Genomic DNA, 56,765 nt, shown 5'->3' on the forward strand with positions numbered 1-56,765 from the left:
AACACCACCTCGCGCCCGCGCGCCTTGGTGAACACGAACTGCGAGCGGTTCTCCCGACCCCGGTCCAGCACCAGGTCGATGGCGACACCGCGTCGCATGCACGACGCCACCGGAACGCGCTCGACGATCTCGAGCGTTGCCGGGTCGGGCCACTCGTCCGCCGGGTGGCAGTACACCTTGGCGGTGCGGGGCCAGGTGTCCTTCACCTTCAGCACCACCGGGCGCGCGCCCACCGGCAACCGAACGAGATAGGGCAGCGTGGAGTTGGGGTCGGGGTTTCGGGCGATCACGAACTCCACACGGCCACGGTAGGGCGTCAAACCTCCACCTGCCCGCCAAGCTCCGGCCCGCCTGCGCTGCGGCGGCAAATTCCCCGCCCTTACGTCACAAACGCTGAGTACACTGACGAACGTGCGTTCGACCACCGAGGCCGGCATTCTTCACGCCGACCTGGACGCGTTTTACGCCTCGGTCGAGCAGCGGGACCGGCCGGAACTTCGGGGTCGACCGATGGCGGTCGGGGGCGGGGTGATCCTGGCCGCCAGCTACGAGGCTCGCCGACGGGGTCTGCGAGGCCCGATGAACATCCGTGCCGCCCGGGCGCTGTGTCCCGAACTGATCATGGTCCCCCCGCGGATGGATGCCTACACCCAGGCCAGCCGACAGGTGTTCGAGATCTTTGACGACACCACGCCCTTGGTGGAGCCCATCTCGATCGACGAGGCGTTTCTCGACGTGTCGGGCCTGGGCCGGCTGGTCGGCCCGCCGAAGCTGGTCGCCGCCCAGCTCCGGGCACGCATACAGGCCGAGGTTGGCCTGGCCATCTCGGTGGGTGTGGCCCGCACCAAGTTTCTGGCCAAGGTGGCCAGCGGGGTGTGCAAGCCGGACGGGCTGCTCGTGGTGGAGCCCGACGGCGAACTCGAATTTCTGCATCCGCTGCCCGTCGGCCGGCTGTGGGGTGTGGGCCCAAAAACCGAGGAGAAGCTGGGGCGCAACGGCGTCACCACGGTCGGTCAGGTGGCCGAGCTGGACGAGGGCCAACTGGTAGCCATGTTGGGCGCCGGGTCGGGGCACCAGATGCATGCGCTCGCCCACAACCGCGATCCCCGCCGAGTGGTCACTGGCAAGCGGCGATCGTCGATCGGGTCCCAGCGGGCGCTCGGGCAGCGCCGCCCCGGCTTCGCCGAGCTGGAGGCCATCCTGTTGGAGCTGGTCGACCACGTCTCCCGCCGCCTGCGGGACGGCAACCGGGTGGGCCGCACCGTCATGCTGCGCTTTCGCTTCGGCGACTTCACCGCCGACACCCGCTCGCACAGCGTGCCCGAGGCCACCGGGTCGACCGCCGCTTTTCTCGATGCCGGCCACGCGTTGCTCGTTACACGCCGGGACGAGATCGAGCGCCGTGGACTCACGCTGTTGGGGTTCACCATCGCCAACCTGTCCCCCGCCGACGCCGTCCAACAGAGCCTGGCGTTCAACGGGCGCTCGACGGTCGACCTGGACGGTGCGGTCGACGCCGTGCGGCATCGGTACGGCTCGGATTCGATCGGCCGGGCCACCCTGCTGGGGCGGGCCAGCGGCATTCACGTGCCGCTGCTCCCCGACCCGGGGCATCCGGGAGTATCTCGACCGTAGGCTGACCCTCATGCGCTTTGGCTTCTGGATCGGCAACGGACACGGGTGGGACGAGATTCAACGCAGCGGCGTGAGGGCGGAGAAGACCGGTTGGGACGGACTGTGGTTCGCTGATCACTTCATGCCCGGCATGGGCGCCGACGACGGACCCATCCACGAGGCGTGGACCGCCCTCTCGGCGCTCGCCCAGGCCACCGACCGGGTGCGCCTCGGCCCGCTGGTGTGCGGCAACACCTACCGCAATCCGGCCGTGCTGCTCAAGCAGGCGGTCACCGCCGACCACATCTCCAATGGCCGCATGGTGTTGGGGCTCGGCGCCGGGTGGCAGGAGAACGAGCATCGGGCCTACGGCATCGAGTACGGCTCGTTCGCCGACCGGTTCGAGAAGCTGGAGGAGTCGCTCCGGATCATCGCCGCGCTCCGCAGCGGTGAGCGGGCGACGTTCGACGGCAAGCACTACCGGCTGGACGATGCCCCCCTGGCTCCGCAACCGGTCGGCCGCCTGCCGATCCTGCTCGGGGGCGGTGGCGAGAAGAAGACGCTGCGCATGGTCGCCGAGTACGCCGACGAGTGGAACGTGTGGTCCACGCCGGATGTGATGGTGCAGAAGTCCGCCGTGCTCGGCGAGCATTGCGCACGCCTCGGTCGGGACCCCGCCGACATCGAGCGGTCGTCGGTAGCGCTGTTGTTCCTCGTTGACACCGATGCCGAGGCCGACAAGCTGCGGGCCCACGACTTTGGCCGTCCGTCGCTGATCGGCACGCCGAGCCAGCTCCAGGAGCAGCTGGCCGCCTATGCCGAGGCCGGGGTCGACGAGCTGATCGTCCCGGACTTCACGCTGGGAGGGGGCAACCGGCAGGACGCGACGCTCGACCGGTTCCTCGCCGAGGTGGCGGCGCCGTTCCGGTCGTAGAACGAGGGCGGGAAAACCGGTCGTTCTTCAGCCTTGATCGAGCAGCGTCGAGATGTTGAAGGACACCTGCTCCATCACTTCCCACCCGACCGCCCCCAACCGGTGCACGAGCCGCTGCCCGTTGACGGATCGGAGCATCTCGCACTGGATGTAGCTGGTGTCCTCGAGACCGGTGATCTCGGATGCTTCCACCTCCACATGCGATGCCACCAGGCGACGCGTCGTCGTCAGCGGCATGACGAAGACGATCGGAAACGAAGGCCCGAAGGTGTCCGGCGGACCAACCACCAGGGCCGGCCGAACCGATGACGGCTCCGCCGGGTAGGACTCGCCGAAGTCCACCCGCCAGAGTTCGCTAATCGAGGCCATCTGAAACCGAGGTGGCCTCGAACTCTCCCAGGTAGTCACGCCACGCGGCGGGATCTCGCCGGAGCACCTCGAAGTCGCGGGTGGCCTGGGCGGCGAAGCGCTTGCGGCGCAGCGCCACAGCCGCTTCGTCGACGGTGTCGATCAGCGAGTCGCCGGTGGCTTTGCTCATCTCGAGCAACTGGGCGTGAGTTTCGGCTTTGACTCGAATGGTGGTCGTTCCCATGAACTGAGTCTACATTTTGCATGCACGAATGACCACGACATAGGCGCACCTGTTGCAGACTGCTTCGGGTGTCAGAATCCACTCATGGAGCCGACTCTCCGAAACATCTGCGTCTTCTGCGGGTCGAGCAGCGGCACCGATCCGGCGTTCCAAACGGCGGCGGTGGCCCTCGGTTCTGCGATCGTGGACGCCGGTTACCGGCTGGTGTTCGGCGGAGGCCACGTCGGTTTGATGGGCACCCTGGCCGATGAGGTTCTGGCGCGTGGCGGCGAGGTCATCGGCGTGATGACCGAGCAGCTGGTTGGGCTGGAGGTGGCCCACCAGGGGCTGACCGAGTTGGACATCCAGCCCACCATGCATCGCCGCAAGGCCCGCATGGCCGAACTGGCGGACGGCGTGGTCGTGCTGCCCGGCGGATTCGGCACGCTCGACGAGGCGTTTGAGTTGTTGACTTGGAACCAGCTGGGACTCGTCTCGGTGCCGATCGTGTTTCTCGACGTCGACGAGTTCTTTGCGCCACTGTTCGAGTTCATTGCGGGATCGGCTGCCGCCGGGTTCATGAAGGACCACCACGGGACGCTGGCCCAACGCACCGACAACGCCGAGGCCGCCGTTCGCCTCGCCTCGGGCAACGCCCCCGCCTTCACACCCAAGTGGACCGACCGTTAGCGGCTCCGCTCACGAGCCCTGTCGGGTGGTGCGGGACAGGTAGGCGGACGGGGACGTCCCCAGGTGCCTACGGAAGTCGCGCGTGAGGTGGGCCTGGTCGGAATAGCCAAGTTCGGCTGCGACCGCCGCCCAGCCCCGCCACCCGTTTCCGTCGCCGCTGGCCCGACGGGCCGCCTCGGCGGCTTCGATGATGCGCCAACGGCGAATGACGAACGACGGGCTGGCACCGACGTGGAAGTCGAAGAGGCGCTGAAGGGTGCGGACGCTGGCGCCGGCAGCGGAGGCCAACTGCTCACTACGGCACACACTGCGATCCCGCTCGGCCAGTGCGGCGACCTCCACCACCTGCTGTGCCTCGGCGATCATGGCCGTGTCACGTCGGGCGATCACGGATTCCAGTCCCTCCCGCAGCGCATCGGTTCGCGATTCGTTGTCGTCGATCTCCGCCACTCGTGCAACCATGTCGTACGGGACGAGCCCCGGCAACCCGTCAGCGAAGTTCAACTCGGCGTCGGCCGCCGTCCTTGCCGGAGCATCGAGCAGCACGCCCAACCCGCCCACGGTCGTGCGCGCCGCCACCGTCCATCCGTCGACAGTCAGGTGACGATTGCTGACGCTGCTCATCACCCCGTAGACCCTGCCTTCGGCCGGATCGAGTGGCACCCCGGCGTCATCCAAGGTGCCAATGCTGATGTTGCCCGCCGGATGGTTGAGTACCTGCTGGTCGTGAAATGTCCCCGGGGGCATGCTCCACGCCACCGACCAGAACCACTCGACCAGCCCATCGAGCGCCTCACCCGCCGGGTACCGTGCGAAGTCGACGTAGCGCATCATCTCCTGCGGGTCGACGATGCCGCGGGTGTCGTCGGGAAGCGCTGAAGGCACCCGCCGAGAATACCGGTGAAAGTTGGCGTGGATCTTCAAGCGCCGGTCGGGCCGCATTTGTACCGTGGCACCCATGACCGACGCGACCGCGACAACCGACGACGAACTCCCGCTCTTTCCCACATCCGCTCCCGCAGTGTTCTGCGATCCCGACGCTTCGGGCCCCCTCTTTGCGGAGGTGCTCGAACGGTTGGCGGCCGTGATCGACCTCGACGACACCCAGGTGGTGCTGCCAACACCCTGTGAGCACTACAACGCCGGCGAACTTCGTCAACACGTCCTTGGGTGGCTCGACTTCTTCGCCACTGCGTTGTCCGATCCGCCCGCCGACTCGCCGCGTCCCGACCCGGAAGCGTTCGTCCTGGAAGACGAGCAGGCAAGCGACGTCGTGCGTCGCTGCTCGACACAAGTCCAGCAGGCGATCACCAACGACGCCGCCTCGCAGGCGGTCACGATGACTGGATCCCGCATGCCAGGCGACGGAGTGTTGGGCATGGCGCTCGGCGAATACATCATCCACGCCTGGGACCTGGCCATGGCGACCGACCAGCGGTACGACCCTCCGACCGCAGCGGTGGCCCCGGCGCACGAGTTTCTGCTCGGCATGGTGAAGCCCGAGTACTGCGGTCCCGACACCGGCTTCTTCGACGCCGAGGTCAACGTCGGCAGCGACGCTCCAGCCATCGACCGCCTGCTGGGGTTCGCAGGTAGGGATCCGGCCTGGGTACCGGCGTCACACTGACCGTCCCTCACCGGCTTGACCCGCAAGGCGTGCGCCTACGTCGCCGGGCGAGGGTTGCGGCTCCGCCTGCTGCCCGACCACAGACCTCAACAATCGAGAGCGACGCAAGCGCCGTGCAGATCTCGTGGCGGCGCTCGTGTGACCAAGCTCCCAGGCGCTCTGCCATTGCCGACTTCGGAATACACCGCAACTGGTCGAACACGATGACGCTGTCATGGTTGATTCCCTCGGCTGCGCCGACGGGGAGGCACGTCGGAATGTGGCGGATCATGGAGGTGACGGGAGCAACGACGATCTCGTTGAGTACCGGGATCGCGTCAGAACGGGTGACCAACAACGTGTTGGGACTTGAATTGTCATACGCCCTGCGTCCTCTGGACACGAGCGGGTTCCTGTCAGGTGACCAGCGTCATAGGTTGGGGTGATCGAGCCAACGATCGACCATCTGGCAACCCTTCCTGCCCGACGCGCCGCCGAGCACCCCGGCGGTAGGTGCTTGGACGATGACCGCCTCGACCTGACCAACGTCGAGTTCGCTCAGCGGGTCGACGCTACGGCCGCCATGTTGGCCTCGCACAGCGTCGGTGCCGGCGACGTGGTGGCCACTGTTCTCACCAACCGCGTCGAGCTCGTCGTCGTCATGTTCGCCGCCTGGCAGGTCGGCGCCACGCTCACGCCGGTCAACCCCGCCCAGAAGGCCAACGAGGCCGAGTTTCAGTTGAGCGACTCCGCCTCGAAGGTCGTGGTCCACGAAGGGTCTGCGTTCCAGTTGGACGACGCCACCTTCGTCGATGTGGCGGATCTTCCCACCACTGGTTTCGGCGGCGCCACCGTGCCCTCCGCAACCGATCCGTCGGCGTTGGCCCTGCTCATCTACACCAGCGGCACGACCGGGACACCCAAGGGGGTTGAGCTCGACCACGCCAACCTGATCGCCATGGTGACGGGCATCATCGAGGCGACCGGGCTCGGCGCGACCGATCGTTGCCTACTCATCCTGCCGCTGTTCCACGTCAACGGCATCGTCGTGTCAATCCTGTCGCCGCTGGCCGTCGGCGGGTCCACGTCGATCACCGCCAGGTTCTCGCCCTTGGCGTTCTTCGACATCATCGCTCGGGAGCGGCCGACCTACTTCTCCGCCGTGCCGGCCATCTACGCCATGTTGTCCACGCTGCCCGACAGCGTCGAGCCCGACGTGTCATCGGTTCGCTTCGCCGTGTGCGGTGCGGCGCCGATGCCCGCCGAGCTGAACGAACGCTTCGAGCAGCGCTTCAGCCTCCCGATCGTGGAGGGCTACGGGCTCTCGGAGGCCACCTGCGCCTCGACGCTGAACCCGATCGACGGCGTCCACAAGCCGGGCACCGTCGGCGTGGCGCTGCCGGGCCAAGAGGTGATATTGCTCGGCGAAGACGGTCGCCCGACCACAGAGGGCCGGGGCGAAGTGATCATTCGCGGTCCGATCGTGATGCGCGGCTACCTGGGACGCCCCGAGGAGACCCCCAACACCCTCGTCGACGGCTGGCTGCGTACCGGCGACGTCGGCGCGATCGACGAGGTCGGCTACCTGAGCATCGTCGACCGATTGAAGGACATGATCATCCGGGGCGGCGAGAACATCTACCCCAAGGGAATCGAGAACGTGCTCTATGGGCATCCCGAGGTGCTGGAGGCCGCGGTGGTTGGTCGCCCCGACGACGTGCTTGGCGAGGTGCCGGTGGCCTACGTCTCGCTGAGAAACGCAGGCGCCACCACCGCTGAGGAGCTACTGGCGCGGTGCGCCGATCGGTTGGCCCGCTACAAGGTGGCCGTACAGATCACGATCATCGACAACCTGCCCAAGAACCCGATTGGCAAGATGGCCAAGCCCGATCTGCGCAGCCGTTCGGCACAGGCAGCCGGCTGATCCCCGGTGCCGGCCCGCATCCTCACCTGGAACCTCGAGCGAACCCAGCCGCTACGCGGGCGCGGCAGCGCAGCGGTCGACCATGTGTTCTCGCTGGCGCCCGACATCGCGGTGCTGACCGAAACCCGGATCACGTTCCCCAAACGGGGCGGCCACACCCTCTGGAGCAAGCCGCCCCGAAAGCCACGCCACGACGCCGACGAGCGCACGGTCCTGGCCTGGTCCCGCCAGCCATTCTCAGACGTCGACCACGCTGGTGCGCCAGGTCTCGACACCAGCCGCTTTGTCGCCGCCACCACCGAGACGCCCATCGGGCCGATCCGGGTGTTGGCGGTCTGCATCCCATGGCACATGGCCGAGGTCACCTACCCAATCGACGTTAAGCGTCGCCCGTGGGAGCTGCACCTCGACTACCTGGCGATCCTCGCCGACATGACCGCCGGGGTAACCGTGCCGACGATCGTCGTCGGCGACTTCAACCAGCGGATCCCACGGGTTCGCTACGGCAACCATCGCGCCGCCCAGGCACTCGCCGCAGCGTTCCAACCACTGCAGATCGTAACCGAAGGTGTCCTGAAAGGTGTCTCCCGACCGGGCATCGATCACATCGCACTCAGCGATCACCTACAGGCCCAGACGGTGTGGGGCTGGCCCAACCAGGTCGACGGACGCCGCCTGTCGGACCATGACGGATCAGGCGTCGACATCGGCCTCGCCCCTGCGCAACCGACGACCCTGCCGAGGTCGGTGGAGCCGTAGGGTTCGGCGGATGAACGCCGACGACGTCAACGTCATGCTGGCCGAGCACTTCCCCGGCGCCGGCGCCAACTGCGTCGAACTGGGCGACACCTACGCCGTTGCATCGACCGAGCTGAGCGAGCTGTCGATTCGGCCCGGCGGGTACGTCTCTGGCCCGACCCAATTCGCTATCGCCGATGCGGCCCTCTGGTACGTGACCTTCGTGGCGATCGGCCGCATCGAGCCGATGGCGCTCACCTCCGAGCTGTCGATCCGCTTCCTGCGCCCCGCGCAGGGGGAACGCATCTGGGCACGAGCCGACCTGGCCACCGCCACCCGTCGTTCGGTGGTCGGCTCGGTGTCGGTGTGGATGGATGATCGCTCCGACCGACCCACGGCCGTCGCCCAGGGCACCTATGTGCTGCCTCGGGCCAAGGACTAGACCGGGCGCTATGGACCCGTCTCCGCTCGAGCGCCTGATCGCCACCGACGAGATCCGCAATCTGGTGGCCCGTTATGCGATCGCCACCGACGCCCGCGATTTGGACACGCTGGTCGGGCTGTTTGTCGACGACGTCAACGTCGGCCGGCTCGGCACCGGACGAGAAACGCTGCGAGACAGCTTCGACCAGGCGTTGCGAGGCATCGGCCGCTCGTTTCTGTTCGTCGGCACTCAGCTGGTCGACGTGGTCGACGCCGACCATGCCGCCGGCCAGGTGTACTGCAAGGCCGAGATCCAGGACGGCGACCGCTGGATCCACCAGGCCATCCTCTACAGCGACACCTACGAGCGACGGGACGGCCGCTGGTACTTCGTGCGTCGGATCCACGAGCTGTTCTACGGCGCCGAGGTGGGAGTGAACCCGCTAACGCTGCCGCCTGCCGACTGGCCGAAGAACCACGACGGTCTGGGCACCCGACCGGAGGCCTGGGACACCTGGCGGGAGTTCTGGTCGAACGACGCGGCGGCTTCGTGAACCTCTCGTGACGGTTCCTCCTCCGCTTTGGTCCAATGCGCGCCCAGGGAACTCTGTCGCTATCGCGCGCTCTACGACGCGATAGCGGCAGAGTTCGCTGCCGGAGCCGCTCAGCTCAAGCGCCGAGGACACTCGCTAGGGGCCTTGTGGCGGCTCCCGGCCAAGTGCCGTCAATATTCGCTCTGCATCAAATTCTCGTCCCGGTACCTTGTGCTCCATGACCTACGACGTGCACCTCGCTGACCGGATTCGAGCGCTGCTCGGCGACGAAGTCGGCGTCACCGAACGCAGGATGTTCGGTGGGCTGGCCTTTCTAGTGAGTGGGAACATGGCGGTAGCCGCCAACAGCAAAGGCGCGCTGATGGTGCGAACCGGAGCGGACCGCTTCGACGAACTCCTCGACGAGCCCGGCACCAGCATGGTGGTGATGCGCAACCGACCGATGACCGGTTGGCTCGACGTCGACGCCGACCACCTCCTCGCCACTGCCCGGCTCAGATTCTGGATCGAGGTGGGCGTCGCCTTCGCCCGCCGCCTGCCCGCCAAGCGCGCGACGTAGTAGTCGCATTCACGGCCGAACCGGGCGGCTGTGCTGCAGGCTGTAGTAGCCAGACCGAGACCACGGCTAACTCAGAAGTTGGGGCAACCGATGACGGTCGGAGCAACTCAGCACGAAGAGTCCGGAGGCGGTACCCGGAGTAACGCCGACGCCATCGAAGTCATACCCCCATTTGACAATTTGGATGACACCGTCGCCCTCCATCGGGTGGACCAGGAAGAGGATGGCGGCCACGACCGACAACACAGCCGACGAAATCAACAAGAACCACAAAACGCCAAGTTTCATCGGCACCGTCCCGTTGCGAACTTACCCACATATCGGCAGGCCAGACACACAAGGGTGGAAGGTGTCAATCGGAGGCTGAGTTCGCCCGCACCCTTCCCGCTCGATAGCCGGTTTCGTTCGTCCCCCACCGGAGGGTGTCGCTGCCCGATGCCCGGCTCCGGGCCGGGTACCTTGAGGGTGTGCGATCGCTCGATACGTCTTCAGAGGCTCACGCCGTCCAACGGGCGGTGTTTCAAGCCATGACCGGCGAACAGCGGGTGCTGGCGGCACTAGCTATGGCCGACGAGGCCAGGGAGATTTCGATGTCGGGGATCCGGGCAAGGCGGCCGGAGTTGAGCGACGAGCAGGTGAGACTCGAATGGTTGCAGCTGCTTCACGGCAGAGAGTTCGTGGAACGCCTGACGACCCGATGATGAGCCAGTTCGGCTTTCTCGCCGAGGTCATCGCTGCCCTCGATGCCGCCGGGGTCACCTACATGGTGACCGGCTCGATAGCCAGCACCCATCACGCTGAACCCCGAATGACCCGGGACATCGACATCGTGATCGAAACGGATCATGTGGCGGTCAAGCTCCTCGTCAATCAGTTCGATCCCACGCGGTTCTATGTCGGCAACGCCCAGCAGGCCGTTGCCGACCGCGACATGTTCAACGTGATCGACACCACCGGGGGCTGGAAGGTGGATCTGATCATCCGCAAAGCGCGTCGATTCAGCGAGGTGGAGCTCGGTCGACGCCAGCACGCCCGAATCGGCGAGGTCGACCTGTACGTCGCCACCGCCGAGGACACGATTCTGAGCAAGCTGGAGTGGATGCGGATGGGTGGATCCGACCGGCAATTGGCCGATGTCGTGGCCGTGCTCGAGACGCAGGGTCCGGCGCTGGACCATGATTACATGGACCGCTGGGCGCCGGACTTAGGGGTCGAGAACCTCCTCCAACAGGCCCGACGTCTCGCAGAGTAGACCGCGCATCTGGCTTGGTCTCCGATCGATCGGGGCGTGCGGCTCGCCGTCGCGCTCGCCGAGTCGCTCAGGGCGCCCCTGCTGACAGCCGACCGGCACCTGGCGACAACTCCAGGCAACGCCAATTAGCCGCGAGGCGATACACGCTCCGATTTGGTAGGTCGACCCAGGTGGGGTGCCGGCTGACAGACTGGGGTCATGTCTCGCCGACGCAAGGGTCAACGCAAAGGCGGCGGTCGCGTCACCCCCAGAGGTGACGCCGCACGCTTTCGACCAGGTACCACCGAGGTGTCGGGAGTCCCGTCGATCGGTGGGGTAGGTGGCCGCTTCGATGCACCCCCGCCGATCACCGGCCTGTTCGATCCGTTGGCCAACCACCTCATCCCCTCCCGTGACGACCACCCGGCGGAGGTCGAACGCCTTGCCTGTGAGCTGGTCGGGCTGACCCGGTCGATCGCCGACGACGAACCCATGCCCGGTGGCCCAGCGTCGTCGCGACCGAGCGAGTTGACCGGAATGGCACCGACGGAGGACGCCGAGGCGATGTTGACCTCGGCGGTCCTGGCTTTGGCCGAAAGCCAACAGTTCCGCCCCGAGGCCCGCTATGTCGACTGCATCAGGCCGATGCTTCCCTTTTGCGCCCCGGGCGCCCAATCGGACCTGTTGCGTCGCGTGAACCTGCTGGAATCCAAGATCGGGGCACCGCAGTGGGCCGACGCCGTCTGGAACGCCACATCGGTCGGTGGTTGGCGCGGATGGGATGACCTCGGCGATCTCGACACCATCGGGCTGGAGCTGAGCTGGCCCGGCAACTGGGAAAACCAGGTGCTGTTTGCCAGCATCGTCGTGCAGGACGGGCCCTTCGTCCAGGAGTTCGTCGTGACGACGATCGACGAGTACCGGAGGGTGTTTACACCCGGTACTCCATGGCCGGTTGGGCCTGACGAACCGCCATGCCGAGCCGACGTGATCCGCCACCTCGAGCCTCTTGAACCCGCTGAGGCCGCCGGCCGTATCAGCCACGCCATCGACCTCACCGAGATGATGATCGACGCGCCGGTGTCCGACGACTCGTACCTGTTCGTTCCACTTGCGCGCCAGATCCTCTCTGGACAGCCATCGGTTGCACCGCCCGATCCGATCGAGGCCTCCCATGACCAACGCGAGCAACTCATCCTTGAGTTCCTCAACGCCGACGGTGTGGCAGCGACGCTCGGGCTGGAGGACGACCCAGGTTCATCCCAGCAGATCGGCGAGTTCTGCGAGCTGTTCATCGACTACTCGGAGGGCTACGCCGGAGGCGACATCCATCGCTGGTCGCCCATGGTGGTGGAGGGCTTTCTCCATTTCTATGGCGTGAAGGTCATGTCCGATCCGGACACCGACGAGTTACTCGAGCCGGTCCTGACCGAGTGGATCGCCTATTGCCACCGGTTGAAGGGGTGGCCCGAGTCGGTCACCGTCGAGGCCCTGGAGGTGTTCGATCAGCACTACGAGTGCGCCATCGATCCCGACGCCCAAGATGCCATCACCCCGATGGTCGACCTGATCCGCCTGGCCGTGGAGATGGGCATCGACCTGGAGGACCCCATATCCGTTAGGGAACTCCTCGCCACCTGGGACCCCGCCCAGGTGGGGGCGACAGCCGAGCCGTGGCCAGCTGACGGCGCTGCCGAGATGATGTGGGACCTGGTGCCCGCGAAAGCGGTGCCCCACTGCGAGTCCGTGCTGGCGATGGCCGAACCTGTGCTGGACGACCTGTTCTCACCCGACCACCTCACGTCGGCACGACGGATGCTCGCCGATCTGGCCGAACGCCACACCCAACCCTTCCTGCGAGGTCGGCCCGACGTGTGGGCGGCTTCGATCACCTACGCAGTGGCGCAGGTTCATAGCGCCTTCGACTCCACAGGCAGGATATTTGGCTTCGACGAAAAACTCGCGCCGCAGCAACTGGTCGACGCATTCCCCACCGTGTCCAAGGCGTCGATGACAAACAAGGCCACCACCGTCCGAGCCTGGCTGAACGCCGACGGCTCCGGCCGATTCCGTTACAACCGGACGGCCGCCATGTTGGGTGGCGTCAGCCCCCCGGGTGAACGGCACTGACTTTCGGTACCGCCGACGCCCGTGGTCTCGCTACGGCGGGCGTTCCGCGAGAGGCTGGGGACATGACCAACCCCGACGCCGCGTCCGCAGTCGACAACATCGAGGTGGACAAGACCGAGTCGGTCACGCTCACGTTCGGCGACGGAGAGGTTGCGGTGTTCGAACTGGAGGACCTGCGCCGCGCATGCCCCTGCGCCGGGTGTCGCAGCCGGCGCGACCAGGGCCTGCCCGTGTGGCCGGTACCCGGCAGCCAGATGCCGTTGGAGATCACCGATGCGGCGCTGCATGGCGCTTGGGCGCTGACCTTCACCTGGAACGACGGCCACTCGGCGGGCATCTATCCCTTCACCTCGCTACGCCGCTGGTACGACGGCGAAGCCAGCTACCTGCCGGATTCCGGCCTCGGCGGCTCTCGCGAGGGCTGACGTATCAATTGGCCTCACGTTGGTGAAGTCATCGCCCCCAAGGTCCAGCTGGGTGCATTTGCTTCCACCTGTAGAAAGTAAACCCACCCGGTTCCGGCATGGGTGTCGTTACGACGGGAGGCAGGTCATGAGTCGGTACCGAAGCCAGTCGCCGTGCCGCCGAAGGATGGCACGGGCCGCTCGGGGTCGGCGGTCATCGACGCCCCACCGCCGGAGATCGAGGTGGGGCCGCCGGGACGCATCAGATCGTCGCATCTCGGCTCATCCGGCCCGAGCGACGCCGCGTCCGCCGCACGTCCAACCTCGATCACGCGATCGAGCAGCGCCCGCTCCCGTTCGCCGAGCAACGCCAGGTCGTCCGACACCAGCGCCAGACCTCCCGACACGGCCACCGCTGCGGACCACGTGGCGATCTCCACGTCGGTCAGGTCGGTCTCGGAATGGCGCAACATCAGGCAGTCGGGGTCGTTCTGCCACAGCCGGCGGTGTTGCCAGGTGCGGCTTACCGTGTTGATGTAGGCGTTGCGCACCGACGGCGCCTGGTACTCGGTGCCCGGCTCCGGATCCCTTGGCAACCAGTACGGGGCGACGTCGGACCCGATGCGCATGGCGTCGACCAAGCCCACCGTGGAGGCCAACGGCGCCCCACAACCAAGGATGTAGGCATCGTCACCGGCGCCACGACGGATGGCGTCGTAGCCCATCCGCACCCGCTCGGCAGGCGTCTTGGTGGGGTCGAAATACGCACCGCGAAACGTCGAACTGAAGGTGAAGTCGAGCTTCAGGTAGGTAAAGCCGAGGCGCACCAGTTCGGCGGCGACCGACTCCAGGTGCTCCAGCACCTCGGGCATGGTCACGTCGAGCTGCCACACCATGCCGTCCCAAATTGGGTTGAACATGCCGACCAGTGGGTTGCCATCGGCGTGGCGGGGCACCCAGTCGGGGTGGTCCTTGGCCAGCTGCGAGTCAGGATGGGCTAGGAACGGGGCGATCCAAATTCCCGGGGTGAAGCCCGCTGCAGCGATCGAGGTCGCCAGCGGCGCCAACCCGGACGGAAAGCTGTCGTTGGTGGTCAGCCAGTCGCCGATGTGGGCCTGAAAGCCGTCGTCGACCTGAAACACGTCGAAGGGCCAGCCACCCTCTGTCGCCGCTGCCAGGTTGGAGGCGATGTCGTCCTCGGTCACCCGCTCGAAGTAGTGGTACCAGGAGCACCAGCCCACCGTGTATGCACCGCTGGTGAGGGCCCCCTCCGCAGCGCCGACCCGGTCGGCCCAGCCGGCCAGCAACCGGTGAGCGTCGACGCCGCTGGCCGTGGCGACCGGATGGAGGGTTCGGGTGGACCCGCCCGGTAGCTGCACACCCCCGAGCCAGGCCTCGGCCCGCAGGCGAACCGTGCCACCCTCTCGGTACAACCAGAAGGTGCCCTCGTGCGTGGTTCCGCCCAGAAACCCGAGCTGAACCAGCGGCTCACCCTGACCGAGATCGGCAACCACCACCTGCTCCGAGCGCAGCCACCCCTCGGGGGCCACACCGGGATCGGCGTGGAACGAGGGACGAACGTACTCGGTGCTGTCGGGCGCGTTGGTGTCGTCGCAGTCGACGCCGAGGCGTTGGCCTCGCGACGGCAGCCACGACTGGTAACCGTGACAAAACACGCTGACGTCTTCGCCGGCGCGCCCAAGCTCGATGTCGACGGCGACTGCATCGAGCTCGACGGGCTCCGACCCGGGGTTGTGCACCGACCAGGTCCAGCCATCGGCAGTAGCGTCGCAGCGGATCACAACGCCACCCAGAGCGATCGAATCGCCGTCCAACGCTGCTGCCGATTCGGCGACCCCGGGGCGTCGAACCACTACGCGGGCGCCCTCCAACCAACGCTCGTTCACAATGGCCATCCCGGCGTTCCCCCCTCGGTATCCAACGGAGCGCACGACGATAGCGATGCGCGTCGAGAAGCGTCGCTTCAGACGAACCTCACGGAAACCCGAGTGTCAGCCCGGTTGGGTGCGTCTCAGCCGTCTCGTCGCGAACGGGGCTTGCCGCCCCGATCGTCCCGTCCCTGGTAGCCGCCTCGATCGCCACGGCCGGAACCCCGATCGTCGCGCCCCTGGTAGCCGCCTCGATCGCCTCGACCGGAACCCCGGTCGTCGCGCCCCTGATACCCGCCACGATCCGGACGGTCGCCGCGGTCGCTCCCGCGACGATCCTCCCACTCGTCGGAGCCGGCCTTATCGAAGCGCACCGTCGGGGTCTCGCCCCGAATGGTGGTGGCTCGCAGCGCGGTGATCACCTCGCGAGCGTTGCGGTCGGGCACCTCCACGATCGTGAAGTTGGGCGCCACGTTGATCTTGCCGATATCGGGGCCATCGACCCGGGTTTCGTTGGCAATCGCTCCCACCAAGTCACCGGGGCGCACACCGTGGTTCTTGCCAACGCCAACAAAGATTCGGGCCATGTCGCCCGCCGGAGCACCCCGGCTGGAACCGCGATCATCGCGACCTCGAGGACCACCTCGGCTCTCGCGCTCTTCGGACCGGGGCCCGCGGGGCCCGCGCTCCCCAGAATCCCGCTCCCGACCACGAGGAGCACCGTCGCGCTGGTTGCGGCCCTTGCTCCGCTTGTCGCCTCGCGCCGACACGTCGGGGATCTCCTGGTCGTCGTCGACGACGCCGCTCACTTCCTGCACCAGCTTGAGCGCAGCGAGCAGCACCAGACGCTCCGAGTAGTCGTCGGCGAGCGCTTCGACCACCGGCACAAACCGCTCCAGCTCTGGCGTGTCCAGCTCACTGCCCTCAAGCGCCGATTCCACCCCGGCGTTCTCCAGGGTGGAGCGCAATGTTGCGGCCAGCTGCTCGAGCTTCCGGGAACGCCGCTGGGCGGCGCTGGGAACCTTGGCCACCTCCATGCGGCGACCGGTGAGGCGCTCGATGTTGTCGAGCTGGCGACGCTCGCGGGGCTCGGACAGCGTGATCGCCACGCCCTCGCGGCCGGCGCGCCCCACCCGGCCGATCCGGTGCACGTAGGTCTCGGGGGCCGACGGCACGTCGTAGTTGACCACGTGGGTCAAGTGGTCGACGTCCAACCCGCGAGCGGCGACGTCGGTGGCGACCAGCAGGTCGGCCACCCCGCCTCGGAGCCGACCCATCACCCGATCGCGCTCCTCCTGGTTCATGCCGCCGTGCAGGGCCTCGGCCCGATAGCCGCGCCCGTTCATCGTTTCGGTCAGCTGGTCGACCTCCACCCGGGTGCGGCAGAACACCAGGGCGGCATCGGGCGACTCGACATCGAGGATGCGTCCGAGCGCCGCCGCCTTGTGCGCACGGTGCACGACGTAGACCCGCTGGGAGACCAACGGAGCGCCGCTCTCGGACGGGGCAGCATCGCCGATGCTGATCCGCACCGGGTTGCTGAGGTGGCGGCCGGCCAGGCCCTTAATGCGGGCGGGAACCGTGGCCGAGAACAGCACGGTCTGGCGGCTGCCGGCACTGCCTTCGAGCAGCTCGTCGAGGTCGTCGGCGAAGCCCATGTCGAGCATCTCGTCCGCCTCGTCGAGCACGACCATCTTCAGGTCGTTCAGCGCCAGCGAGCCCCGATGGAGGTGGTCGACAGCCCGGCCCGGCGTGGCGACGACGACGTCGACGCCCCCGCGCAGACGCGACAGCTGCCGCCCGATCGGTTGGCCGCCGTAGACCGGCAGCACCCGCACGCCCAGCCCTCGGCCGTACTTGTAGATCGCTTCCGACACTTGCACGGCCAGCTCACGGGTGGGGCACAGCACCAACGCCTGGGGCGTCTTGCGAGCCGCTGCATCCAGGTCGATGCGGCTGAGGATCGGCAGCGCGAACGCTGCGGTCTTGCCGGTGCCGGTGGCCGCCTGACCGATCAGATCACTCCCGGCCAGCATCGGTGGAATCGCCTCGGCCTGAATCGGCGTGGGCTCCTCGTAGCCCAGGTCGGCCAGTGCCTTCAGCAGCTCGGGCCGCAGCTCAAGGGCCTCGAAACCGCTCGGGGTGGGCTCGGCAGCCTGCGGCTCAGGCTCAGGCTCAGGCTCAACAGCAGCGGGCTCCGGCTCAGGCTCAACTTCAACAGCAACCGGCTCAATCGCAGTAACGGGCTCGGGATCGACCGGTGCTGGCGCCGGCTCAGGCTCGACAGCAGCGGGCACTGGCTCAGGCTCGGGATCATCAACCACCGGCTCCGGAGCAACAGCAGCGGGCTCCGACTCAGGCTCGACAGCCACTGGCACGGGCTCGGAACCCGCAGGCTCAGCAATGGCTGGCACAGGTTCGACAACAACCGGCCCGACAGCAACCGGCTCGACAGCAATCGGCTCGGCGGCAACCGGCTCGGGCTCGGGCTCGGCGGCAATCGGCTCGGCGGCAGCCGGCTCGGCGACAGCAGCTACCGGCTCGGGCTCAGGGTTGGGATCGGAGGTCAACACAAGCTGGCGTTGCACGGACTCGGCCGGCGCAGTCGGCGCCGGAGGCGCGGAAGTCGCGGGTGCCGGGTTCGATACTTGTTCATCGACGGCCTCATCGGGCCCGGCGGTTTCGGGGGTCACAGGATCGTTCGACACAACTCACTCCATACGTGGCGACGAGCAGCAGCATCGCCCCAACGGCGACGGATGGCCCTATTCGCGAGAGCATCTATTGTACTCGGCCCAGCCGGCCCGCTACGAGCCCGGATTGTTGCGCTCCGGTAGCGTGCGACCCATGAGCCACCCCGTAGACCTCGACGAACTGGACGCTGCACTGCGTCGTTACGGGTCGCACGCCTTCCTCATGACCACCAGCGATGACCTGCGGCCCCACATCAGCCACGTCACCGTCGAGCTGGCAGGGGGCATGCTCACCTGCGGCGCCGGGCGCAAGACAGGTGCAAACGCAAGCGTTCGACCGATGGTCAGCCTGCTGTGGCCCGCCCCGGAGGAGGGCGAGTTCAGCCTGATCGTCGACGGCGACGCCACCCTCGACGGCGATGTCCTCCGGGTGACGCCCACCGGAGCCATCCGGCACCGCCCTGCGTCCGACCCCGACTGCACCGTTGACTGCGAGCCCCTCACCCATGACTGAGGGGCGCACGGGGTCGAACGCCGCCGGCACCGAACACCTCACCCCTCGTTGGCTCCGGCGGTCCTCGGCGTGGGCCTGGCAGCTCGGCCTGCTCCTGCTCCTCCTGATCGCCACGTACTGGATGGTCACCCACTTTCTAGTGGTCACGCTTCCGTTGATGATCGTCGCTGTGCTGTCGACCCTGACGATGCCGCCCCGGGATGCCCTGGTGCGACGCGGCATGAAGCCCAGCCTGGCCGCCACCACCGTCGTGCTCGGTTCGATCATCCTCCTGGTGCTCGGAGCCGTGGCTCTGGCGCCGAGCTTCGCCAACCAGCTCGGGGACCTGGGCCCGAAGATGGAGGACGGCTACGAGTCGGTGCTCGACTGGGTCGAGGAGGGGCCGATCGGTTACGACCGTGCCGAGCTGACGGACTTTGGCAAGAGCCTGGGCGACTCGCTGAGCTCGGGCAACACCGGCGTGGTCAATGGCGTGGTCAAGGGCGCCTCGACCGCCTTCGAGTTCCTCGCCGGTTTGGCGTTGCTGGTCGTGGTCTTGTTCTTCGTCACCAAAGACGCCGAAGACCTCATGAGCTGGGGAGAGGAGCGACTCCCGGCGAGCTACCGGCCGACGGCCGCAGCGCTGGCGGCGCGCGCCTGGACCGCGCTGTCGGGCTACGTGCGGGGCACCGCCACCATCGCGTTGATCGACGCTCTCGGGATCGGGTTGGCGTTGCTCATCCTGGGTGTACCGCTGGTGATCCCCCTGACCCTTCTGGTGTTTCTCGGGGGCTTCCTTCCGGTGATCGGCGCCTCGATCGCCGGGCTCATCGCCGTGCTCGTGGCGCTCGCCGACGGCGGGGTGGTCACGGCGCTCCTGGTACTCGGAGCCGTCGTGGCCGTGCAGCAACTGGAGGGCCACATCCTCCAGCCGGTGATCATGCGGCGGGCGGTGTCCTTGCACCCGATCGTCATCCTGGTCGCCCTCGCCACCGGCTCGGCGATGCTGGGCATCGTTGGGGCGTTTCTGTCCGTCCCGGCCGCCGCAGTGCTGTCGGCGGTCGGCAACGAGCTGCGCCTTCGCTCAGAGGCGGGTCTGTTGAGCGATAACACCCGAGGCGACGCACCGTCGGACCCGCTGGGCGGTCCAGGTGTTGCCGAAGCCGGCCTGGCCGCCCTGCCAGCGGCAGACCACGAGCCGGCCGATGGAGACCCGGAAAGCGACCCTGACTGACGACGGGCTTGCCGACGTTGATGCGACGCGATGCGCTGCGCATCATGCTTCGCCCCGGCGTTGAGGCCACCGGTCGGCGAACTTTGCGAGGCGCGGCTTCGGCTCCGAGTGGGCTGCGCTATCCGGCGTCTGGGAGCAGCCGATCGGCGAGAAACTCCAGCACCTGATCGAGGGCGACCCTGGTGGGGTGGCCCGGTTCGTCGACGAGGTCCTCGGTCAGCACCGAGTGCGCCAGCCGACGGTTGCCATGAGGATTGTTCTTCGACGAGTCGATCTCGATGCCGATGAAGTTTTCGCCGAGCAGATCCTCCAACGCAGCGAACCGGCGGGCCGGCGACAGCGGATCGTCGGAGAAGCGGGCCCCGATCACGCACACGCCGGCGGCGGCCCGAGCCTCGACCGCAGCGCGGTCGACCGGTGACAGGTGGACGCTGGAGCTGCGCCGCTTACCTGGCCCGATCGGCAGCGACGGCTGGCTGAGCACCGGTGCGACGACGCTGGGCTCGGTCATCATCCCCAGCGCGAACCCGCCGGTGAAGCACATGCCAACCGCACCGACACCGGGACCACCGCAGCGTTCGTGCTCGGCGTTGGCCAGTGACCGCAACCAGGTGGAGATCGGAGCGGTCGAGTTGGTGGCGAAGGCGGCAAACTCCGAGGCCACGCACGCCTTGGTGATCGACCGAGCGATGTAGCTGGGGCTGATCGAGCGACCCGGCTCACCGAACAGCACCGGCAGCGTGACCGAGCAGCCCAGCGTCCGCACCCGGCGGGCGAAGTCGGCCACCGCTGGGGTGATCCCCGGGATCTCGGCCATAACGATGCAGTTGGGCCCCTCCCCGCTGCGGTACACCTCGCGTGTAAACCCGCCGCCGCTGTGCGAGCCCAGCTCGAAGTCGTCCAGCGGATCGTCGGCAGCCATCTCCCCAGTCTGACAGCCGGTGCGGACCGATCGCCCGCTGTAGGCTCTCCACCGCCACTTGACCGCACGGTCAAGTTGTCGGCCCGGGGGCACGCTTTGCCCCGAGGCATCGTTCGCCACGGCCGGGGAGGGCCATGACTTCGAAGACCGGATCCGCCACAACTGCGTCCCCCACGACCCCGCCAGCGGACGCCCAGCCGAGCACGGCCCAGCCCACCGGGCTCGACCTGCTCGACCCGGAGCTGTACCGCGGCAACCCGCAGGAGCTGTGGGCCGAGCTGCTCGCCGGCGACACGCTCGCCCGCGATCGCAACGGTCTGTGGGCCGTGACCCAGCACGCCCACCTGCGCGAGGCGGAGCGGCGCAGCGCCGACTTCACCTCAGGACCCGGGTACCGGTCCCTGCCGTCCGCGGACGAGAACAACATGATCGCCCTCGACGATCCCGAGCACCTGCGCCAGCGGCGCCTGGTGTCGGGGCGCTTCACCCCGCGGGCGGTGCGCACCCACGAAACCTGGCTGCGCGCCGCGATCGGCGAACTGCTCGACGCCGCCACCGACGCCGACGCAGCGACCGGTCGTGGCGAGATGGAGGTCATCGACGAGCTGGCCTCCCAGCTGCCCTGCCGGCTGACCGCCCGGCTGCTTGGCTTCCCCGAGGAGTCGTGGCGCGACATCAAGGAGTGGTCCGAGGCGCTGATGCGAATCGACGAAGTCGAGCGGGACCAGCACGCGGCACTCGGCCTGTTCAACGCCGTCGTCGCCTTCAACGGCGTGTTGCAGCCGTTGGCCGAGCAACGCCGGGCCGAACCGGCCGACGACCTGGTGTCGGTCTGGGCCAACGCCGACGTCGACGGGTTTACCTACGATCCGACCCGTCTCTACCATGAGGTGGGGCTGTTCATCGCCGGGGGCGCCGAGACCACCCGCACCGCCATCGCTCACGGGCTGCGGGCGTTCTGCGACCACCCGGAACAGTGGGAGTATCTCGCCGCGCATCCGGAGGCCATCCCGACCGCAGTCGAAGAGGTGATCCGGTTCGTGACACCCCTCAACAACTTCTTCCGAACCGTCGACTGCGACACCACGCTGGCGGGCACCGACCTCGCCACCGGCGACCGCCTGATCCTCTTGTACCCGGCGGCCAACCGCGACCCGAGGGTCTTCAACGATCCCACCCGCTTCGACATCACCCGCTCGCCCAACCCGCACCTGGGCTTCGGGCAAGGCACCCACTTCTGCGTCGGGGCGAACCTGGCCCGCTACGAGCTGACGATCCTCTTCGAGGAGCTCACGCGCCGGATCCGTGACCTGACGCCGCTGAGCGAACCCGACGTCGAAGCCAACATGTTCGCCCGAGCCGTCCGGTCCTTCCGCCTGGGGTTCGCACTGCGGTAATCGCCCCGGCAGCAAGCGGGTGTCTAACCCAGCAGCGCTCCGTAGAGCGCCAGGCCGGCGCTGAGAACCACCATGACCAGCACGAGCGACCGAAAGCGTTCCTCCGGGACGCGCTCGTGGAGTCGGTTGCCCAGCCAGAACCCCACCGGGAGGGCGGGCAGGCTGACCACCGCCGCGATCAGCACCACCCGATCGATCTGGCCCGCCACCCCGAACAGCACGAGCGAGGTCAGGTTGACCGCGACGATCACCGTGGACGAGGTGGCCCGAAACGCGTTCTTGGCCAACCCACGGCCCTGCAACAGGATCACGATCGGGGGACCGCTGACACCCACAGACGTCTTGAACATCCCGGACACGAAGCCGACCCCGACATCGAGCGATCCGTTGGGCCTTCGCAACCGAATCCCGAGGGTGAGCACCCCGGCCGAGGCGAGCACCGCCAACGCAATCAGGATCTGCAGCGGCTCAGGGGCCATCCGGCTGAGCACGACGATCCCGACCGGCATGCCCAACAACGCGCCGCCCAACAACCGGTAGGCCACCGGCGCTTCGACGCTGCTTCGGCTTTTCCAGGCGACCGCTCCGGTACTGCCGACGCTCATCACCGCCGACAGCACCACTGCTTCCTTGGGTCCGACCGCCAGCGCCATCAGCGGGACGGTCAGCAGCGAGAACCCGAAACCGGCGGCGGCGTTGAGCGTGGCACCCAGCCCGACGCCGAGGACCAGCACCACAAACCCGGCGGCGCTGGGCATGGCCTAACCGCTCGGCGGGCGGAAGGGGCGGATCACGCTTCCCAAGCGGCGTCCACCGTGTCGTGTGCGTCGAGAATCGGCCGGCAGTGCTCGTCCAGGTCGATGGCGTTGTAGGCGTCGTGGGTCCATCGCTCCCACTGCGGGCCGCCGGGCAACGACGGGGTCCCTTCGGTGGCAAAGGCCACCCAGGCGCCGTGCACCGAATCAGCCAGCACCTGAGGCGCATCGGGCCCGACGAGCACCTCGATGCCGGGCATGTGGGCCAGGTCGAACACAAAGGGCAGTTCCATGGCATGCGCTGCACCCAACATGCCGCCCATCGACGGGCTCTGCCAGGAGAACCTGTAGGCGTACGTGGCACCGTGCGACGTCTGCGCATGCAGCAACTTGGCGGCAGGACGACGGAACAACAGGTCGGTGAACGCGTTGTTGAGGAGGTCCTTGGCCGGTGCATCCCCGCCCATCGTGCGATAGGCGTCGGCTAGAGCTGCGCCGTTGCCGCTGACCATGTCCAGGCGTCGAACCAGCGTCTCGTCGTCGATCGGGGAGGCGTCCATCAGCGCGAACAACTTCCACTCATCGGCGTTGTAGCCCACCAACACGTCGACTCCGGGGGCGCTGCCCGACGCAATGGCGGCCAAGGGGTCGAGAGGCACGAGCCCCCCGTCGGTTACGGGGCGGAACGGCAGAAACGTCAGTGGGTCGCCGCCGGCCTCGATCGTCGCCTCGACATCGGCGAAGCGCTCCATCAACACCTTGGACTGCACCGCCATCAGGTCCTCGACCGGGAGGGCGAGCAGCCCGGCGACGTCGTCCGCCCCGGACTCGGCCAGGTACTGGGCGGCCAGGGTCTCGGCCGCCTCGGCGGTGGAGGCGGCGTTGACGCCGCCCGACTCGCAGATCGCCCGGCGGAACAACCCGGTGGCAGCGTCGGAGGCCAGCAGCAGGCTGACCGACATCGAGCCCGCCGACTCGCCGAACACGGTGACGTTGCCCGGGTCGCCACCGAAGACAGCGATGTTGTCGCGCACCCACTCGAGGGCACAGATCTGATCGCGCAGGCCGTTGTTGCCGCTCCCGGCATAGTCGGGGTCGATGGCACCCAGCTCCATGAAGCCCAGCTCGCCCAGGCGGTAGTTGAGGCTGACCAGGACCACTCCGTCACGGGCGAACGCCTCGCCGTCGTAGATGGGCGAGGAGCCCGAACCGATCTGAAACCCGCCGCCGTGGATCCACACCATCACCGGTCGACTTCCCTCGGTGTTCGGGGTCCACACGTTGAGGTACAAGCAATCTTCGCCCGGGGTCTCCGGCTCTGCGCCGGTGATCGCATCCATCATCGACGGGTTCTGCGGAGCGATCGGACCGAACGAATCGGCGACGCGAACGCCTTCCCACGTCGCTGGCGCAGCCGGTGGCCGAAACCGCAGTTCGCCCACCGGCGGGGCCGCATAGGGGACGCCCAAGAACTTCCACCCGTGATCGGTGGCGGTGCCGCGCAGTGCGCCCTGTGTGGTGCTGACCTCGGTCATCGAACGCTCCCCGGAATCGTGTCGAGCGGCCGCCCGCTGCTGCGATCGGCCCAGGTGGCAAGTGTGCCACGACATGGCTGTGCTGCAGTACAGCCGGCGTAGGGCGGCTCTGTTCGACCTGTTCAGAAGTTCGGTGCTGTCCAGGCTTCCCGGCCGGTGGTGGTTCCACCCGCCACCGTTCAGGAGGCCGTCGGCCCGGAACCGATGCCGTGATAGGGGCGCCCGGCCGCCTCCCACTCGCCGTACAGCTCGAAGAACGAGCCACCAAACGGGTCATCGTTCACCAGCGGCATGGCGGCCCGGCGAATGGTGAAGTCCAGCGGGGCCAACTCACCGGCCCGGGCGAACAACCGCCCGGCCGCCTCGTCGTCGCCGTTGCGTCGCAGCTCGACGGCCAGGCGAAACCACAACCGGGCCGACTCCTCGTCCTCGCTGAGATCGCCGATCACCGACGGGTCGACCTCCAGCTCGGCGGGCACCACGTCGCTTCGCACCCAGGTGCGGATCGCATCGAGCGCCGGGCCGGACTCCAGCCCGTGAAACTCGGTGAACAGATCGTTGGAGAAGGCCACCCAGTTGGGCACGACGATGCGGTCGGCCTCGTCAACCCACACGACGGTCGGCACGTTGGAGACCGCCAGCGTCTCGCTGAGCACATGATGGCGATCCAACAACACCGGCAAGTCGATGCCCTCGGCGAAGGGCTCGACGTCGGCGGCTGAGTCGTCGAAGGCCACGGCGATGAACGCCACGTCATCGCCCAGTTCATTCTGCAGTGCCTGCCAACCTGGCAGGTCGTAGCGACAGCCTCACCAGCTGGCGAAGACCACCAGCACCTTCTTCTTGTTGGCCCATGTTGACGACGGCATCGGATCGCCATCCAGGTCGGGCAGCTCGAAGGGCGGCAGCTGCGCGTGCGTCAGCGCCAGTGCCCGCTGGGATCGCCGCTCACCCAGCACAACCGCCGGAACCTTCGGGTCGGCGATGATCGGTGCGTCGAGCGCAACAGCCAACGCAGTGACGTCGACGTGGCCTTCGGCAGCGAGACCGACCCTGTCGGGCACGCACAGGTCACCGCGACACAACCCCTCCTCCTTCAACGTCCATCCGGTGGCGTCGGCCAGAGCGGCGACCTTGAGCTGCAGCGAGTCACCATCCCAGGCAGCATCGACCACCGAGCTTCCGCTCGGCGTGATGAACGTGGTGGCAACCATGAAGCCCTCCCCAGGAGATGATGTGGCGAAATCCTACCGCCCGCCCCCGGCAGACCTGTTCGGGCCGCGCGTGCCCCCAAAGAACCCCGAGTGCTCGTCGTGGTGTGGAGCTGTGCCCCTCACTACCGATGGCGCAGCTCCACACTTCCGTCCGGTCACCCCCTGCGTCTCTCCGATACCGTCGTCGTCGTGTCCAAACCAGCAACGTTCAGAGCCAACGTCGGCATCGTGGTGACCCGGGGCGACGGCCAAGTGGCGTGGTTCGAGCGCATCGATCACCTGGGCAGCTGGCAATTTCCCCAGGGCGGCATCAACCGCGACGAACCTCCACGCAGCGCTGCGGCCCGTGAACTGCTCGAGGAGACCGGACTGGGCGACGAGCGCATCGAATGGGTGGCCGAGCTGGACGAGTGGCTGGCCTACACCTTCCCCGCCGAGCACTCCGGTCGTCATTTGGGACAGATCCAGCGATGGTTTCTGGTGCGCACGGTCGGCGACGCTGAGCCCGATCTCGACGCGGCCGCCGACGACGAGTTTCGATCCTGGCGCTGGGCCGATCCCGAGGCCTATCTCGATCGGGTGGTCGACTTCAAGGGGGCCGTGTACCTCCGGGTGATCGACTGGCTTCGAAGCGAGCTCGATCTTGCCTGAGCCGGGTCGTATCGAAGCCCCGTAGTCCGCCTGACGTGAAGGCCACACGCAACGCGATCTGGATTAGGTTGCCGGGTCGGCGAACCGACTGGCGGAACGCCCTCTAACGAAAGACGTGCGCGATGCAACTCGCAGCCGAGTTTGGTACCGGTCAGGTTCTCTGGTCGATCATCTGGTTCTTCCTCTTCTTCATCTGGATCATGTTGATCTTCCAGGTGTTCGGTGACATTTTCCGCAGCCACAACTCGGGTGTCAGCAAGGCCCTGTGGACCATCGGGATCATCTTCCTGCCCTACCTGGGCGTCTTCCTCTACCTCATCGTCCACGGCTCGGGCATGGCCCAGCGGCAAGCGCAGAGCATGCAGAAGAACGACGAGGCAATGCAGGCCTACATCCGTGACGCGGCCGGCACCGGCACCACCGCCGACGAGCTGGCCAAGCTGGCCGAGCTGCACAACTCCGGCAAGCTCGATGACACCGAGTTCGCCGCCGCCAAGGCACGCCTGATCAACGGCTGACGCCAGCCCGTGCCCTGACTGGCTACGGTGCATGACGTGCGCATTCAGGTAACCAACGACGACGGCATCTCCTCGGAGGGGCTTCAGGAACTCGTGCGGCATCTCGCCGCCACCGAGCACGAGATCGTGGTGATCGCGCCCGACGCCGACTGGAGCGGAGCGGGCACCTCACTGGCCAGCTCGGGGGAGGGCTACGTCAACCTGGGCGAAATTCGCTCCGAGCGGGTGACGATCGACGGGGCGGAGGAGGTCGAGGCCCACGCCGTGGCCGGAGCCCCGGCCTACACGGTGGTCGTCGCACGTCTCGGCGCATTCGGCCCCCCACCGGACTTGATTGTCTCCGGCATCAACGCCGGTGCCAACACCGGCCGGGCCGTGCTGCACTCGGGCACGGTCGGAGCGACCCTGGCCGGCCAGAACTTCGGCTTGTCCGGCCTGGCGATCAGCGCGGCCGAGACCTCCGACGGCCATCCCTGGTTCTGGCCGACCGCAGCGGCGCTGGCGGTCGAAATGCTGGACCTGGTGATCGAGGCACCCCAGCGAACCGTGCTGAACCTGAACGCCCCGGCGTGCGACCTCGAGGACTGCCGCGGCGTTCGGTGGGCACGACTGGCCCCCTTCGGCACCATGCGAGCCGCCATCGCCACCGACGACGACGACCGTCGGCAGTTCGAACTTCAGCCCAGTGGCGCCGTGCCGCCACCCGACACCGACGTGGCGCTGCTCCTCGATGGCTTTGCCACGATTACCACGCTGGTCGGGGTGACCGAGGCGTGGACCGACACGACCCTCGACGAGGAGGTCGACACCGACGACCTCGTCAGCAGCGTTCGCCCCGGGGCCGACCTGCAACCGGTGCACCGGGTGCCCGACGCCTCGTCACCCCACGTGCTGCGCCGCCCCGACACCGCCGAGGACCCGACGGGCTCCGCCGTATCGTAGGGCCCCTCCGTGTCATAGGGGGCAGCACATGTCGTAGTGGGCGGCATGTCGTAGTGGGCGGCATGTCGGTCCAGGCCATCGAATTGCCGCCGGCGGTGACCAACGATCATCCAGACAACGAACACCAGGGGGAACAGATGACAACGACGACCGGCGACAACGGCGGGTCAGCAACGCGCCGACGCTTCGACGGCAAAGTGGTGCTGATCACCGGCGCCGCACGGGGCCAGGGGCGGGAGGAGGCGGTTCGCTTCGCCGCTGAAGGCGCCAACATCATCGGGGTCGACCTGGCCGCTCAGCTGGACTCGATCCCCTATCCGATGGCGACGCCCGAGGACCTGGCCACCACGGTCGCGATGGTTGAGGCGGCCGGTGGGGCGATGGTGTCCCGCGCCGCCGATGTGCGCGACCTGGCCGCCCTGGAGGGCGCCGTCGCCGAGGGGCTCGACCGCTTCGGCCGCCTCGACATCGTCGTGGCCAACGCCGGCGTGATGGCCACCTCGCTGTTCACCGAGCTGTCCGAACAGGCCTGGGACGAGATCGTCGGAACCAACCTGACCGGGGTGTGGAAGACGGTGCGCGCTGCTGCCCCGGCGATCATGGCCGGCCAGCGGGGCGGCTCCGTCGTGATCACCTCGTCGATCGCCGGCCTGAAGGGCATGTGGGTGTCGGCGCCCTATGTGGCCTCGAAGCATGGCGTAACCGGGCTGATGAAAACAATGGCCCTGGAGCTGTCACCGAACAACATCCGGGTCAACAGCATCCACCCGTCGTCGGTGCGCACGCCGATGATCGAGAACGACTACTTCGCCAACATGATGCGCGGCGACCTGGACAACCCCACCTTCGAGGACACCGCCAGCGTGCTCAACCCGATGCAGGCGTTGGATCTGCCGTGGCTGGAGAGCTCCGACATCGCCAACGCCGTGCTGTGGCTGTGCAGCGACGAGGCCCGGGGCATCACCGGCGTCAGCCTGCCCGTCGACGGCGGCAACATGTTGATGGGCTGAGGCAACCCCGCTTCCGACCAACCTTCCCCCAACCCTTCCCGAACCGGGGAGCCCACAGCGCGGTCTGACGTACCTCTGGGCTCCCGACTTCGCACTCTCAGCCACTCGAGCGGCCGAGTGCTGCCGGTCAAGACGCCTGTCACAAGGCGTCGAGCGGCCCGCCTGCGTTCTGACGACGGGTTGCCAGAGCCGCCGACACGGCCCCGATCGTCAGCGCAGCGACGCCGACGACGCCCAAGGACAGCCACGGCACCACCGGATCGGCCGCGAACTCTGCAGGGGCGCGCCCAACCGCCACGACCGCCGTCACCACGCCGGCGCTCACCCCCACCAGGCCGGCGAGGCCACAGATCACGAGGGCCTCGGTGCGCACCAGCGAACGTACCTGGCCGGCGGTAGCGCCGACCGCCCGCAGCAGCCCCAACTCGCGCCGACGCTCCATCACCGACAACGAGATGGTGTTGGCGGCACCCAGCGCCCCCACCAGCAGGGCTCCCGAGAGAACCACCAGCGCCAGCCGGGTCACGGTGTTGGCCACACCCACGTTCAACGCTGCAAACTCCTCCGGCGTGTGCACCCGCAGTTTGGGAAACCCGCGCAGGTTGCGCCCGAAGTAGCCCGCTGCATCCGCGACATCGAAGCGGTCGGGCACATCGACGGCCGCCACCTCGAAACTGCCGTCGGCGGCAATGGCCTCAGCATCGGCGCGCTCGACCACCGCTGGGCCCACGAACGCAGTCCCGCGGTACGTGCCGACCACTCGCAACGTTCGCTCTCGCCCGGATACCGACCGCAGAGTCACGTCTCCACCGACGCCGACGCCCACCGTCTGAGCGGCCCCATCGGACAGCATCGCCCGCCCGACGTCGGTCTCGCCCTGGGTCCCGGCGTCGGCGTCGTTGAAGTCGGCGATCGGCGGAGCCGGCCCTTGGGGAAACGCGCCGCCACTGAGCCCCAGGTCGAACAGGCGGGGCACCGCATCCAGCCGCGAGGCCGACACCTGGTCGATGGTGCCCGACGGGCCACGCAGGCTGCCGTCCACGGCCAGCACGGACACCAACCCGGATTCGACACCCGCCGCCGCCAGGCGCTCGTCCACGGCGTCGCCGCTGATACGCACCAGGCCCCGCCGTTCCAGGTACAGGTCGGCCGACGAGGCGTTGACGAACTGGTCCTGGGTGGCCGCACGGATGGAGGCACTCCCGGTGAGCACCAGCGAGATCAGCCCCAGCCCGACGATCAGGGTGACGGCGGTCGCCCCCGATCGGCGCAGGTCCCGCCGGGCGTTGTCGACGGCCATGCGAACGCTGGTTGTCGGCGACAGTGCACGGGCCGCGAGCAACAGGGGTGTCATCGCCCAACCCACGACGCCGCGTCGCGGCGCAGAGTCCGCAGCCACCAGGGCGGCCAGGGGCGGCACACGCGAGGCACGAAACGCCGGAACGATCGCAGCGAACATCGTGACCCCCACCCCGACGAGCACTGCGGCGCCAACCATCTGAGTGGTCACCAACAACCCCACCTGGGCGCCGGGCTGGATGAACGAGGCCCCCACCATCGACAGGGGAATCCCCAGCACCAGCCCCAACGCTGCGCCAGCGATCCCCACCATGGCCGCCTCCAACATCACGATGCGTCCAGCCTGGGCTGTGGTCAGCCCAACGCAACGAAGCAACGCCAGCTCGCGGTTGCGTTGGGTGACCAGGATGGCCAGCGTGTTGGACACCAACAGGGCGGCCACCGCCGCAGACAAGGCCGCAAATGCGAACGTGGCCGTGGCGACGCCCTCGGAGATCACCTGGACGGTCTGGGCCGTGACAGCGGCGGCGTCCTTGGCCGAGCTGACCTCCAGGTCAGCGGGCAGTGAGCTGCGCAGCCGGGCGGCGAGCTCGTCCAGGTCGGTACCAGGCACCGGGATGGCCGTGATGCGGTCGAGGCGACCCTCAGCGTCCAACAAGGCCGGCAACACCCGAGGATCGATGACCACCCGGGCATCGATGACGCCGATCGACATTGCACCTGTTGCCCCGTCGTTCACCGGGGACGACACCTGCCCGACGCTGTCTGCGCCACCATCGCCGGCCGGGCGAACCAGTCCGACCACCCGAGCCGACACACCACCGATGGGCGTCTGAAGCTGGATGCGATCGCCCAGCGTGGCGTCGGCGGAACGCTCACCCCCGGCGTCGAGCGCTATCGGCAAGTCTCCCCCGCTGGGACGGTCGTTCAGCGTCGGCGCCTCGCCCTCCACCACGCGCCATCGGTCCGAGCTCCACGCCGACGTGAACACCAGGCCCCGCAACACGACAGGCACGTCGGCCTGCGCACCGGATGGCAGGCGCACGCCGATCGGCTGGTCGTAGCTGCCGCTGGCCTCGATCACCCCGGGGACGGCCCGCACCCGCGCCAGGAGGGACTCGTCGACGGCGGTCGTCTGGGTGGCCCCGCCCGCCGGAGCTGCGATGACCACGGCCCCCTTGGGGATCGCATCCGTCGCCTCCGCCGCCTGGTCGGTACCCGCACCGACGAACCGATCGAACTGGGCGGCCACCCCGAACGCCGCAACGGTAAAGCCAACCGCGACGGCCAGACCGAGGATCGTGGCGGCGATCCGGCTGAGCCGGGCACGCAGCGAGCGTCGGGCCAACACCAGCACGGCCGATGCTGCGGGCGAGTGGAGCACCCGATCAGTCTGGGACGCTGCGGCCGAATACGTGGTGCGCCCACCGGAAACCAGGGAGCAGTCACAGCGCGCCCGGGGGTCTAGTCACCCTTCCCGAACTGGGGAGCCCACAGCGCGCCCTGGCGGTCGTTTCGGCTCCCGACTTCCCAACCCTTCCCGAACTGGGGAGCCCACAGCGCGCCCTGGCGGTCGTTTCGGCTCCCGACTTCCCAAACCCTGGTCGGAAACGAACAGAGCTCAAGGCGGCCGGCTCTCCGGAGTTCTATCGTGCCCTCATGGCACGCGAACTCACCACCTTGACCACCGGCGGCAGGTTTTTTGAGGGCCCTCGGTGGCGCGACGGCACCTGGTGGGTGTCGGACTTCTACCGCCACTCGGTGTACCGGGTGGCTCCCGATGGCCGCCAGACCCAGGTGCTCGAGGTCGACACCCAACCGTCAGGCCTTGGCTGGCTGCCCGACGGGCGTCTACTGGTGGTGTCGATGAAGGACCAGCGTGTGCTGCGCCAGGAGCCCGACGGCTCGGTGGTCACCCATGCCGACCTGTCCGGGCTGCTGACCGGGGTGGCCAACGACATGGTGGTCGACGCAATCGGCAGGGCCTGGGTGGGCGGATTCGGCTTCGACCTGATGGCGGGAGAGGATCCGGTGGCCAGCCCGCTGATCCGGGTCGACCCGGACGGCACGCTCAGCGTGGCGGCCGCCGAGCTGATGTTCCCCAACGGCTCCGTCATCACGCCAGACGGTTCGACGCTGATCGTCGGCGAGACGATCGGCTGTCGCTACAGCGCGTTCACGATCGAGGACGACGGCACGCTCTCCAACCGGCGGGTGTGGGCCGAGCTGGCGCCTACGCCGACGCTGGGCACCTTCGACGAGACGATCGGCATGGTCGCCGTCGGCCCCGACGGCTGCACATTGGATGCCGAGGGTCAGATTTGGTTTGCCGATGCGATCGGTTCCCGCTGCGTCCGGGTGGCTGAAGGTGGCGAGATCACCGACGAGATCGCCATGCCCGAGGGGCTGGGAGCGTTCGCATGCATGCTGGGCGGCGAGGACGGCACCACGCTGCTGATCTGCGCAGCACCCGACTTCTTCGAGCACCTTCGCGCAGAGGCGACCGAGGCGGTGCTGCTGACCACCACCGTCGACGTGCCCCACGCCGGCATGCCCTGAAACCCACGCCGGGCAGGCGGCATCGAGCAACTCTCGGCGCCGACCGGTCAGCCGATGCCGACCAGGTCGACGACGAACACGAGCGTCTCGCCTGGCTTCATATCCGACCCTGGCGGAGGCGTGTCTCCGTACGCCTGCTCCGGTGGGATCACCAGCGTGCGCCGACCGCCAACCTTCATGCCGACCAGCCCCTCGCCCCATCCGGGAATCACCTCGTCGAGCTTGAACGTGACCGGTTGTCCGCGCTCCCAGGACGAGTCGAAGATGGTCCCGGTCGAGGCGCTGGCCCCCGCGTAGGAGACGGTCACCTCGTCGCCCTTCTTCACCTCGTCGCCGGTGCCCTCAACATCGTCGGTCACCGTCAGCTCGGTGGGCAGGGGATCTGGAACCTGGATCTTGGGTTCGCCTCGCTCCTGGGCGGCGGCCTGGGCCTTCGCGTCGATTGCGGGGCCGGGATCATCGATGCGCACCAGGTCGATGACGAACACCAGCGTTTCGTCCGGTTCAATGCCCGACCCCTCGGGCGGCTGATCGCTGTAAGCCTGGGCTCCCGGGATGATCAGCTCTCGCCGACCGCCCACCTTCATGCCGACCAGGCCCTCGGTCCACCCGGGGATCACCCCGTCGAGCGAGAACGTCGCCGGCTGGTCCTGATCCCAGGACGAATCGAACTTCTTGCCGGATGCCTGGCCGACGCCGATGTAGTGCGCGGTGATCGTGGCGCCGGGGCCCACCTCGTCGCCGGTTCCCTCCTCCAGGTCGATGACCTCGAGTTCGGTGGCCGGCTTGTCCGGCACCTCCACCTCGGGTGCGCCACGCTTTTCGATGGCGATCAGCGTGGCGTCCTTGGGCGCGGCATCGGAGGCGCCGGCATCGACGGCGGCCGGCTCGGCGTCAGCGGAGGATTCGTCGCCACACGAGGCGAACAGCAACACGGAAATGACGATGGCACCGAAACCGATGCGCCGCGAGAGGGACCGTCTGGGGGAAAGCACGGAACCACGATACCGGTGTTCCCAAGACGACCGGCGACACCTGGCGGAGCGCTCAGCCGATTCGAACCGCCAGGCGGTCACCCTGGCAAGCGCCCCCCCTAAAACCCGACGTCGTCCCAGTAGGTGCCGTCGAGCATCGACCGCAGCGTCGCCCCATGGATGATCAGATCGTCGATCGACTCGGGGCGCACCGCCTCACCGAAGTGGATCGACCGCTCGGTGACCCGGCGCATGATCACCCCGTGGCGCATCGCCGCATAGGCCATGTGCCAGCGCAGGTCGCCCACGGTCCGACCCGAGGCCGCCTCGTAGGTAGCGACCACGTCGGCCGGGCGCATGAACTGCCGCATACCCTCGGCCCCGAGGTCGACGGTGAGGTCGTCAAAGAACCGATGCAGGTAGGTCATCCAGCCGAGGTCGACCTCTGGCGGGGCGATCGACGCCATCTCCCAGTCGAGTACGGCGGCCACCTCGAAGTCGACGAACATCATGTTGCCGATGCGGGCATCCCCCCAGCTGAGGCGGGGCGGGCCGGTGTCGATGCCCTCGGCCGGCAGGTTGGCTCGAAGCCAGGCGAAGCACTCGTCGAGCAGGGGCGAACGCTCGTCGTGGGTGGCCCAATCGAGGTAGTCCTGCCACGCCGCCAGGTGGCGTTCGAGGGACGTCTCGCCCGGTCGCTCCGGGGCGAGAAAGTCGAGGTCATGGGTTTCGGGGCCCAGCTCGTGCAGTGCGGCCAACGCCTCGACCGCCGACCCTTGCAGGCGAGCTTGATCGACGGTCGACGCCCCGTTGAGCCAGCAGCTGTCCGGAAACGTGTACGGCATCACGTCGGGCGGCACGTCTCCTGCGGAGCGCGCCATGACGAAGAACGGTGCGCCGATCACCGAGCCGTCGCCCTCGAACCACAGCACCTCGGGCACGGGCACGTCGGTGGCGCCGCCCACCAATGCCATGACGTCAAACTGAAGCCGCAGGTCGTAGGAGGAAAAGACCGGCACCTTGTCGAGTTCGGGCTGGATGCGGGCCACCAGGCGCCGCTCGACCACATCGGCGCCGTCGCGCCAGCGGGCGCTGAACAGCAGCGTCTCCGACGACATGCCGTTGCCTTCCGGCTTGGAGACCTCAAAAACCGTTGGGTTCGACCCCTTCCCAAGCTTCGTCCCCAACCAGTCACCGATACGGCGTCCGAGCTGATCCGGGTCGCGCGTGGTCGTGGTGAACTTGTCCGCCGACAGCTTGGCGGCACCTCCGATCCGGTCCTGATCGATTGTCCCGTCGCCCATCGCGCCCCCTCTGCGTCGCTGGCGAGGACTCCCCATCATCCCCGCGCCCGTTTTCTAGTCGATCGGTGTCCCGGGGGAAGCGCTGACGGGAATGTCGGGCGTTCCGATCGGGTTACGTTGACCGCACGCTTCAAGCCGCGGTCGGGCGCACCGCTGCCCGCGGCGACCGCCGGCCGAACCCCTACCTCGAGGACTCTCAGATGACCGACCGTCACCACACCGACCACTCCGAGACCGCGGCGGCCGAGCCGGACACCGGCGAGGTGGCCGGCCGGGCTGTCGAGTTCTACTGGCGACCCGGCTGCCCCTTCTGCATGTCGCTGAAGCACTCGCTCGACCGGGCCGGCATCGCCATGGATGCGCTGAACATCTGGGACGAGCCGGGCGCCGCCGCTGTGGTGCGCCGGGCCACCGGGGGCAGTGAAACGGTACCCACCGTCGGCTTCGGCGGTGACTACCTGGTCAACCCCCGCCCGGCCCAGGTGCTCAATCTGATCGCCACCCACAATCCGGAGTGGGCTCGGACACTGGTTGAAAAACAGCCCCCGAAGCGACGCCGGTTCAGGCGGAACTGACCTACTCACCGCCGTCAGCGGCCCATCGGTTCGACTCCCGCTGACCAACCTGTCGCTACGAGATTTGATGAATACATTTCAGGCGTCGCGTCCGTGTCGGATAGGCAAGGATGGATGCAGCGGCCATCGCGTACTGGCCAGATGGAACGGAGCGGACGTGTCCAAACTCCCCGGAGATTCAGGTGTCCCCCCGAGTGGCAGGTCGTCCCACCCATCGTTCCAGGCGCCCAGGACGGGCGAGCCGGCGGTCGATCCCGATCCTGACGCCGAACTCGATGGCGAGGTCGTCAACCTGGTGTTGCGCGAACTCGACGGTCTGGACGACGACGTCGACTCAGATTCGGCAGACGCCAGCGTCTACTCGTTCGACGCCAAGTCGCACGAGCATGAAGCGACCGAGATCTACGACTATGAGGGCGACGGCCTCAGCCGGGCCGAGGCGCCCAGCGAAGCCGACGGGCCCGCAGATGACGCAGGGCGCAGCTCTGTAGGACGTCCGCTTGCGGCCAGCGGGCCGTCCGCTCGGCCCGGTGGCGCCGAGCCAACCGGCAGAGGGCCCTCCGATGGGTCCGGACGCTCCTCCGGGTCGATCGCGTCGATCGACTCGGCGGGATCCATCGCAACCACCAGGTCGGTCGGATCGATCGCCAGCGCCCTATCCGCCGGTTCGATCGCCAGCGCCCTCTCCGCGGGCTCGATCGCCTCGCTGGTGTCGGTCGGCTCGCTGGGATCGATCTTTTCGATCGGTTCCTACCGCTCCATCCTGTCGATTGGCAGCCGCAACTCGATCCTGTCGATTGGCGCCGAAGACGGGTTTCTGACGATCGGTCGAGGCCCGCACGCCAGGTCCTTCGGCGGCGCCTGACCCACCATCTGAGGCCAGATGTCGAGGGCCGGATGTCGAGGGCCGGACCCCGACGACCCAATCCCGATGACCGGCTACTGCGCGCCGTAGACCGGCGTCGGGGTCTCCGCCGCAACAAGCAGCCGAGCGATGACGTCGCTGAGCTCGGCGGCTTCCCAGCGGGCTCCCTTGTCCTCGGACGGGCCGTGGCGCCATCCCTCGGCGATGCCGACCTTGCCGCCCTCGGACTCGAACACGCGACCGGTGACGTCGCCGGAGAGATCAGAGCCCAACCAGGCGACCAGCGGGGACACGTTGGCCGGGTCCATGGCGTCGAAGCTGGCATCGGTCGGGGCGGCCATCATCTCGGGAAAGGCCTCCTCGGTCATGCGGGTGCGGGCCGACGGGGCGAGCGCGTTGGAGGTGATGCCGTAGCGACCCAGTTCGGCCGCCTGCACCAGCGTGAGGGTGGCGATTCCGGCCTTGGCGGCCGAGTAGGCGGCCTGGGCGACCGACCCCATCAACCCGGCACCCGACGAGGTGTTGATGATACGGGCCGCCCGCTGGTTGCCCTCCTTGGCCTGGGCCCGCCAGTAGTTGACCGCGTGGCGGGCAGGGGCGAAGTGGCCGCGCAGGTGAACGTGCATGACCGCGTCCCACTCGTCGGGCTGGGCGGACACGAACATCCGATCGCGAACGATGCCTGCGTTGTTCACCAGTGTGTCGAGGCCACCGAAGGTGTCGACGGCGGTGGCGATCAACGCCTCGGCGCCGTCCCAGTCGGCGACATCATCGGTGCTCGTCACAGCTCGCCCACCGGCAGCGACGATCTCGTCGACCACCTCTTGGGCGGGAGTGGCGCTGGGATCGGACCCGTCCTGGGCCACCCCGACGTCGTTGACGACCACCGCCGCGCCTTGCCGAGCGAACTCCAGAGCATGGGCCCGGCCCAGCCCTCGGCCCGCACCGGTGATGATCACCACTCGTCCCTCACAGATACCCGACATGGTGAAACCCTCTCGATCGACCGACCTGACGACCCGTCAGATTAGGACCTGCGAGCAGTCAGGTCCGATTTCCCGGGCGGTTTGTCCCTCACGCGCCTGCCGCGGCCCGCCAGGGCAAACCTCACACCCACTTCGAAGCCAGATCAGGTGAGCCCGGGTATCCAATGGCCGCAGTTGACCGGGATGGCGGCGCCCGTGATCGGCTTGGCCAGCGGCGACGCGAGGAAGACGACCGTCCCGGCGATCTCGGCAGGCGTCGGGAGGTAGCCGAGAGCGGTCTCGGAGGCCATCTCGGCGTAGACGTCCTCTGGGGTGACCCCTTCGCCTCGAGCCTCGGCCTGCATCTCGAAGTAGATCCGCACCGAGTCACCGTAGATATAGCCCGGATGCACCGAGTTCACCCGGATGCCGCGAGGCCCAAGCTCGCGGGATATCACCTGGGTCGCCCCGGCCAGCCCCCCCTTGGATGCCGCATAGGCCCCAGAACCAGCCTGGATGCGCTGGATCGACATCGTGTTGACCATGATGACCCGGGCATCGTCGGATTCGTCAACCGCCCGGTCGAGCAGCGGCAACATGGCCTGGGTGACGCTGAGCCCGCCCCACAGGTTCACCTCGGTGATCTTGCGCCAGCGGTCCAGATCGGCGTCGGCGAACGAGGTGAAGTCGCCGCTACGGAACGCCGAGTTGACCAGCACATCCACCCGCCCCTCGAACGCCTCGCCCACCTCGTCGACCATGCGGGCGACGTCGTCGGTGTCGATGATGTTGGCCGACACGGTCGGTGCCCGGCGCCCCATCGCCTCGATCTCGGCCGCCACTTCGGGGGTCACCCGCTCGGAGCGGGCCACCAGCGCCACGTCGGCGCCCTCCCGCGCCAGGCCCAACGCCATCTCGGTGCCCAGCCCCGGCCCCACGCCGGTCACCACCGCCCGCTTACCGTCCAACATTCCCATGTTCAACCCCTCTCTGTGTTCACGCTGCGCCGTGCGGGCCGGTGTCAACACCGCACCTCGGCAGTCAGGACCTCGTTGTTTGCGACCAGGGCACGTCCAGGTCGCTACGTTGTTCCCGTGGCAACCCGAGCGCCTGCTCGGACAGGTTGTTGCGGTGAACCTCCTCGGTGCCGCCGCCGATGCGGGCAGCAAACTGGTTGAGGCACTGGTACTGCCAGAACCCGTTGCCCTCCGCGTCGTCCCACAACATGCCTTCGGCCCCCTCGAGGTCGACGGCCAGGGTGGTGCGATGTGCCAACGCCCGGGTGAAGGCGTTCTTCAGCAGCGAGCCGTGCAGCATGTCGCCCCAACGTTCGTGCGTGATCGCGCTCTGCAGACGGAGCTGCAGGTACTTCAGGATCGCCTCGTTGCCCCAGACGCGCGCCAACTCCTGGCGCACGACCGGGTCGTCGGTGCGGCCCAGGCGTCGGGCGGTGGCCAGCACGTTGGGGAAGGTGTTGGCCTGTCCGCCGCCCGAGATCATCTGCGACTCGTTGCCCAGGGTGGTGCGCGCCACCTTCCAGCCGTTGCCCACCTCCCCGACGAGCCCCTTGGCCGGCACACGAACGGCGTCGAGAAACACCTCGTTGAAGTGGGCAACGCCCTGGGCCTGAATCAGGGGTCGGATGTCGATACCGGGCGTGGCCATGTCGACGATGAAGAAGCTGATGCCCCGGTGCTTGGGGGCATCGGGATCGGTGCGGGCCAACAGGATGCCGAAGTCGGCGTGCTGGGCGCTCGAGGTCCACACCTTCTGACCGTCGACGACCCAACCGTCCGCCGGGTCGTATGCCGGAACTGCCCGGGCGGCCAGGTTGGACAGGTCGGATCCGGCGCCGGGCTCGCTGAACAGCTGGCACCACACCTCGTCACCACGCAGCAGCGGCCGAACGTACCGCTCCTTCTGTTCGTCGGTGCCCCACTTGATGAGCGTTGGGCCCACCAGCGACTGAGCGGCGCCGATGAAGCCCGACGTCACGTCATAGCGGGCCGCCTCCTGGCCGAAGATGATCTGTTCGGTGCGGGTACCGCCCCGGCCGCCCCACTCCTCGGGCCAGGTGATCCCGGCCCAACCGTTGTCGTACAACGTGGCCTGCCAGTCTCGGCAGCGGCGGCGGTACTCGGTGGCGCGGGCGTCGTCGGTGGTTGCCCCCCAGCGCGACCAGTCGCGGTCATCGCCCCGCTTCAGTTCGGCGTGCTGGTCGAGAAACGCCCGCACCTCGGTTCGTGCCGCCGCCTCGGCTGGAGAATCCTCAAAGTCCACGCCGACAGATTAGAACACGTTGGTATTTTGGCTCTATCCGTGTTCCTGCGGTCGAGCCAAGATGGATGAACAATCGTTCAGTAGCCGCTCCACACCGGGTCGCGACGCTCGCGGAACGAGGCCATGCCCTCGGCGAAGTCCTCGGAATGGGTGTTGAGCTCCACGGCGAGGGATTCGTTGCTCATCATCGTGTTGCGGTCCACGTCGAAGCTCTGGTTCAACAGCCACTTGGAAAGACCCAGGGCCTTGGTCGGCCCCGAAGCCAGGCGACCGGCCCACTCGCTTGCGGTCGCAGCCAGCTGGTCCCGGGGCACGACCTTGTTGACCAGACCCAAGCGCTCGGCCTCGGCCACCGGCAGGTCATCGCCGAAGAGCACCAGCTCCTTGGCCTTGTGCAATCCGATCGTGCGGGGCAACAGGTAGGCGCCGAGTGCGTCGACCACCAGACCGCGACGGCTGAACACCTCGATGAACTTGGTGCCCTCGGCGGCGATCACCAGGTCGCATGCGAACGCCAGGTGGGCGCCCATGCCGGCGGCGGTTCCGTTGACCGCGGCGATGATCGGCAACTCGGAGTCCAAGATGGCGGGGAACAGGGTGTACTGGCCCTCGAGCATCATCCGCCGGGCATCGCCGACCACCCGCTCAGGCACGCCCTCGGGGCGCTCCGACGGGACCCGATGGCTCAAGTCGGCGCCGGGACAAAACAGCTTCTCGCCGCTGGCGGTCAGCACGATGGCGCGGGCGGTGTGGGCGCCGTTGAGGCCGTTGATCAGGTCGCGGATGCGGTTGCGACACGGTGGCGAGAGGGCGTTGCCCTTCTCGGGCCGGTCGATCGTGATCCAGGCCACCTCGTCGACGATCTCAAACCGAACCTGCTCGTCCAGGGGCCGATCGGTGGGGGTGGTCTCGGACACGGAGGATCTCCTCGGTAGGGGGCTGGGCAGGCGGGTCGAGACGCGCCTGCGACGCTGACGTTGTATCAGGAATGTCGCTGTGCGTGTATCGGCGGCGATGGCCGGGCACACTGGAGACGTGGGTACATCTTGGGACGCAGTGGTGGTGGGCTCGGGCCCTAACGGGCTGGCTGCAGCGGTGACGCTGGCCGAGGCCGGTCGCAGCGTGCTGGTCCTCGAGGGCAACGCCACCGTCGGCGGCGGCACGCGCACCGAAGAACTGACCCTGCCCGGGTTTCACCACGACGTCTGCTCGGCGGTGCACCCACTGGGCGGCGGTTCGCCGGCGTTCTCCCGCTGGCCGCTGGAGCGACACGGGCTGCGCTGGTTGCATCATGAGATCCCGCTGGCCCACGTCCTCGACGGCGGACGGGCGGCGCTGCTGCGCCATTCGCTCGGCGAGACGGCCGAGGGCCTGGGGGCCGACGCCGACGCCTACCGCACCCTGATGGGGCCGTTGAGCGGCAACTGGCCCAAGCTGGCCGACGCCTTTCTGGGCCCGGTGCTGCGGGTGCCTCGCCATCCTGTCGTGCTCGCCCGGTTCGGCCTGGCCGGCATCACACCGGCCACGATCGTCGCTGACCGCTACTTTTCCACCGAGGAGGCGGGTGCGTTGCTGGCCGGCAACGCCGCACACTCGTTCCTGCCGCTCAACCGGCCGTTGACCACCGCGCTGGCCTTAGCGCTGATGGCGCCGGCCCACCAGAGCGGCTGGCCGATCGCCGAGGGCGGCTCGGCGTCCATCTCGGCTGCGCTCGTCAGCTACCTGCGCCACTTGGGGGGCGAGGTCCGCTGCAACTCACCGGTGCGGACCTTGGGCGACCTGCCCGATCATGGGGTTGCGGTGTTCGATACCGATGCCGCCGCGCTCGCCGCTATCGCCGGGGGCTCGTTGCCCCGCAGGGTGCGGCGGGCGTTCGCCGGTCGCCGTCGGGGGCCGGGCGCATTCAAGGTGGACTGGGCGCTCGACGGGCCGGTGCCATGGACCAACCCGGACGCCCGGCGGGCATCGACCGTGCACGTCGGGGGAAACGCTGCAGATGTGGCCGCCGCCGAGGCGATGTCGGTGAAGGGGAAGAACCCCGAGCGCCCCTTCGTGTTGGTGGCGCAGCCATCGAACGCCGATCCGACCAGAGCGCCGGAAGGCAAGGCGGCGCTCTGGGGGTACTGTCACGTACCTTACGGGTCGACCGAGGATCGCACCGACGCCATCGAGGCCCAGATCGAGCGCTTCGCACCCGGGTTTCGCGACCTGATCCTGGCCCGATCCGTTCGACCCCCGGCCGAGATCGCCGCTCACAACCCCAACTACCCCGGTGGTGACATCACCGGGGGCTCGATGGCCGGGCTGGGACTGATCGCCCGCCCCCGACTGACGCTTCATCCCTACGCCACCGGCAACCCGCGCATCTGGCTGTGTTCTGCATCGACCCCGCCCGGTGGGGGCGTACACGGCATGTGCGGATGGAACGCAGCCCGGGCCGTGTTGGCTGGCCCGCTGGCCTGAGCCCAAACCTGCGGCGGCTCAACCCTGCGGCAACTCGGGAGCCCAGAGCGCGCCCAGACAGCAGTGTGCACTCCCCAGTTCGGAGAGGGCTTGGTACTCGGGAGCCCAGAGCGCGCCCAGACAGCAGTGTGCACTCCCCAGTTCGGTCTGGGGAGGAGGGGGGGTGGGGTCGAAGCGGCGGGTCAGTCGTCGCCGGCCGGGGTGTTGGTCACCTCGACGAAGTCACGGCACGGCTGGCCGCGCAGTGTGTTGCAGGCGGGCAGCCCGTCGGGGATCTCCACCCCATCGATCGTAGGCATCACCAGGCCGGTCGCATGCTTGCCTCCGCGCCCGATGACCACGTCGGTGCCGGCGGGCACGTCCGGGCTTTCGAACGACCACAGCGGGCGGCTGCGGCCGGGGCTCTGCACGCTCACCCGCAGCTGCGACCCCTTGCGGAAGATGTGGGTTGCCGCCTGCATCGGCACCCGGCGGTGCACCCACTCGGCGGGTTCGAGCACCTCGCGACCCTCCTCGGTGAAGGTGTATTCCACCTGATACTCGTCGCTGAGCTGTTGGTACTCCTCAGCATGCTGCAGCTCGTGCCAGCCCGACTGCACGTAGGTCTCGGATCCGTCGGGCCGCACCTCGGTCAGGTCGACCTGCACGGCGCCGTTGTCAGAGCCGGGCTTTACCCACAGGTCGAGGTACCCCGGCCCAGCGATGATCACGTCCTCGGTCAGCTCCGGCGTGGCATAGGCAACCAGGTTGCCCTCGTCAGGCTGCTGGTAGTCGATCTCCAGATCCTTCTGAGAATACTGGAAGTCGGTCGAGTTGGCGTCGGTGGTGACGATCTCTCCGGCCTTGGGCTCGAAGGCAAAGCTGTCGGCGGCTTCGTCGGCGGGTGCCTCGTCAGCCAGGGTGCCTTCGGCGTCGAAGAACCACTCGGTCTTGGTCGCTTCGGCCGGCGGGAACTGATCGAAGTCCCAGCGCACCCGCTCCCCGGCAGCGCCCGCCGGGTCGGTGTCGGCACCGGACTCGACCAGCACCTGCACGGCCGCCTCGTCGTCATACGCCGCCTTGGCGCCGTCGAAGTCGTCGGGCAGGTACTCCGCAAAGCGATTCTCGCCAAAGCCCTGGTCGATGCCGAAGTTCTCTTCGAACACCGCCGCCGACGCCTGACGCAATCCGTCCGGGATATCGGGAATCTCCCCGGCGACGTAAAACGACAAAAACTCGTACCAGTCCGTGACCACCATCGGGCTGTAGCCGTCGGGGTGATGTCCGTTGAAGATCTTGAACCTGGTGAAGACGTCGTCGTCGAACTTGTTGAACAGGTAGGGGAAGCGACCGCCGGTCTGCTCGTCCTGATAGGCCCCGGTCAGGTAGGTGGGCACCTCGATGCGGGGCACCAACAGCTGTAGGAACCGGGCAGCCGCCGAGTCGGAGAAGTTCTCGAGTGCTCGCCCGAACTTGCCAAAGTCCAGGTTCTGGCTTCGGATCGACTGGTTGGCCTCGCAGACCTGGTCGCCCTCGGCGATCAGCTCGCCGTCCCAGCTCTGGCCTCCAGCCTCGGCCTGGTTGGTGCGCTCCTCGAGCCACTGCCTGGTGAACCCGTCGTTGTAGAGCCCACCGGGCCACTGCTCGCGCCACGGGTCATCGATCACCGACAGCGGCGCGATCGCCGACAGGCTGGGTGGCTGGGTGGAGGCCACATACAGCTGTGCGATGCCCGCATAGGAGAGCCCCACCATGCCGACCTTGTTGTCCTTCACCCACGGCTGGGCTGCGATCGCCTCGATCGCGTCATAGCCGTCGGCGTGCTGGGCCGGGTTGAACACGTCGAAGACCCCGCCCGAGCAGCCGGTGCCGCGCATGTTGACCCCGACGGTGGCAAACCCGAGGAAACCGGCGATCATCGAGCCGGGCTGGGGATCGTCCGGCTTCGACGGGCTGTAGCCGCTGTATTCGACCAGCGTTGGATAGGGCCCGTCCTCGACCGGGCCCGGCAGGGTGACGTCGATCGACAGCTTCACCCCGTCGCGCATCGTGACGTAACCGAAGCCGTCGTCGATCTCCTGGGAGTTGTAGAAGGCATCGCCGGCTACGTCGTCGACCCCGAGCACCCGCACCTCGTCGCTGGTGACGCCACGCGCCCGCAGCCGGTAGGTGCCCGGGGCCAGCGTGGCGCCGTCCACCGTGGGGAGTTCGCCATCGCCACCGGTCTGCTGGGTCAGCGGCTTGTCGGGGATGTAGGCGAAGTGGGCCTGTCCCTCCCCGTCGGCGAGCAGGGTCAAGAGGACGTCGCCCTCCTCGTTCTCGAGGACAAGCTCCTCGGACTTGTCGGCGCCGGTGACGGTCAAGGTCTCGACGCCGCCGGCGATGGTCAGGCCGGTCGCCGCATCCTTCTTGGGGCCCAGCTCATCCGCCGTGGGCGCATCCAGGCCCGGCGCCGTTCGCACGAACTCGGCAAACGGCTCCGTAGCCCGCTGGGCGCCTGCCACCTCGGTGTCGTCACTGGCCGCCTCCGCACCGCTGCACGCGGACAGCCCCGAACCCAGCAGCAGGGGTACGGCCACGATGGTCGCCAATCGGCGTCTGCGCAACATATCGATCCCCCCGGGATGCGAAGCCAGCCCGCAACCGTAGGGTGGGACGGCAACTCGTTCCACCCTACGATCCCAGGGAAAATTCTATGGAATCCCACTCACCCGACCCAGCTGTGGGGCCGGACGCGTCCCGGACCGCCCCTCCCGACGAACCGGCACCATTGCGGGTTCGGATCTACTCGGACGTGGTGTGCCCGTGGTGCTACATCGGCAAGCGACGCTTCGAGGCGGCACTGGCGCTCCCCGAGGCGCCACCGGTGAGCGTGCGGTGGCTTCCGTTCCAACTCGACCCAGGCGCGCCGGTACCGGGTGGACCGGTCGCCGAGGCTTACGCCAAGAAGTTCGGCAACGAGGCCCGAGCCACCCAGATCATCGCCCAGGTGACCGAGGCCGCCGCCGCAGAGGGGCTGGGGTTTCGCCTTGACCGGGCCGTTCGATCCAACACATTCGATGCCCACCGGCTGTTGTGGTGGGCAGATCAGGAGGATCGGGCCGTCGGCGGCGAACCGGCCGACGGGGTTTTGCCGAATGGCCTGCTCGACGGATGCCAAAGTGCGCTGAAGGAGTCGCTGCTCGCCGCCTACTTCGTCGAGGGGTTGGACGTCTCCGACCACCGGGTGCTGGTTGCCAGGGCAGCAGCGGTGGGCCTGGACGCCGACGAGGCGACCGAGGTGTTGGCATCGGGGGCCGGCGTATCGGAGGTGCGCTCAGAGATCGCCGGCGCGGTGTCTGCCGACGTGACCGCCGTCCCGACGTTCGTGCTCGATGGACGCCTGGCCATCCCTGGCGCCCAGGACCCGGCGACGATCGCCCACCACCTCAACCGTATTGCCGCCCCCCGGGACCGCTGAGGACCTCCGCCCGATCGGGCTACGTCGCCGGCGGAGCGATGTCGGACAGGTACTGCTCGACCTGCTCGCGAGGCAGCGCACCGGACGCACGGTGGACCACGTTCCCGTCGCCGTCGACGAACACGAAGAAGGGAAAGCCGTTGAGCCCGTAGGCGGTGGCGGCTTCCTTCTTGTCACTGTCGACGAGCACCGGCTGATCCCAGCCGGTCGAAGGGACCCACAGCGATGGTGGGTCGGCGCCGGGGCCCTCCTGGGTAGCGGTGGACACCAACGTTGCCGTCACCCCGGTGGGCAGCAGCCCGTCGTCGAGCCACTGGGCCACCTGGGGCACCTCGGCCTGGCAGACGTGGCACCAGTGAGCCCCGAAGACCATCATGGCGGGGCCTTTGGGGGCCGAGACCGGCTCGTTGACGAAGTTGGCCCCCTCGAGCTTGGGCGCCGCCATTCCGATCGCCGGGTCGTTAGCGGGATCGGCCAGCTCAGGCAGCGCCTCGCCAGTCACGGTCACCGCTCGGAACTCCGACGTCGGCTTGTCGCCGTAGGCATCGGACAGCACCTCCGTGCTGCTCTTGCCGTCGGCGGTCTCTTCGTCACCGCTCGCGGAGCCGATGGCAATGGCCCCGGCGATCACCACCACGACGGCGACGATCGCCACGATGCCCCACACCGGGAAACCGCCGGACGATTCGGACGACTGGGTGTACCCGGGAACCGGGGCGCGTCGGTTGAGTTTCGGACGGTTACTCATGGTGAGGTCCTTTCGGGAGTCGAACTCTTCGAGACTTCATCGGTGCCGGCTGCCGAGGTGTGGGCAACCTCGGTCCGCTCGCCGTCCGCACGGGCGATGCCGACCAGGACTGCGATCAGGGCCATCGTGGTGAGGGCCATCATCGGGATCGAGATGTAGTGCAGCTTCCAGATCCACAGCACGGTGCAGGGGGCAACCGGGTCGCAGCTGGCACCGACCGCCTCGGGCAGGCGTTCGTGGACGTAGTGCCAAATGGAGATCGACGCCCCGATGGCGGCGAGCGGCCACACCGTGAATCGCACCGCCACATCACGGCGTAGCGCCGCCACGCCGCACACGATCACCAGCGGGTAGATGGCGATGCGCTGGTACCAACACAGCGTGCATGGGGTGTACCCGGCGCCGAGCGACAGCTGCAGGCTGCCCACCACCGCCACCGCGGCGACGAGCGTGGCCAGCCACAGGGCCACCGGGGCGAGCGACGCCGACACCTGGTTCCACCACGGCGTGCGGCCCCGTAGCAGCCACAGAACGGCCACCGTGACGAGCGCCAGCTGACCGGCGACGGTGAGCAGGGCATAGAAGGTGTCAAAAGCGTCCTGGTTCACGTCGGTTCAGCGCGCTTTCGGTCGGGGAACTACCCCACAGTGTGTCGGATGGAGCCTGGATCCGCTCATCGGCGGGCCGGCGGCCATGAACATCCTCAGCCTCCGGGCCTGCTCACCCGAGACGCTCGATGATGGTCACGTTTGCCTGCCCACCGCCCTCGCACATCGTCTGCAGGCCGTAGCGGCCGCCGGTGCGCTCGAGTTCACCGAGCAACGTGGTCATCAGCCGGGCACCTGTGGCGCCGAGCGGATGCCCGAGCGCAATGGCCCCGCCGTTGACGTTCACCTTGTCGTGAAGAACGTCCAGTTCCTTCATCCAGGCGAGCACCACCGACGCGAACGCCTCGTTGATCTCGACCAGGTCAATGTCGTCCATCGTCATGCCGGCCTTCTTCAGGGCATGGCGGGTGGCCGGGATCGGAGCGGTCAGCATCCACACCGGATCGTCGGCCAGCACCGACAGGTGATGGATGCGGGCCCGCGGCGTCAGTTGGTGCTCGGCGAGCGCACGGTCGGAGGCGATCAGCAGCGCGGCGGAAGCGTCGGAGATCTGGCTGGCGACCGCAGCGGTGATCGTGCCGCCCTCCTCGAGCGGCTTGAGGCTGCGGATCTTCTCCCAGTTGGGCTCACGGGGGCCCTCATCCCGGGCAACGTCGCCCAGTGGGGCGATCTCGGCGTCGAAGCGGCCCGAGTCCCGGGCCCGGATCGCCCGCTCGTGGCTCTCGACGGCGAACGCTTCCATCTCGTCGCGGCTGCACTCCCATTTGTCGGCGATCATCTGCGCCGAGCGGAACTGGCTGACTTCCTGGTCCCCGTAGCGCTCCTGCCAGCCGGTCGAGCCGGTGAATGGGTCGGGGTAGCCGAACTGCTCACCGACGAGCATCGCCGAGCTGATGGGGATCGTCGACATCTGTTGCACGCCGCCGGCAACGATCAGGTCGGACGTGCCCGACATCACCGCCTGGGCGGCGAAGTGCACCGCCTGCTGGGAGGAGCCGCACTGGCGGTCGATTGTCGTACCGGGCACGTGATCGGGCAGACCCGCGGCCAACCAGGCGGTTCGGGCGATGTCGCCGGACTGCCCGCCGATCGTGTCGACGCACCCGAAGATCACGTCCTCGACCGCGCCCGGGTCCACCCCGGTGCGTTCCATCAGCGCCTTGAGGCTGTGCGCCCCCAGGTCGGCGGGGTGGACCGCCGAGAGGCCCCCGCCCCGTCGCCCCACCGGGGTGCGAACTGCGTCGACGATGTAGGCCTCGGCCATCGGGTCCTCCAGGGTTTGGCCGGCGCTGTGCCCGGCTACTGGTTCCAGTCTGACGCTGCGTCAGATCACGGGCCAATGGCCGGACCGCTCGATACCCCAACGCGGTCACGCCCGACACGTCGATGCGGCGCTGCATCGCGGTGTCGGGCGTGACCGAATCGGGGCGGTCCGGGGTTGGGTCCCGACCCGAGTTCACCCCCTGCTACCCCTCGGTTGCCCCCGTGACGCCAGCTCCGGTGAGCATCTGGGGCGAGCGGGCGGCGCCGTAACCCGGGGCGCCGTGCTCTTTGACGTCGAGGCCGGACAGTTCCTCCTCCTCGGTGACACGCAGGCCGACGGTTGCCCTGATCACCCGGAAGAGCACTCCGGTGGTCAGCGCCACAAAGGCGGCGATGGCCACCACGCCGATCAACTGGCTGACCAGCTGGCTGACGCCGCCGCCGTAGAACAGGCCCTGCTTCCAGAACTCGGTGTCCTCGGTGGCGAACAGGCCGACCGCCAGGGTGCCGAAGGCGCCGCACACGCCGTGCACCGAGATGGCGCCGACCGGATCGTCGATCTTGCGCCGGTCGAAGAACAGCACCGACTCGACGACGAGCACCCCGGCGATCAGGCCGATGACGATGGCGCCGATCGGCGACACCGCAGCGGTTCCCGCGGTGATCCCGACCAGCCCGGCCAGCAGCCCGTTGGCGGTCATGCCCACGTCGGGTGCGCCGGTGCGGATCCAGATAACCGCCATTGCCGCCAGCGCACCGCACACCCCGGCGAGGGTGGTGGTGAGGGCAATCCCACCGATGGCGGCATCGGCGGCCAGCTCGGAGCCCGGGTTGAAGCCGTACCAACCCACGAGCAGGATCATGGTGCCGATCACGGCGAAGGGGATCGAGTGGGGCGGCAGCAGCCGGGGCTTGCCGTCGGCGCCGTAGCGGCCGATACGTGGCCCGAGCGCCTTGGCGCCCATCAGGGCGGCCACCCCGCCGGTGAGGTGCACGATGCTCGATCCGGCAAAGTCGTGGTAGGGCGTGGCGAGCGTGCTCAGCCAACCGCCGCCCCACAGCCAGTGCACCACCACCGGGTAGATAAACGCCGAGATGACGATGCTGTAGATGAAGTAGCTCTTGAACTTGGTGCGCTCGGCCATGGCGCCCGACACGATCGTCGCCGCCGTGGCGGCGAACGCCACCTGGAAGATGAACCCGACCGGCAGCGTCAGCGAGCCGATCGTGGCCGCCCCGTCACCGAGAAAGAACCCGGCGTGGCCGAACAACGCGTTGCCGTCGCCGAAGGCGATGGCGTACCCGACGACGTAGAACGCCAGGGCACCGGCGCAAAAGTCCATCATGTTCTTCATCATGATGTTGGCCACGTTCTTGGCCTGCGTCAGCCCGGCTTCGACCAGGGCAAACCCGGCCTGCATGAAGATCACCAGCACGGCGCTCAACAGCACGAAGACGTTGTCGAGGTTGGTCTGAACATCGCCGGCAGTGATGTCCTGGGCGCCGGCCGGGGATGCAAACGCCAGGAGGGCCGCGCCGCAGAGGGCTGCGCCGGTGATGCGTCGCAGACCGCGGGAGGACACGATCGACAGCAAGGTGCCGCGGTCGATCCCCGGTAGTCGGTGCCTGGGTTGGATGGTAGGGGAGCTGGTGGGTAACACGTTGGCCTCCTCAGGGCGCCGTCGTTTGGGTGACGGAAGCGAACCTATGGATGCCGGTTTTCGGGCCTGTTCCCGCAGCGTCAACGCTCGATGACCGGCTGATCAACGCTTGACGACGGCCGTGTCAACGCCGTGTTTCCTGGGCCCGGATCTCCTGCGGCCCCGTGCGCGTCTCTCAGCACACGAATCGGTTGACCGTTCGGACTAATCGGCCGACGATGGTTCCCAGGGGTGATCGGCTTGGCAGCACGGCACGCGTCCGGCAAGGCAACGGTTGCGGCACAGGCCGACGAGCTTCATTCGAGCTTGACCATCGGCGAGGAGTCGATCGATCCCACCACCTGGGCCGGGTCGATACCCCAACAACACGGCACCGCACCCCACGTGCGCTTCGGGCGCAGCCGGTGGTTCAACCTGCTCTGGCTGATACCGGTTGGCTTCGTCGTGCTCATCAGTGCGGTGGCCGTCGCCAAGGGCCTGCGAAACAACCCGTCGGTCGAGCGGTTCATCGCCCGCAATCCGGGCACGACCCTCACTCCCGAGGCACTTGAGAACCAGGGGTTTCCGTGGTGGGTTGGCGCCCAGCACTTCCTCAACATGTTCCTGATGATCTTCATCATTCGCTCCGGCGCCCAGATCCTCGCCGACCATCCCCGTCTGTACTGGACGCGTCACTCCACGCCGGGCAAGGAGTGGTTCCGGGTCCAAAAGGAGGTGCCGAACGTGCCGCTGTGGACCGCCAAGGAGGATTCGGTTGGTCTTCCGAGGCAGGTGGGTCTGCCCGGGTTGCGGCACACGATCGGGCTCGCACGGTGGTGGCACCTGGGAACCGACGTCGTATGGCTTCTCAACGGTGCGATCTTCTACGTGTTGTTGTTCACGACCTGGCAATGGCGCCGGGTAGTGCCCACCACCTGGGACATCATTCCGAACTCGGCGTCGGCGCTGCTTCAGTACCTGTCGCTCGACTGGCCCACCGAACACGGATGGGTCGCCTACAACGGCCTCCAGATGACCGCCTACTTCATCACGATCTTCATCGCTGCGCCGCTGGCGCTGGTCACGGGCCTGGGCATGTCACCGGCGCTGTCCACCCGATTCCGTCGGGTGAGCAAGGTCCTCAGCATCCAGGCGGCGCGCTCGATGCACTTTCTGGTGCTGTGCTGGTTCCTGTTCTTCATCGTGATCCACGTGACGCTCGTGTTCACCACGGGGCTGCTGAAGAACCTCAACCACATCTACGGCGGCAGCGATTCGAGCAGCTGGCTGGGCTTCGGCGTCTTCGCCGCCACGATGGTGCTGGTCATCGTCGCCTGGGCGGCGGCGACGCCGTTCACGCTGCGCCACCCACGGACGGTTCAGCGCGTGGGCTACGCGCTGATCGGCCCGGTGCAGCGCCTGTTCGAGCACGTCGACACAAGGCCCGGCGAATACTCCGAGGGCGACATCTCCCCCTACTTCTGGCACAACGGGCAATACCCCGATACGTCGGAGCAGTACAACGCGCTGCGCAAGGGGGACTTTTCCGACTACCGCTTGGAGATCGCCGGACTGGTCGACAACCCGGTCGAGCTCTCCTTGGCCGACCTGCGGGCCCTTCCCCACCACGAGCAGATCACCCAGCACTTCTGCATTCAGGGGTGGTCGGGCGTTGCCAAGTGGGGCGGGGTCTCCATGGAAACGATCCTTGAACTGGTCCGGCCCGGCCCGGAGGCGCGGTGGGTGGTGTTCTACTCCTTCGGCGAGGGGGCGGACGGCGGCACCTACTACGACGCCCACCCGATCGAGCAGATGCACTCGGAGCTGGCGATGGTCGCCTACGACATGAACGACGAGCCGCTGCCCTACGGACACGGCGCGCCGTTGCGGCTGCGCAACGAGATTCAGATCGGCTTCAAACAGGTGAAGTGGATCAGGGCGATCGAGTTCGTCGCCGACTTCGAGGCGATCGCCGGCGGCGAGGGCGGCTACAACGAGGACCACGAGTTCTTCGGCTACCGGCAGTCGATCTGAGGCCGGCGCTCTCCGAACCAACCGACGGGGCTCGGGCGAGCGACCCGCTTCAGTCGTCGGCGGGGCGCATCTCGGCCATGTCGAAGTAGGCCCTCAGGGTGGTGATCTTGGCGTCGTCGTCAAACGTCATCACGTCGATCGCCGTCATCGTCATCGCCTGATCGCCCAGCATCGGCCGGATCTCCATGAAGAACGCCGCCTCGCCGCCGCACACGTTGGCCTTGGTCAGCCGAAGCTCGATCTCGGGGGCCAGCTCGCGGGAGCCGTCCCAGAACGCACCGATGGCCTCGAGCCCCTCGTGCTTGGGCGAACCCACCGGGTCTTCCACCCAGGCATCCTCGGCGAACAGCGACAGGTAGCCCGCCCGGTCGTTGTTGGAGAAGTGTGCGATGTAGTTCTCGACGGTGGCGTGGATGGCGGCGGTCTCGGCGGTCATGGCCCAGACCGTACCCGGCCCTCCCCCTCTGCTACCCGGCCCCCCTACCCGGGCCTCACCGACCCATTGACCGGTACTACCGGTAGTATTACCATCGCCATATGGCCGTGACGAAACGATCCGTGTCCTTGGACGATTCCGTGGCGGCCCGGGTCGAACGGGCCGCCAGAACCGACGGGATGTCCTTTTCCGCTTGGCTCTCCGCAGCCGCCGAGCGCGCGCTGCTCCTGCGCGAGGGGCACCAGGGTGTCGCCGAGTGGGAGGCCGAAGCGGGTCAGCTCACCACAGCCGAACGCTCCGCCGGAGAGGCCCTCCTCGACCATCTCCTCGGCGACCCGGCTGCAAAGACCGCGTGATGGCCAACGGGCTGACCTATGACACCGGCGCATTGATCGCAGCTGAACGCGACGATCGGCTGATGTGGGCACTCCACCGGGCCTCGCTCAGCCGAGGGTTGGTGCCAACAGTTCCGGTCGGCGTGCTGGCCGAAGCCTGGCGTGGGGGCCCGCAGCATCACCTGACCAGGCTGTTAAAGGGCTGCCAGGTGGAGAACATGCTGGAAGTCCAGGCTCGACAAATCGGCACGTTGATCGCCCGGAGCGGTCTCCCCGACATCGTCGATGTCGCCGTCGCTGAAGGTGCCATGCGTCGCGACGACGCCGTCGTGACGTCCAACAGGGGCCACATCGAACAGGTTGCCGACGCGCTCGGGCGCCGACTCGCGGTTCACGACGTGTAGGCCCGGCCGGGTCTTCTCTCCTGACATTCAGGGGTTCTTGCCGAAGTGGGGAGCCCAGAGCGCGGCCTGGCGGTCGTGTGGGCTCCCGAGTTGGGGAGGCCTTGCCAAAATGGGGCACGGAGTCGGGTCTCTTCCACTGACAGACAGGAGTGGTCAGAGGGCCAGATGGAGTCGCAGCGCCTCGTCGAGCTCAGCCAGCTGAACGCCGGAGAGCGCTCCGATTCGCCCCCCGAGGCGCTCGACTGCGATCGATCGGACCTGTTCCGCCTGCGCCTTGGAGTCTCGGGTGAGACCGGTTTCGCCGGCGGTGATCAGCACCTGGAACGGGTAGACCCGTTCGGTGTTGGAGGTCACCGGAACGACCGTGACCACTCCGCGCCCCAGCCTGGTCGCAGTCATGTTCGCACCGTCGTTGCTGACGATCACGACCGGCCGACGCTTGTCCGACTCGGCGCCTCGACTGGGATCGAGATCCACCCACCGGATCTCACCGCGACGCATCAGGCAAGCCCATCGGCGGTCGCTACGTCCCAGAGATGGTCATCCTCACCGTCCACCCACTCGCTCCACGCCTCGTCATACGCAGCGCCGAGCTCTGAGGCGCGGAGCAACCGCACCGCCTTCTGAATCGCTGCGGACCGGGAGCCCAGCCGCTGCTTTTCCGCGTAGGCGTCGAGGTACTCGACATCGCCCTCGGGCAGACTGACGCTGAGCTTCATACCACGATGCTACCCCGAGTAGGACCGTCGGGCTACCAGCGCACGGGGCCTCACGACCGGCAACCGGCGATCTGGGGGGGCCGGCACGGTCTCTCTACGTCAGCGGATCCAAGCCAAGGGCGGCCGCCACCCGGCGGCGGTGCCAGCGGGCATCACCGAAGCGGGAAGCCAGGGCCCAACTGCGCTTCAGGTACAGGTGCAGGTCGTACTCGGTCGTGTAGCCGATCGCCCCATGGCACTGCAGCGCTTGCTCGCCAACGAACATGACAGCCTCCGAGGCCATCGCCTTGGCCATCGACACGTGGCGATGCGCGTCGGGATCGCCGTTGGCCAGGCTGTGCGCCGCACGGTGCACCATCGGAGCCGCGAACGACAGCTGCAGGCGGGCGTCGGCCAGGTGGTGCTTGACCGCCTGAAACGACCCGACCGGCACGCCGAACTGCTTGCGCTCGGAGACATAGCCGACCGTCATGTCCAGCATGGTCTCGCCCAGGCCCAGCAGCTGAGCGGCGGTGCCGAGCGCCGCCCGGTTCCAGGCGTTGCGGATCATCGCCCGGGCGGCGTCGCCATCGGCCAACAGCGTGTCGGGGTGGGTCTGCCACTCGACGCGCGACAGCTTGCGGGCGCCGTCGACCGACCGCTCCGGCGACAGCCGCACCGACGAGGGGTCGACGACGTGAAGCTCGCCGTCTGCGTACCCGATGATGACGTCGGCCGAGTTGGCGAAGGCCACCGTTTTGGCGGCCGGGAACGCCGGCACGGCGGTGGCGCCGCCGGGCAGCCGCTCCAGCCACGTGGTGGCCAGCTCGACCGCGCCCTCGGGCGGGTGCTCCTGACCGATCACCTCGGCCAGCATTGGGGCCACGACCATGGCGGAGGACAACACCGGGTCGGGCAGGGCCACGCGGCCGCACTCGGTGAGGGCGAGCACCAGCTCCTCCTCGGACAGGCCAAAGCCGCCGTGGGCCTCGGGAACCATCAGCCCCAGCACGCCCATGTCGGCCAGCTTGGCCCACACGTCGTGCAGCCGACCGTCGTCCGAGTCCCACGCCTCTCGTACCCGACTGGCCGGCACCTCACGGATCAGCAGGTCCCGAACCGCGTCGGCCAGTTCCAGTTGCTCGTCCTCAAATGCGAACCGCATGGCGAAGCTCCCTGTTGTTGCTCAGTGCTGATGTGGCCGCTGCGTCGATCACCCCGGCGCTCACTTGCGGGGCAGGCCGAGCACGCGCTCGGCGACGATGTTGCGTTGGATCTCGTTGGTGCCGGCGTAGATCGGCCCGGACAGCGCAAACTGCCAGCCCTTCATCCAACGGCCGTCGTCGACGGCACCCGGCGAGCCCTCGTCGAGTTCGGCCTCCGCACCGGCCAGCTCGAGGCCCACCCGGTGCAGCTCGACGTCGAGCTCGGACCACCACAGCTTGTTGAGGCTGGAACGGGCGCCCGGCGGGCGGCCCTCGGTCACGTCGGTGACGTCGGCCAGGGTGTAGAGCTGGTAGGCCTCGGCGGCCATCCACGCCGTGGTGACCCGGTCGGCGAGCACCGGATCGAGATCCTCGTGCTCCCTCGCCCGGGCGACCAGCCGCTCGGCGGTCGCCATGAACCGTCCCGGCGACCGCAAGGTGAGCCCCCGCTCGGACGAGGTGGTCGACATGGCCACCGACCAGCCGGCGTCCACCTCCCCCAGCACCCACTCGTCGGAGACGAACGCGTCCTCGAAGAACACCTCGGCAAAGCCCTCATCGCCGTCGAGGCGGGTGAAGCCGCGCCCGGGGGTGCCCCCCGCCGCCAGAGGCCCCATGAAGGAAGTGAGGCCACGATGGCGCTGCTGGTCGGGGGCGGGGCGGAACAGCCCGAACAAGTGGGTACAGAACGCCCCCCGGGTGGTCCAGGTTTTCTGGCCGGTCAACCGCCAGCCGCCAGCTGCCTCGTCGCGCACCGCCTTCGAGGTGATCGCCGCCAGGTCGCTGCCGGCGTTGGGTTCGGACCAGCCCTGGCACCACAGGTCGTCGGCCGACGCCATGCGGGGGAGGAACCGATCCTGTTGTTCCTGGGTGCCGTACTCAAAAATGGTGGGCGCCAACAGGAAGATGCCGTTCTGGGTCACCCGCTGGGGTGCCCCGGCCCGGTAGTACTCCTCCTCGAAGATCAGCCACTCCCACAGGGTGGCCTCCCGGCCCCCGTAGGCCTCGGGCCACGACACGACGGCATAGCGAGCGTCGAACAGCGTGCGTTCCCAATCGAGATGGGCGGCAAAGCCCTCGGCGGTGTCGCCGGAGGGCAGCGGCTCGGCGGGCACGTGGTCGGCGAGCCAGCCGCGCACCTCGACGCGAAATGCAGCCTCGCTGGGGCTGTCGAGCAGTTCCATCGGTCCTCCGGCGGGTCGGGATGGATGAAGGTACCAGTCCGATCAGGGCAGCCGATATCCGGCCTGCGAGAAGCGACGCCCTGCCGCCCTCCGGCGCAGGAACCGAAACAATCCTGAGCATTCGGGAACTCGCGGGGCAGCTCGGAACGTCTCATCTCCACACCCACGGCTACACCATGACCTGAGGAGCGCCGATGAGCACGATGATCACCCCCACCCGTCCGCCACACGACGCAACGGCGCCCACCGACGACGAAGGACACCGGCGGTCCGAACGGAGCGGGGACGTCGATGCTGCGGCTGACCGGACCGACGGGCCACCTTCGGCGGGGCCCGGCGACCGGTCCGGCGCCCCGCCGTCGAGCACCCGACTCCGGCGCCTCGGCGGCCTCTTCGGCCGGCACCGCTGGTTGGCGGCGTTGGCTGTGATCGTGGCGCTCGCCGCCCTGGCCGGACTGGGCACGGCGCTGCAGGGCACCGGGGCGGGCGACGCCTCGACCTCGGGAGCAACCGGTGCGGCACTACCCGACCCCGAGGTGGCAAGGGCAGAGCCCGACGGCGGGGTCTCGACAAAGGGGGCGCAGCCGGCTGCCGGCGTCCCCAACGCTGACCAGTCGGGCGCAGCTGCGGAGGTGACCACCGACGAGGTGACGCCCGGCATCCCCATCGGACCGACCGAGACCCCGCAGGTCACCGGGGTGGACCGCGATCTGGTGCGCACCGCCACCCTCGACCTCACCGCCAAAGAACCGGACACGGCGGCGGCCAAGGCCCGCTCCCTCGTCGGCGCCCTGGGTGGCCGGGTCGCCCAGGAGCAGACCAGCTTTTCGGGCAACTCGTCGGTGGTGCTCACGCT

General features: G+C 68.1%; 58 protein-coding genes (2 of these 58 running past the window's edge). 29 read left to right on the forward strand and 29 right to left on the reverse strand.

Translation table 11 applies throughout. The annotated features are described in order from the left end of the window. Positions 1–299, reverse strand: partial view of an ERCC4 domain-containing protein gene (locus tag PKD89_RS01990; protein WP_289012397.1) — the beginning only. Its footprint begins 688 nt before the window's first position; 299 of the gene's 987 nt are visible here — the first part of the coding sequence; it begins with the start codon at positions 297–299; the stop codon falls past the left edge of the window. Positions 300–411: 112 nt separating this feature from the next. Between PKD89_RS01990 and dinB the strand changes: the two genes are divergently transcribed. After that, a complete protein-coding gene (gene dinB / locus PKD89_RS01995; protein ID WP_289012398.1) occupies positions 412–1,635 on the forward strand; it encodes a DNA polymerase IV in 1,224 nt (407 codons plus the stop codon). Between the two features lie 10 nt (positions 1,636–1,645). Further along, positions 1,646–2,548, forward strand: a complete 903-nt coding sequence (locus PKD89_RS02000; protein WP_289012399.1) for a TIGR03560 family F420-dependent LLM class oxidoreductase — start codon at positions 1,646–1,648, stop codon at positions 2,546–2,548. Positions 2,549–2,575: 27 nt separating this feature from the next. Here the strand turns inward: PKD89_RS02000 and PKD89_RS02005 are convergent, their stop codons facing one another. Further along, positions 2,576–2,917 (reverse strand): type II toxin-antitoxin system PemK/MazF family toxin, encoded by a 342-nt coding sequence (locus tag PKD89_RS02005; RefSeq protein WP_289012400.1) that lies wholly within the window; start codon positions 2,915–2,917, stop codon positions 2,576–2,578. Next, a complete protein-coding gene (locus PKD89_RS02010; protein ID WP_289012401.1) occupies positions 2,904–3,140 on the reverse strand; it encodes a hypothetical protein in 237 nt (78 codons plus the stop codon). Before PKD89_RS02010 ends, PKD89_RS02005 begins: the two co-directional genes overlap by 14 nt. A gap of 84 nt (positions 3,141–3,224) precedes the next feature. Here PKD89_RS02010 and PKD89_RS02015 point away from each other — a divergent pair, with 84 nt between their 5' ends. Next, positions 3,225–3,809 carry a TIGR00730 family Rossman fold protein gene (locus PKD89_RS02015; protein WP_289012402.1) on the forward strand — a complete coding sequence of 195 codons (585 nt, stop codon included), beginning with the start codon at positions 3,225–3,227 and terminating at the stop codon, positions 3,807–3,809. A 9-nt stretch (positions 3,810–3,818) separates the two neighbouring features. Here PKD89_RS02015 and PKD89_RS02020 read toward each other — a convergent pair whose 3' ends face one another. Continuing rightward, the gene (locus tag PKD89_RS02020; protein ID WP_289012403.1) at positions 3,819–4,694 is read right to left on the reverse strand and encodes an AraC family transcriptional regulator; all 876 of its coding nucleotides are present in this window, start codon (positions 4,692–4,694) and stop codon (positions 3,819–3,821) included. Between the two features lie 73 nt (positions 4,695–4,767). On the opposite strand from PKD89_RS02020, the gene PKD89_RS02025 reads away from it, so the two are divergent. Further along, entirely contained in the window at positions 4,768–5,436 is a 669-nt protein-coding gene (locus PKD89_RS02025) for a TIGR03086 family metal-binding protein (protein ID WP_289012404.1), read from the forward strand. Between the two features lie 7 nt (positions 5,437–5,443). On the opposite strand, the gene PKD89_RS19915 is transcribed toward PKD89_RS02025, so the two are convergent. Next, positions 5,444–5,818, reverse strand: coding sequence for a type II toxin-antitoxin system PemK/MazF family toxin (locus PKD89_RS19915; RefSeq protein WP_425591217.1), 375 nt, complete (start codon positions 5,816–5,818; stop codon positions 5,444–5,446). Between the two features lie 39 nt (positions 5,819–5,857). On the opposite strand from PKD89_RS19915, the gene PKD89_RS02030 reads away from it, so the two are divergent. The 9 genes from PKD89_RS02030 to PKD89_RS02070 all read left to right on the forward strand — a co-directional run bounded on the left by PKD89_RS02030 (position 5,858) and on the right by PKD89_RS02070 (position 13,399). Continuing rightward, the gene (locus PKD89_RS02030; RefSeq protein WP_289012405.1) at positions 5,858–7,339 is read left to right on the forward strand and encodes a class I adenylate-forming enzyme family protein; all 1,482 of its coding nucleotides are present in this window, start codon (positions 5,858–5,860) and stop codon (positions 7,337–7,339) included. A 6-nt stretch (positions 7,340–7,345) separates the two neighbouring features. Continuing rightward, positions 7,346–8,098, forward strand: a complete 753-nt coding sequence (locus PKD89_RS02035; protein WP_289012406.1) for an endonuclease/exonuclease/phosphatase family protein — start codon at positions 7,346–7,348, stop codon at positions 8,096–8,098. Positions 8,099–8,108: 10 nt separating this feature from the next. Then, on the forward strand, positions 8,109–8,519 hold the full coding sequence (locus PKD89_RS02040) for a PaaI family thioesterase (protein ID WP_287375982.1): 411 nt from the start codon (positions 8,109–8,111) through the stop codon (positions 8,517–8,519). 10 nt (positions 8,520–8,529) lie between these two features. Beyond that, a complete protein-coding gene (locus PKD89_RS02045; RefSeq protein WP_287375980.1) occupies positions 8,530–9,054 on the forward strand; it encodes a nuclear transport factor 2 family protein in 525 nt (174 codons plus the stop codon). A gap of 217 nt (positions 9,055–9,271) precedes the next feature. Then, entirely contained in the window at positions 9,272–9,613 is a 342-nt protein-coding gene (locus tag PKD89_RS02050) for a TfoX/Sxy family protein (RefSeq protein WP_287375978.1), read from the forward strand. A gap of 527 nt (positions 9,614–10,140) precedes the next feature. After that, on the forward strand, positions 10,141–10,314 hold the full coding sequence (locus PKD89_RS02055) for a hypothetical protein (RefSeq protein WP_287375975.1): 174 nt from the start codon (positions 10,141–10,143) through the stop codon (positions 10,312–10,314). Continuing rightward, positions 10,314–10,865, forward strand: coding sequence for a hypothetical protein (locus PKD89_RS02060; RefSeq protein WP_287375974.1), 552 nt, complete (start codon positions 10,314–10,316; stop codon positions 10,863–10,865). The genes PKD89_RS02055 and PKD89_RS02060 overlap by 1 nt, the downstream gene beginning before the upstream one ends. 198 nt (positions 10,866–11,063) lie before the next feature. Then, positions 11,064–12,974 (forward strand): DUF6398 domain-containing protein, encoded by a 1,911-nt coding sequence (locus PKD89_RS02065; RefSeq protein ID WP_287375973.1) that lies wholly within the window; start codon positions 11,064–11,066, stop codon positions 12,972–12,974. A gap of 62 nt (positions 12,975–13,036) precedes the next feature. Next, positions 13,037–13,399, forward strand: coding sequence for a DUF971 domain-containing protein (locus tag PKD89_RS02070; protein WP_287375966.1), 363 nt, complete (start codon positions 13,037–13,039; stop codon positions 13,397–13,399). A 125-nt stretch (positions 13,400–13,524) separates the two neighbouring features. Here PKD89_RS02070 and PKD89_RS02075 read toward each other — a convergent pair whose 3' ends face one another. Both PKD89_RS02075 and PKD89_RS02080 read right to left on the reverse strand, forming a co-directional pair. Next, entirely contained in the window at positions 13,525–15,294 is a 1,770-nt protein-coding gene (locus PKD89_RS02075) for a glycoside hydrolase family 36 protein (protein WP_289012407.1), read from the reverse strand. A gap of 116 nt (positions 15,295–15,410) precedes the next feature. After that, a complete protein-coding gene (locus PKD89_RS02080) occupies positions 15,411–17,501 on the reverse strand; it encodes a DEAD/DEAH box helicase (protein ID WP_425591220.1) in 2,091 nt (696 codons plus the stop codon). Positions 17,502–18,114: 613 nt separating this feature from the next. On the opposite strand from PKD89_RS02080, the gene PKD89_RS02085 reads away from it, so the two are divergent. Both PKD89_RS02085 and PKD89_RS02090 read left to right on the forward strand, forming a co-directional pair. Beyond that, positions 18,115–18,474 (forward strand): hypothetical protein, encoded by a 360-nt coding sequence (locus tag PKD89_RS02085; protein WP_289012409.1) that lies wholly within the window; start codon positions 18,115–18,117, stop codon positions 18,472–18,474. Further along, the gene (locus PKD89_RS02090; RefSeq protein WP_289012410.1) at positions 18,467–19,687 is read left to right on the forward strand and encodes an AI-2E family transporter; all 1,221 of its coding nucleotides are present in this window, start codon (positions 18,467–18,469) and stop codon (positions 19,685–19,687) included. The genes PKD89_RS02085 and PKD89_RS02090 overlap by 8 nt, the downstream gene beginning before the upstream one ends. A gap of 118 nt (positions 19,688–19,805) precedes the next feature. Here the strand turns inward: PKD89_RS02090 and PKD89_RS02095 are convergent, their stop codons facing one another. After that, complete coding sequence (locus PKD89_RS02095; protein WP_287375953.1) at positions 19,806–20,609, reverse strand: dienelactone hydrolase; 804 nt, start codon at positions 20,607–20,609, stop codon at positions 19,806–19,808. Between the two features lie 134 nt (positions 20,610–20,743). Between PKD89_RS02095 and PKD89_RS02100 the strand changes: the two genes are divergently transcribed. After that, positions 20,744–22,006, forward strand: a complete 1,263-nt coding sequence (locus tag PKD89_RS02100) for a cytochrome P450 (RefSeq protein ID WP_289012411.1) — start codon at positions 20,744–20,746, stop codon at positions 22,004–22,006. A gap of 23 nt (positions 22,007–22,029) precedes the next feature. Here the strand turns inward: PKD89_RS02100 and PKD89_RS02105 are convergent, their stop codons facing one another. The 4 genes from PKD89_RS02105 to PKD89_RS02120 all read right to left on the reverse strand — a co-directional run bounded on the left by PKD89_RS02105 (position 22,030) and on the right by PKD89_RS02120 (position 25,510). Further along, positions 22,030–22,764, reverse strand: coding sequence for a sulfite exporter TauE/SafE family protein (locus PKD89_RS02105; RefSeq protein ID WP_287375947.1), 735 nt, complete (start codon positions 22,762–22,764; stop codon positions 22,030–22,032). Positions 22,765–22,796: 32 nt separating this feature from the next. Next, positions 22,797–24,296 carry a carboxylesterase/lipase family protein gene (locus PKD89_RS02110; protein ID WP_287391145.1) on the reverse strand — a complete coding sequence of 500 codons (1,500 nt, stop codon included), beginning with the start codon at positions 24,294–24,296 and terminating at the stop codon, positions 22,797–22,799. A 179-nt stretch (positions 24,297–24,475) separates the two neighbouring features. Next, entirely contained in the window at positions 24,476–25,048 is a 573-nt protein-coding gene (locus PKD89_RS02115) for a TlpA family protein disulfide reductase (RefSeq protein ID WP_289012412.1), read from the reverse strand. 57 nt (positions 25,049–25,105) lie between these two features. Beyond that, on the reverse strand, positions 25,106–25,510 hold the full coding sequence (locus PKD89_RS02120) for a hypothetical protein (protein WP_289012413.1): 405 nt from the start codon (positions 25,508–25,510) through the stop codon (positions 25,106–25,108). 189 nt (positions 25,511–25,699) lie between these two features. On the opposite strand from PKD89_RS02120, the gene PKD89_RS02125 reads away from it, so the two are divergent. The 4 genes from PKD89_RS02125 (at position 25,700) to PKD89_RS02140 (ending at position 28,631) form a co-directional block, all read left to right on the forward strand. Then, positions 25,700–26,161, forward strand: coding sequence for an RNA pyrophosphohydrolase (locus PKD89_RS02125; protein WP_287391140.1), 462 nt, complete (start codon positions 25,700–25,702; stop codon positions 26,159–26,161). A 122-nt stretch (positions 26,162–26,283) separates the two neighbouring features. After that, a complete protein-coding gene (locus tag PKD89_RS02130; protein WP_287375937.1) occupies positions 26,284–26,679 on the forward strand; it encodes an SHOCT domain-containing protein in 396 nt (131 codons plus the stop codon). A gap of 36 nt (positions 26,680–26,715) precedes the next feature. Beyond that, positions 26,716–27,621, forward strand: coding sequence for a 5'/3'-nucleotidase SurE (gene surE / locus PKD89_RS02135; protein WP_287375935.1), 906 nt, complete (start codon positions 26,716–26,718; stop codon positions 27,619–27,621). A 137-nt stretch (positions 27,622–27,758) separates the two neighbouring features. Further along, a complete protein-coding gene (locus tag PKD89_RS02140; protein ID WP_289012414.1) occupies positions 27,759–28,631 on the forward strand; it encodes a mycofactocin-coupled SDR family oxidoreductase in 873 nt (290 codons plus the stop codon). Between the two features lie 139 nt (positions 28,632–28,770). Here PKD89_RS02140 and PKD89_RS02145 read toward each other — a convergent pair whose 3' ends face one another. Then, a complete protein-coding gene (locus PKD89_RS02145; RefSeq protein WP_289012415.1) occupies positions 28,771–31,314 on the reverse strand; it encodes an FtsX-like permease family protein in 2,544 nt (847 codons plus the stop codon). A gap of 275 nt (positions 31,315–31,589) precedes the next feature. Between PKD89_RS02145 and PKD89_RS02150 the strand changes: the two genes are divergently transcribed. Then, the gene (locus PKD89_RS02150; protein WP_287391137.1) at positions 31,590–32,489 is read left to right on the forward strand and encodes an SMP-30/gluconolactonase/LRE family protein; all 900 of its coding nucleotides are present in this window, start codon (positions 31,590–31,592) and stop codon (positions 32,487–32,489) included. Between the two features lie 47 nt (positions 32,490–32,536). Here the strand turns inward: PKD89_RS02150 and PKD89_RS02155 are convergent, their stop codons facing one another. Further along, a complete protein-coding gene (locus PKD89_RS02155; RefSeq protein WP_289012416.1) occupies positions 32,537–33,484 on the reverse strand; it encodes an FKBP-type peptidyl-prolyl cis-trans isomerase in 948 nt (315 codons plus the stop codon). A 98-nt stretch (positions 33,485–33,582) separates the two neighbouring features. After that, the gene (locus PKD89_RS02160) at positions 33,583–34,767 is read right to left on the reverse strand and encodes a phosphotransferase family protein (protein ID WP_289012417.1); all 1,185 of its coding nucleotides are present in this window, start codon (positions 34,765–34,767) and stop codon (positions 33,583–33,585) included. Positions 34,768–34,967: 200 nt separating this feature from the next. On the opposite strand from PKD89_RS02160, the gene PKD89_RS02165 reads away from it, so the two are divergent. After that, the gene (locus PKD89_RS02165; protein ID WP_289012418.1) at positions 34,968–35,342 is read left to right on the forward strand and encodes a glutaredoxin domain-containing protein; all 375 of its coding nucleotides are present in this window, start codon (positions 34,968–34,970) and stop codon (positions 35,340–35,342) included. Between the two features lie 157 nt (positions 35,343–35,499). Next, positions 35,500–36,207: a hypothetical protein gene (locus tag PKD89_RS02170; RefSeq protein ID WP_289012419.1), complete on the forward strand. Its 708-nt coding sequence runs from the start codon at positions 35,500–35,502 to the stop codon at positions 36,205–36,207. A 74-nt stretch (positions 36,208–36,281) separates the two neighbouring features. On the opposite strand, the gene PKD89_RS02175 is transcribed toward PKD89_RS02170, so the two are convergent. The 4 genes from PKD89_RS02175 to PKD89_RS02190 form a co-directional block, all read right to left on the reverse strand. Continuing rightward, positions 36,282–37,193, reverse strand: a complete 912-nt coding sequence (locus PKD89_RS02175) for an SDR family oxidoreductase (protein ID WP_287375919.1) — start codon at positions 37,191–37,193, stop codon at positions 36,282–36,284. Between the two features lie 143 nt (positions 37,194–37,336). Beyond that, positions 37,337–38,149 carry an SDR family oxidoreductase gene (locus PKD89_RS02180; protein WP_287375917.1) on the reverse strand — a complete coding sequence of 271 codons (813 nt, stop codon included), beginning with the start codon at positions 38,147–38,149 and terminating at the stop codon, positions 37,337–37,339. A gap of 64 nt (positions 38,150–38,213) precedes the next feature. Beyond that, on the reverse strand, positions 38,214–39,452 hold the full coding sequence (locus PKD89_RS02185) for an acyl-CoA dehydrogenase family protein (RefSeq protein ID WP_287375916.1): 1,239 nt from the start codon (positions 39,450–39,452) through the stop codon (positions 38,214–38,216). A gap of 77 nt (positions 39,453–39,529) precedes the next feature. Continuing rightward, positions 39,530–40,369, reverse strand: coding sequence for an enoyl-CoA hydratase/isomerase family protein (locus tag PKD89_RS02190; protein WP_287375914.1), 840 nt, complete (start codon positions 40,367–40,369; stop codon positions 39,530–39,532). 118 nt (positions 40,370–40,487) lie between these two features. Between PKD89_RS02190 and PKD89_RS02195 the strand changes: the two genes are divergently transcribed. Then, positions 40,488–41,915, forward strand: coding sequence for a phytoene desaturase family protein (locus PKD89_RS02195; RefSeq protein ID WP_287375912.1), 1,428 nt, complete (start codon positions 40,488–40,490; stop codon positions 41,913–41,915). A gap of 182 nt (positions 41,916–42,097) precedes the next feature. Here the strand turns inward: PKD89_RS02195 and PKD89_RS02200 are convergent, their stop codons facing one another. Then, complete coding sequence (locus PKD89_RS02200; RefSeq protein ID WP_287391128.1) at positions 42,098–44,473, reverse strand: CocE/NonD family hydrolase; 2,376 nt, start codon at positions 44,471–44,473, stop codon at positions 42,098–42,100. A gap of 116 nt (positions 44,474–44,589) precedes the next feature. Between PKD89_RS02200 and PKD89_RS02205 the strand changes: the two genes are divergently transcribed. Further along, positions 44,590–45,354, forward strand: a complete 765-nt coding sequence (locus PKD89_RS02205; RefSeq protein ID WP_289012420.1) for a DsbA family oxidoreductase — start codon at positions 44,590–44,592, stop codon at positions 45,352–45,354. A 19-nt stretch (positions 45,355–45,373) separates the two neighbouring features. Here PKD89_RS02205 and PKD89_RS02210 read toward each other — a convergent pair whose 3' ends face one another. The 4 genes from PKD89_RS02210 to PKD89_RS02225 all read right to left on the reverse strand — a co-directional run bounded on the left by PKD89_RS02210 (position 45,374) and on the right by PKD89_RS02225 (position 49,532). Continuing rightward, the gene (locus tag PKD89_RS02210) at positions 45,374–46,102 is read right to left on the reverse strand and encodes a TlpA disulfide reductase family protein (protein ID WP_287375903.1); all 729 of its coding nucleotides are present in this window, start codon (positions 46,100–46,102) and stop codon (positions 45,374–45,376) included. Further along, on the reverse strand, positions 46,099–46,710 hold the full coding sequence (locus PKD89_RS02215; protein ID WP_287375900.1) for a disulfide bond formation protein B: 612 nt from the start codon (positions 46,708–46,710) through the stop codon (positions 46,099–46,101). Before PKD89_RS02215 ends, PKD89_RS02210 begins: the two co-directional genes overlap by 4 nt. A 112-nt stretch (positions 46,711–46,822) precedes the next feature. After that, positions 46,823–47,974, reverse strand: coding sequence for an acetyl-CoA C-acetyltransferase (locus PKD89_RS02220; protein ID WP_287375899.1), 1,152 nt, complete (start codon positions 47,972–47,974; stop codon positions 46,823–46,825). A gap of 202 nt (positions 47,975–48,176) precedes the next feature. Next, complete coding sequence (locus PKD89_RS02225) at positions 48,177–49,532, reverse strand: ammonium transporter (protein WP_425591221.1); 1,356 nt, start codon at positions 49,530–49,532, stop codon at positions 48,177–48,179. A 342-nt stretch (positions 49,533–49,874) separates the two neighbouring features. Here PKD89_RS02225 and PKD89_RS02230 point away from each other — a divergent pair, with 342 nt between their 5' ends. Further along, positions 49,875–51,647: a molybdopterin-dependent oxidoreductase gene (locus PKD89_RS02230; RefSeq protein WP_289012422.1), complete on the forward strand. Its 1,773-nt coding sequence runs from the start codon at positions 49,875–49,877 to the stop codon at positions 51,645–51,647. Between the two features lie 49 nt (positions 51,648–51,696). On the opposite strand, the gene PKD89_RS02235 is transcribed toward PKD89_RS02230, so the two are convergent. After that, the gene (locus PKD89_RS02235) at positions 51,697–52,083 is read right to left on the reverse strand and encodes a nuclear transport factor 2 family protein (protein ID WP_287375893.1); all 387 of its coding nucleotides are present in this window, start codon (positions 52,081–52,083) and stop codon (positions 51,697–51,699) included. A gap of 101 nt (positions 52,084–52,184) precedes the next feature. On the opposite strand from PKD89_RS02235, the gene PKD89_RS02240 reads away from it, so the two are divergent. Both PKD89_RS02240 and PKD89_RS02245 read left to right on the forward strand, forming a co-directional pair. Beyond that, positions 52,185–52,439, forward strand: a complete 255-nt coding sequence (locus PKD89_RS02240) for a hypothetical protein (protein WP_287375890.1) — start codon at positions 52,185–52,187, stop codon at positions 52,437–52,439. After that, positions 52,439–52,822: a hypothetical protein gene (locus PKD89_RS02245; RefSeq protein WP_289012424.1), complete on the forward strand. Its 384-nt coding sequence runs from the start codon at positions 52,439–52,441 to the stop codon at positions 52,820–52,822. Before PKD89_RS02240 ends, PKD89_RS02245 begins: the two co-directional genes overlap by 1 nt. Positions 52,823–52,975: 153 nt before the next feature. On the opposite strand, the gene PKD89_RS02250 is transcribed toward PKD89_RS02245, so the two are convergent. The 4 genes from PKD89_RS02250 to PKD89_RS02265 all read right to left on the reverse strand — a co-directional run bounded on the left by PKD89_RS02250 (position 52,976) and on the right by PKD89_RS02265 (position 55,909). Continuing rightward, positions 52,976–53,326, reverse strand: coding sequence for a type II toxin-antitoxin system PemK/MazF family toxin (locus tag PKD89_RS02250; protein WP_349257314.1), 351 nt, complete (start codon positions 53,324–53,326; stop codon positions 52,976–52,978). Beyond that, on the reverse strand, positions 53,323–53,541 hold the full coding sequence (locus PKD89_RS02255) for a ribbon-helix-helix domain-containing protein (RefSeq protein ID WP_287375885.1): 219 nt from the start codon (positions 53,539–53,541) through the stop codon (positions 53,323–53,325). The genes PKD89_RS02250 and PKD89_RS02255 overlap by 4 nt, the downstream gene beginning before the upstream one ends. Before the next feature lie 94 nt (positions 53,542–53,635). Continuing rightward, positions 53,636–54,685 carry an acyl-CoA dehydrogenase family protein gene (locus tag PKD89_RS02260; RefSeq protein ID WP_287375882.1) on the reverse strand — a complete coding sequence of 350 codons (1,050 nt, stop codon included), beginning with the start codon at positions 54,683–54,685 and terminating at the stop codon, positions 53,636–53,638. Between the two features lie 60 nt (positions 54,686–54,745). Next, complete coding sequence (locus PKD89_RS02265) at positions 54,746–55,909, reverse strand: acyl-CoA dehydrogenase family protein (RefSeq protein ID WP_324332249.1); 1,164 nt, start codon at positions 55,907–55,909, stop codon at positions 54,746–54,748. 194 nt (positions 55,910–56,103) lie between these two features. On the opposite strand from PKD89_RS02265, the gene PKD89_RS02270 reads away from it, so the two are divergent. After that, positions 56,104–56,765 carry the 5' portion of a DUF4349 domain-containing protein gene (locus PKD89_RS02270; protein ID WP_324332250.1) on the forward strand. The gene runs 541 nt beyond the window's last position, so the window shows 662 of its 1,203 coding nt (coding positions 1–662); its start codon is at positions 56,104–56,106; its stop codon lies beyond the right edge, outside the window.

Source organism: Candidatus Neomicrothrix sp. (assembly GCF_035329545.1).
GTDB classification, from domain to species: Bacteria; Actinomycetota; Acidimicrobiia; order Acidimicrobiales; family Microtrichaceae; genus Microthrix; species Microthrix subdominans.

Coding starts and splice junctions, on each gene's coding strand:
- PKD89_RS02150 (WP_287391137.1), top strand. CDS start 31,590: ATGGCACGCGAACTCACCACCTTGACCACCGGCGGCAGGTTTTTTGAG.
- PKD89_RS02245 (WP_289012424.1), top strand. CDS start 52,439: ATGGCCAACGGGCTGACCTATGACACCGGCGCATTGATCGCAGCTGAA.
- PKD89_RS02220 (WP_287375899.1), bottom strand. CDS start 47,974: ATGGCCGAGGCCTACATCGTCGACGCAGTTCGCACCCCGGTGGGGCGA.
- PKD89_RS02260 (WP_287375882.1), bottom strand. CDS start 54,685: ATGCGGTTCGCATTTGAGGACGAGCAACTGGAACTGGCCGACGCGGTT.
- PKD89_RS02015 (WP_289012402.1), top strand. CDS start 3,225: ATGGAGCCGACTCTCCGAAACATCTGCGTCTTCTGCGGGTCGAGCAGC.
- PKD89_RS02175 (WP_287375919.1), bottom strand. CDS start 37,193: ATGTCGGGTATCTGTGAGGGACGAGTGGTGATCATCACCGGTGCGGGC.
- PKD89_RS02140 (WP_289012414.1), top strand. CDS start 27,759: ATGACAACGACGACCGGCGACAACGGCGGGTCAGCAACGCGCCGACGC.
- PKD89_RS02060 (WP_287375974.1), top strand. CDS start 10,314: ATGAGCCAGTTCGGCTTTCTCGCCGAGGTCATCGCTGCCCTCGATGCC.
- PKD89_RS02105 (WP_287375947.1), bottom strand. CDS start 22,764: ATGCCCAGCGCCGCCGGGTTTGTGGTGCTGGTCCTCGGCGTCGGGCTG.
- PKD89_RS02045 (WP_287375980.1), top strand. CDS start 8,530: ATGGACCCGTCTCCGCTCGAGCGCCTGATCGCCACCGACGAGATCCGC.
- PKD89_RS02160 (WP_289012417.1), bottom strand. CDS start 34,767: ATGGGCGACGGGACAATCGATCAGGACCGGATCGGAGGTGCCGCCAAG.
- PKD89_RS02090 (WP_289012410.1), top strand. CDS start 18,467: ATGACTGAGGGGCGCACGGGGTCGAACGCCGCCGGCACCGAACACCTC.
- PKD89_RS02265 (WP_324332249.1), bottom strand. CDS start 55,909: ATGGAACTGCTCGACAGCCCCAGCGAGGCTGCATTTCGCGTCGAGGTG.
- PKD89_RS02255 (WP_287375885.1), bottom strand. CDS start 53,541: ATGAAGCTCAGCGTCAGTCTGCCCGAGGGCGATGTCGAGTACCTCGAC.
- PKD89_RS02210 (WP_287375903.1), bottom strand. CDS start 46,102: ATGAGTAACCGTCCGAAACTCAACCGACGCGCCCCGGTTCCCGGGTAC.
- PKD89_RS02050 (WP_287375978.1), top strand. CDS start 9,272: ATGACCTACGACGTGCACCTCGCTGACCGGATTCGAGCGCTGCTCGGC.
- PKD89_RS02070 (WP_287375966.1), top strand. CDS start 13,037: ATGACCAACCCCGACGCCGCGTCCGCAGTCGACAACATCGAGGTGGAC.
- PKD89_RS02130 (WP_287375937.1), top strand. CDS start 26,284: ATGCAACTCGCAGCCGAGTTTGGTACCGGTCAGGTTCTCTGGTCGATC.
- PKD89_RS02005 (WP_289012400.1), bottom strand. CDS start 2,917: ATGGCCTCGATTAGCGAACTCTGGCGGGTGGACTTCGGCGAGTCCTAC.
- PKD89_RS02025 (WP_289012404.1), top strand. CDS start 4,768: ATGACCGACGCGACCGCGACAACCGACGACGAACTCCCGCTCTTTCCC.
- PKD89_RS02235 (WP_287375893.1), bottom strand. CDS start 52,083: ATGACCGCCGAGACCGCCGCCATCCACGCCACCGTCGAGAACTACATC.
- PKD89_RS02205 (WP_289012420.1), top strand. CDS start 44,590: ATGGAATCCCACTCACCCGACCCAGCTGTGGGGCCGGACGCGTCCCGG.
- PKD89_RS02040 (WP_287375982.1), top strand. CDS start 8,109: ATGAACGCCGACGACGTCAACGTCATGCTGGCCGAGCACTTCCCCGGC.
- PKD89_RS02085 (WP_289012409.1), top strand. CDS start 18,115: ATGAGCCACCCCGTAGACCTCGACGAACTGGACGCTGCACTGCGTCGT.
- PKD89_RS02010 (WP_289012401.1), bottom strand. CDS start 3,140: ATGGGAACGACCACCATTCGAGTCAAAGCCGAAACTCACGCCCAGTTG.
- PKD89_RS02180 (WP_287375917.1), bottom strand. CDS start 38,149: ATGGGAATGTTGGACGGTAAGCGGGCGGTGGTGACCGGCGTGGGGCCG.
- PKD89_RS02000 (WP_289012399.1), top strand. CDS start 1,646: ATGCGCTTTGGCTTCTGGATCGGCAACGGACACGGGTGGGACGAGATT.
- PKD89_RS02065 (WP_287375973.1), top strand. CDS start 11,064: ATGTCTCGCCGACGCAAGGGTCAACGCAAAGGCGGCGGTCGCGTCACC.
- PKD89_RS02055 (WP_287375975.1), top strand. CDS start 10,141: ATGACCGGCGAACAGCGGGTGCTGGCGGCACTAGCTATGGCCGACGAG.
- PKD89_RS02100 (WP_289012411.1), top strand. CDS start 20,744: ATGACTTCGAAGACCGGATCCGCCACAACTGCGTCCCCCACGACCCCG.
- PKD89_RS02110 (WP_287391145.1), bottom strand. CDS start 24,296: ATGACCGAGGTCAGCACCACACAGGGCGCACTGCGCGGCACCGCCACC.
- PKD89_RS02240 (WP_287375890.1), top strand. CDS start 52,185: ATGGCCGTGACGAAACGATCCGTGTCCTTGGACGATTCCGTGGCGGCC.
- PKD89_RS02120 (WP_289012413.1), bottom strand. CDS start 25,510: ATGGTTGCCACCACGTTCATCACGCCGAGCGGAAGCTCGGTGGTCGAT.
- PKD89_RS02095 (WP_287375953.1), bottom strand. CDS start 20,609: ATGGCTGCCGACGATCCGCTGGACGACTTCGAGCTGGGCTCGCACAGC.
- PKD89_RS02075 (WP_289012407.1), bottom strand. CDS start 15,294: ATGGCCATTGTGAACGAGCGTTGGTTGGAGGGCGCCCGCGTAGTGGTT.
- PKD89_RS02165 (WP_289012418.1), top strand. CDS start 34,968: ATGACCGACCGTCACCACACCGACCACTCCGAGACCGCGGCGGCCGAG.